Origin of the sequence: Streptomyces sp. NPDC059679 (assembly GCF_042734105.1) — a bacterium.
Taxonomy (GTDB): Bacteria; Actinomycetota; Actinomycetes; order Streptomycetales; family Streptomycetaceae; genus Streptomyces.
The window spans coordinates 1-57,671 of sequence record NZ_JBHWES010000009.1; the positions used below are offsets into that span (position 1 = coordinate 1).

At 70.7% G+C, this 57,671-nt stretch carries 47 protein-coding genes (1 of these 47 running past the window's edge); 23 read left to right on the forward strand and 24 right to left on the reverse strand.

The window, feature by feature from the left end; genetic code table 11:
- Window positions 1–59: 59 nt before the first annotated feature.
- The 8 genes from ACFV2X_RS12855 to ACFV2X_RS12890 all read right to left on the reverse strand — a co-directional run bounded on the left by ACFV2X_RS12855 (window position 60) and on the right by ACFV2X_RS12890 (window position 9,502).
- Window positions 60–776, reverse strand: a complete 717-nt coding sequence (locus ACFV2X_RS12855; protein WP_385615088.1) for an ABC transporter ATP-binding protein — start codon at window positions 774–776, stop codon at window positions 60–62.
- Window positions 773–1,660, reverse strand: coding sequence for an ABC transporter ATP-binding protein (locus ACFV2X_RS12860; protein WP_385615544.1), 888 nt, complete (start codon window positions 1,658–1,660; stop codon window positions 773–775). Before ACFV2X_RS12860 ends, ACFV2X_RS12855 begins: the two co-directional genes overlap by 4 nt.
- 5 nt (window positions 1,661–1,665) lie before the next feature.
- The gene (locus ACFV2X_RS12865) at window positions 1,666–3,405 is read right to left on the reverse strand and encodes a branched-chain amino acid ABC transporter permease (RefSeq protein WP_385615091.1); all 1,740 of its coding nucleotides are present in this window, start codon (window positions 3,403–3,405) and stop codon (window positions 1,666–1,668) included.
- A 13-nt stretch (window positions 3,406–3,418) separates the two neighbouring features.
- Window positions 3,419–4,351, reverse strand: coding sequence for a branched-chain amino acid ABC transporter permease (locus ACFV2X_RS12870; RefSeq protein ID WP_385615093.1), 933 nt, complete (start codon window positions 4,349–4,351; stop codon window positions 3,419–3,421).
- A gap of 98 nt (window positions 4,352–4,449) precedes the next feature.
- Window positions 4,450–5,682 (reverse strand): branched-chain amino acid ABC transporter substrate-binding protein, encoded by a 1,233-nt coding sequence (locus tag ACFV2X_RS12875; RefSeq protein ID WP_385615096.1) that lies wholly within the window; start codon window positions 5,680–5,682, stop codon window positions 4,450–4,452.
- 418 nt (window positions 5,683–6,100) lie between these two features.
- A complete protein-coding gene (locus ACFV2X_RS12880; RefSeq protein ID WP_385615098.1) occupies window positions 6,101–6,541 on the reverse strand; it encodes a hypothetical protein in 441 nt (146 codons plus the stop codon).
- Between the two features lie 65 nt (window positions 6,542–6,606).
- Window positions 6,607–7,122 carry a hotdog fold thioesterase gene (locus tag ACFV2X_RS12885; protein WP_385615101.1) on the reverse strand — a complete coding sequence of 172 codons (516 nt, stop codon included), beginning with the start codon at window positions 7,120–7,122 and terminating at the stop codon, window positions 6,607–6,609.
- A 79-nt stretch (window positions 7,123–7,201) separates the two neighbouring features.
- Window positions 7,202–9,502, reverse strand: coding sequence for an FdhF/YdeP family oxidoreductase (locus ACFV2X_RS12890; RefSeq protein ID WP_385615104.1), 2,301 nt, complete (start codon window positions 9,500–9,502; stop codon window positions 7,202–7,204).
- A gap of 119 nt (window positions 9,503–9,621) precedes the next feature.
- Here ACFV2X_RS12890 and polA point away from each other — a divergent pair, with 119 nt between their 5' ends.
- The 5 genes from polA (at window position 9,622) to ACFV2X_RS12915 (ending at window position 16,453) form a co-directional block, all read left to right on the forward strand.
- A complete protein-coding gene (gene polA / locus ACFV2X_RS12895; RefSeq protein ID WP_385615106.1) occupies window positions 9,622–12,360 on the forward strand; it encodes a DNA polymerase I in 2,739 nt (912 codons plus the stop codon).
- Window positions 12,361–12,503: 143 nt separating this feature from the next.
- The gene (locus ACFV2X_RS12900; RefSeq protein WP_385615109.1) at window positions 12,504–14,330 is read left to right on the forward strand and encodes a lytic transglycosylase; all 1,827 of its coding nucleotides are present in this window, start codon (window positions 12,504–12,506) and stop codon (window positions 14,328–14,330) included.
- 198 nt (window positions 14,331–14,528) lie between these two features.
- Window positions 14,529–14,663 (forward strand): SPW_0924 family protein, encoded by a 135-nt coding sequence (locus ACFV2X_RS12905; RefSeq protein ID WP_385615112.1) that lies wholly within the window; start codon window positions 14,529–14,531, stop codon window positions 14,661–14,663.
- Between the two features lie 41 nt (window positions 14,664–14,704).
- Window positions 14,705–15,709: a DUF3068 domain-containing protein gene (locus ACFV2X_RS12910; RefSeq protein ID WP_385615114.1), complete on the forward strand. Its 1,005-nt coding sequence runs from the start codon at window positions 14,705–14,707 to the stop codon at window positions 15,707–15,709.
- A gap of 108 nt (window positions 15,710–15,817) precedes the next feature.
- Window positions 15,818–16,453, forward strand: a complete 636-nt coding sequence (locus tag ACFV2X_RS12915; RefSeq protein ID WP_385615116.1) for a hypothetical protein — start codon at window positions 15,818–15,820, stop codon at window positions 16,451–16,453.
- Window positions 16,454–16,493: 40 nt separating this feature from the next.
- Here the strand turns inward: ACFV2X_RS12915 and ACFV2X_RS12920 are convergent, their stop codons facing one another.
- Together ACFV2X_RS12920 and ACFV2X_RS12925 are read right to left on the reverse strand one after the other, a co-directional pair.
- Window positions 16,494–19,166, reverse strand: a complete 2,673-nt coding sequence (locus tag ACFV2X_RS12920; protein WP_385615118.1) for an ATP-dependent RNA helicase — start codon at window positions 19,164–19,166, stop codon at window positions 16,494–16,496.
- Window positions 19,167–19,253: 87 nt separating this feature from the next.
- A complete protein-coding gene (locus tag ACFV2X_RS12925) occupies window positions 19,254–20,096 on the reverse strand; it encodes a class I SAM-dependent methyltransferase (protein ID WP_385615121.1) in 843 nt (280 codons plus the stop codon).
- 442 nt (window positions 20,097–20,538) lie between these two features.
- Here ACFV2X_RS12925 and rpsA point away from each other — a divergent pair, with 442 nt between their 5' ends.
- Complete coding sequence (rpsA, locus tag ACFV2X_RS12930) at window positions 20,539–22,038, forward strand: 30S ribosomal protein S1 (RefSeq protein WP_385615123.1); 1,500 nt, start codon at window positions 20,539–20,541, stop codon at window positions 22,036–22,038.
- A gap of 136 nt (window positions 22,039–22,174) precedes the next feature.
- Here the strand turns inward: rpsA and ACFV2X_RS12935 are convergent, their stop codons facing one another.
- Window positions 22,175–22,624 carry a hypothetical protein gene (locus ACFV2X_RS12935; protein WP_385615125.1) on the reverse strand — a complete coding sequence of 150 codons (450 nt, stop codon included), beginning with the start codon at window positions 22,622–22,624 and terminating at the stop codon, window positions 22,175–22,177.
- 486 nt (window positions 22,625–23,110) lie between these two features.
- Between ACFV2X_RS12935 and ACFV2X_RS12940 the strand changes: the two genes are divergently transcribed.
- The 3 genes from ACFV2X_RS12940 to ACFV2X_RS12950 all read left to right on the forward strand — a co-directional run bounded on the left by ACFV2X_RS12940 (window position 23,111) and on the right by ACFV2X_RS12950 (window position 25,351).
- On the forward strand, window positions 23,111–24,055 hold the full coding sequence (locus ACFV2X_RS12940; RefSeq protein WP_385615127.1) for a PAC2 family protein: 945 nt from the start codon (window positions 23,111–23,113) through the stop codon (window positions 24,053–24,055).
- 108 nt (window positions 24,056–24,163) lie between these two features.
- Window positions 24,164–24,781, forward strand: coding sequence for a dephospho-CoA kinase (coaE, locus tag ACFV2X_RS12945; protein WP_385615130.1), 618 nt, complete (start codon window positions 24,164–24,166; stop codon window positions 24,779–24,781).
- A 201-nt stretch (window positions 24,782–24,982) separates the two neighbouring features.
- On the forward strand, window positions 24,983–25,351 hold the full coding sequence (locus ACFV2X_RS12950) for a tetratricopeptide repeat protein (RefSeq protein ID WP_385615132.1): 369 nt from the start codon (window positions 24,983–24,985) through the stop codon (window positions 25,349–25,351).
- Here the strand turns inward: ACFV2X_RS12950 and ACFV2X_RS12955 are convergent.
- Window positions 25,320–25,652, reverse strand: coding sequence for a DUF6343 family protein (locus ACFV2X_RS12955; RefSeq protein WP_385615134.1), 333 nt, complete (start codon window positions 25,650–25,652; stop codon window positions 25,320–25,322). The genes ACFV2X_RS12950 and ACFV2X_RS12955 overlap by 32 nt on opposite strands.
- A 196-nt stretch (window positions 25,653–25,848) precedes the next feature.
- Here ACFV2X_RS12955 and ACFV2X_RS12960 point away from each other — a divergent pair, with 196 nt between their 5' ends.
- Both ACFV2X_RS12960 and ACFV2X_RS12965 read left to right on the forward strand, forming a co-directional pair.
- Entirely contained in the window at window positions 25,849–27,054 is a 1,206-nt protein-coding gene (locus ACFV2X_RS12960) for an ADP-ribosylglycohydrolase family protein (protein ID WP_385615137.1), read from the forward strand.
- 62 nt (window positions 27,055–27,116) lie between these two features.
- Window positions 27,117–27,848, forward strand: coding sequence for a hypothetical protein (locus ACFV2X_RS12965; RefSeq protein WP_385615140.1), 732 nt, complete (start codon window positions 27,117–27,119; stop codon window positions 27,846–27,848).
- Window positions 27,849–28,359: 511 nt separating this feature from the next.
- Here the strand turns inward: ACFV2X_RS12965 and ACFV2X_RS12970 are convergent.
- On the reverse strand, window positions 28,360–29,436 hold the full coding sequence (locus ACFV2X_RS12970; RefSeq protein ID WP_385615143.1) for an RNA ligase (ATP): 1,077 nt from the start codon (window positions 29,434–29,436) through the stop codon (window positions 28,360–28,362).
- Window positions 29,437–29,540: 104 nt separating this feature from the next.
- On the reverse strand, window positions 29,541–30,764 hold the full coding sequence (locus tag ACFV2X_RS12975) for an aromatic acid exporter family protein (protein ID WP_385615145.1): 1,224 nt from the start codon (window positions 30,762–30,764) through the stop codon (window positions 29,541–29,543).
- A 101-nt stretch (window positions 30,765–30,865) separates the two neighbouring features.
- Between ACFV2X_RS12975 and ACFV2X_RS12980 the strand changes: the two genes are divergently transcribed.
- A complete protein-coding gene (locus ACFV2X_RS12980; RefSeq protein ID WP_014180575.1) occupies window positions 30,866–31,336 on the forward strand; it encodes a type II toxin-antitoxin system PemK/MazF family toxin in 471 nt (156 codons plus the stop codon).
- 26 nt (window positions 31,337–31,362) lie between these two features.
- Here ACFV2X_RS12980 and ACFV2X_RS12985 read toward each other — a convergent pair whose 3' ends face one another.
- Window positions 31,363–31,905, reverse strand: a complete 543-nt coding sequence (locus tag ACFV2X_RS12985) for a DUF1697 domain-containing protein (protein WP_385615148.1) — start codon at window positions 31,903–31,905, stop codon at window positions 31,363–31,365.
- Window positions 31,906–32,001: 96 nt separating this feature from the next.
- On the opposite strand from ACFV2X_RS12985, the gene ACFV2X_RS12990 reads away from it, so the two are divergent.
- Entirely contained in the window at window positions 32,002–32,649 is a 648-nt protein-coding gene (locus ACFV2X_RS12990; protein WP_385615150.1) for a uridine kinase, read from the forward strand.
- A gap of 69 nt (window positions 32,650–32,718) precedes the next feature.
- On the opposite strand, the gene ACFV2X_RS12995 is transcribed toward ACFV2X_RS12990, so the two are convergent.
- The 4 genes from ACFV2X_RS12995 to ACFV2X_RS13010 form a co-directional block, all read right to left on the reverse strand.
- A complete protein-coding gene (locus tag ACFV2X_RS12995) occupies window positions 32,719–33,381 on the reverse strand; it encodes a DUF4360 domain-containing protein (RefSeq protein WP_385615153.1) in 663 nt (220 codons plus the stop codon).
- An 82-nt stretch (window positions 33,382–33,463) separates the two neighbouring features.
- Window positions 33,464–34,111, reverse strand: a complete 648-nt coding sequence (locus ACFV2X_RS13000) for a DUF4360 domain-containing protein (protein WP_385615155.1) — start codon at window positions 34,109–34,111, stop codon at window positions 33,464–33,466.
- 433 nt (window positions 34,112–34,544) lie between these two features.
- Window positions 34,545–35,198 carry a methylated-DNA--[protein]-cysteine S-methyltransferase gene (locus ACFV2X_RS13005; RefSeq protein ID WP_385615157.1) on the reverse strand — a complete coding sequence of 218 codons (654 nt, stop codon included), beginning with the start codon at window positions 35,196–35,198 and terminating at the stop codon, window positions 34,545–34,547.
- A 69-nt stretch (window positions 35,199–35,267) separates the two neighbouring features.
- Window positions 35,268–36,233: a glycerophosphodiester phosphodiesterase gene (locus ACFV2X_RS13010; protein WP_385615160.1), complete on the reverse strand. Its 966-nt coding sequence runs from the start codon at window positions 36,231–36,233 to the stop codon at window positions 35,268–35,270.
- Window positions 36,234–36,446: 213 nt separating this feature from the next.
- Here ACFV2X_RS13010 and uvrB point away from each other — a divergent pair, with 213 nt between their 5' ends.
- The 4 genes from uvrB to ACFV2X_RS13030 all read left to right on the forward strand — a co-directional run bounded on the left by uvrB (window position 36,447) and on the right by ACFV2X_RS13030 (window position 42,756).
- Window positions 36,447–38,603 (forward strand): excinuclease ABC subunit UvrB, encoded by a 2,157-nt coding sequence (gene uvrB / locus ACFV2X_RS13015; RefSeq protein ID WP_089511341.1) that lies wholly within the window; start codon window positions 36,447–36,449, stop codon window positions 38,601–38,603.
- Window positions 38,604–38,767: 164 nt separating this feature from the next.
- Window positions 38,768–39,346, forward strand: coding sequence for a TerD family protein (locus ACFV2X_RS13020; protein ID WP_358634113.1), 579 nt, complete (start codon window positions 38,768–38,770; stop codon window positions 39,344–39,346).
- A 156-nt stretch (window positions 39,347–39,502) separates the two neighbouring features.
- Window positions 39,503–41,461, forward strand: a complete 1,959-nt coding sequence (locus tag ACFV2X_RS13025; protein WP_385615163.1) for a TerD family protein — start codon at window positions 39,503–39,505, stop codon at window positions 41,459–41,461.
- 263 nt (window positions 41,462–41,724) lie between these two features.
- Window positions 41,725–42,756, forward strand: a complete 1,032-nt coding sequence (locus ACFV2X_RS13030; RefSeq protein WP_385615547.1) for a TerC family protein — start codon at window positions 41,725–41,727, stop codon at window positions 42,754–42,756.
- A gap of 137 nt (window positions 42,757–42,893) precedes the next feature.
- On the opposite strand, the gene ACFV2X_RS13035 is transcribed toward ACFV2X_RS13030, so the two are convergent.
- The 3 genes from ACFV2X_RS13035 to ACFV2X_RS13045 form a co-directional block, all read right to left on the reverse strand.
- A complete protein-coding gene (locus ACFV2X_RS13035; RefSeq protein ID WP_385615165.1) occupies window positions 42,894–44,219 on the reverse strand; it encodes an MFS transporter in 1,326 nt (441 codons plus the stop codon).
- Window positions 44,220–44,442: 223 nt separating this feature from the next.
- Window positions 44,443–45,099, reverse strand: a complete 657-nt coding sequence (locus ACFV2X_RS13040; protein ID WP_385615167.1) for an MBL fold metallo-hydrolase — start codon at window positions 45,097–45,099, stop codon at window positions 44,443–44,445.
- A 4-nt stretch (window positions 45,100–45,103) separates the two neighbouring features.
- A complete protein-coding gene (locus ACFV2X_RS13045; protein WP_385615169.1) occupies window positions 45,104–45,826 on the reverse strand; it encodes a maleylpyruvate isomerase family mycothiol-dependent enzyme in 723 nt (240 codons plus the stop codon).
- Between the two features lie 229 nt (window positions 45,827–46,055).
- On the opposite strand from ACFV2X_RS13045, the gene uvrA reads away from it, so the two are divergent.
- On the forward strand, window positions 46,056–49,085 hold the full coding sequence (uvrA, locus tag ACFV2X_RS13050; RefSeq protein ID WP_385615172.1) for an excinuclease ABC subunit UvrA: 3,030 nt from the start codon (window positions 46,056–46,058) through the stop codon (window positions 49,083–49,085).
- A 147-nt stretch (window positions 49,086–49,232) separates the two neighbouring features.
- Here uvrA and ACFV2X_RS13055 read toward each other — a convergent pair whose 3' ends face one another.
- Together ACFV2X_RS13055 and ACFV2X_RS13060 are read right to left on the reverse strand one after the other, a co-directional pair.
- Window positions 49,233–50,177 carry a carbohydrate kinase gene (locus tag ACFV2X_RS13055; protein ID WP_385615175.1) on the reverse strand — a complete coding sequence of 315 codons (945 nt, stop codon included), beginning with the start codon at window positions 50,175–50,177 and terminating at the stop codon, window positions 49,233–49,235.
- A gap of 83 nt (window positions 50,178–50,260) precedes the next feature.
- The gene (locus tag ACFV2X_RS13060) at window positions 50,261–51,268 is read right to left on the reverse strand and encodes a LacI family DNA-binding transcriptional regulator (protein WP_385615177.1); all 1,008 of its coding nucleotides are present in this window, start codon (window positions 51,266–51,268) and stop codon (window positions 50,261–50,263) included.
- 180 nt (window positions 51,269–51,448) lie between these two features.
- Here ACFV2X_RS13060 and uvrC point away from each other — a divergent pair, with 180 nt between their 5' ends.
- From uvrC to ACFV2X_RS13085, 5 genes are all read left to right on the forward strand, one after another.
- Window positions 51,449–53,536 carry an excinuclease ABC subunit UvrC gene (gene uvrC / locus ACFV2X_RS13065; protein ID WP_385615180.1) on the forward strand — a complete coding sequence of 696 codons (2,088 nt, stop codon included), beginning with the start codon at window positions 51,449–51,451 and terminating at the stop codon, window positions 53,534–53,536.
- Window positions 53,533–54,471: an RNase adapter RapZ gene (rapZ, locus tag ACFV2X_RS13070; RefSeq protein WP_014180595.1), complete on the forward strand. Its 939-nt coding sequence runs from the start codon at window positions 53,533–53,535 to the stop codon at window positions 54,469–54,471. Before uvrC ends, rapZ begins: the two co-directional genes overlap by 4 nt.
- Window positions 54,468–55,487, forward strand: coding sequence for a uridine diphosphate-N-acetylglucosamine-binding protein YvcK (yvcK, locus tag ACFV2X_RS13075; RefSeq protein WP_385615183.1), 1,020 nt, complete (start codon window positions 54,468–54,470; stop codon window positions 55,485–55,487). Before rapZ ends, yvcK begins: the two co-directional genes overlap by 4 nt.
- Entirely contained in the window at window positions 55,478–56,467 is a 990-nt protein-coding gene (gene whiA, locus ACFV2X_RS13080; protein WP_089511332.1) for a DNA-binding protein WhiA, read from the forward strand. The genes yvcK and whiA overlap by 10 nt, the downstream gene beginning before the upstream one ends.
- Before the next feature lie 268 nt (window positions 56,468–56,735).
- Window positions 56,736–57,671 carry the beginning of a M14 family zinc carboxypeptidase gene (locus tag ACFV2X_RS13085; RefSeq protein ID WP_385615187.1) on the forward strand. It continues 2,007 nt past the right edge of the window, so the window shows 936 of its 2,943 coding nt (coding positions 1–936); it begins with the start codon at window positions 56,736–56,738; its stop codon lies beyond the right edge, outside the window.

The window sequence follows — 57,671 nt, forward strand, 5'->3', positions numbered from 1 at the left end:
CTCTCGTACCGTCACGGTACGGACAGGCCCTCGTCGCGTCTGGCGGGCGGGTGCGGGCGTCAGTCCTCGCCCAGGTAGGCCTTTCGCACCGACTCGTCGTGCAGCAGCTCCGAGCCGGTCCCCGACAGCACGATATTGCCGATCTCCATCACATGACCCTGGTCCGCGAGGGACAGGGCGGCCTGGGCGTTCTGCTCCACGAGCAGGATCGTGGTGCCCTGGGCCTTCAGTTCGGCGATGGTCTGCATGATCTTCTGCATCATGATCGGGGAGAGGCCCATGGAGGGCTCGTCGAGCATGAGCAGCTTGGGGCGGGACATCAGGGCGCGGCCCATGGCGAGCATCTGCTGCTCACCGCCGGACAGGGTGCCCGCGGCCTGGGAGCGGCGCTCGCCGAGGATGGGGAAGAGGTCGTACGCCTTCTGTACGTCGGCGGCGATGCCGTCGGCGTCCTTGCGCAGGAACGCGCCGAGTTGCAGGTTCTCGGCGATGGTCAGGCGCGGGAAGATGTGCCGGCCCTCGGGGGAGTGGGCCAGGCCCAGGGCGACGATCTTGTGAGCGGGGACCCCGGTCAGCGACTTGCCCTCGAAGCGGATGGAGCCGCCGAGCGGCTGGAGGAGGCCCGACAGGGTGCGCAGGGTGGTGGTCTTGCCTGCCCCGTTGGTGCCGATGAGGGTGACGACCTGGCCTTCCTCGACGGTGAACGAGATGCCCTTGACGGCCTCGATCTTGCCGTAGGCGACGCGCAGGTCCTCGACCTCGAGCAGTGCGGTCACTGTCCGTCCTCCGTACGTGCTGTGGTGCTCTTCGGGGTCCCGCTCGGCCCGGTGCCCTGCTGCGCCTCGGCCGCCTCGACCTCGGCGACCTCGTCGTCGCCCGGCGCGCCCTCGAAGGGGGTGCCGATGTAGGCGGCGATGACGCGCTCGTCGCTCTGGACGACGTCGGGGGTGCCCTCGATGAGCTTCTGGCCCTGGACGAGCACGGCGACCCGGTCGCAGAGGTTGAAGATGAAGCGCATGTCGTGCTCGATGACGAGGACGGCGGTGCCCTGGTCCCGGATGGCGAAGACCAGTTCCTCGGTGGCCCGGGTCTCCTGCGGGTTCATACCGGCGGTGGGCTCGTCGAGGAGGAGCAGGCCGGGGTCGCTGGCCAGGGCCCGGGCGATCTCCAGCTTGCGCTGTTCGCCGTAGGGGAGGTTGCGGGAGAGGTGGTCGGCCTTGTCGGCGAGGCCGGTGAACTCCAGCAGCTCCATGGCGCGCTCCTTGGAGGCGGCCTCGGCGCGTTTGAAACCGGGGCCGCGCAGAAGGGCCGACCACAGGCCCTCCCTGGTGCGGGTGTGGCGGCCGACGAGCACGTTCTCCAGGACGGTCATGTTGGCGAAGAGCCGGATGTTCTGGAAGGTGCGGGCGACGCCGGCCTGGGTGACCAGGTGGGGCTTGGGCGGCAGGATGCCGCCCTTGTAGGTGACGCTGCCCTCGGTGGGGACGTACAGCCCGGTCAGGCAGTTGAAGAAGGTGGTCTTGCCGGCGCCGTTGGGGCCGATGAGGCCGACGATCTCACCGGAGTTGACGGTGAGGTCGACGGCGCGTACGGCGGTCAGTCCGCCGAAGCGCATGGTGACGCCGCTGGCGCTGAGCACGGGAGAGGTGGTGGTCGTCATGTCTGTCACGCCTCCGCCTTGGTGACGCCGACGGCGTTGCCGGAGAGCTGGGGCTGGTCGGGGACGTCGAGCTGGCCCGTCTCGTGGTATTCGAGCTGCTGACGCCGGTTGGGGATGATCCCTTCGGGACGGAAGCGCATGATGAGGATGAGCGCGATGCCGAAGGCGAGGAGCTGGTAGTCCTGGAAGAATTCCAGCTTCTTGGGGATCAGGAACAGGAGCGTGGCACCGAGGAGGGGGCCGCCGATCGTGCCCATGCCGCCGAGGATGACCGCGGCGAGCAGGAAGGTGGAGTTGGGGGGCACGGGTCCGGCGAAGACGTACTGCTCGGGTACCACGGTGGTCTGGACGTGCGCCCAGACGGTGCCGGCCACACCGGCGAGGGTGGCGCCGAGGGCGAAGGCGATGAGCTTGACGCGGAAGCCGTTGATGCCCATGGCGGTGGCGGCGGTCTCGTCCTCGCGGATGGCGACCCAGGCGCGGCCGATGCGGGAGTTGCCGGCGCGGCTGAAGACGAGCACGACGACGATCGTCACCAGCAGCATCAGCAGGAAATAGTTGGCGTTCGAGTCGAGAGTGCGGCCGAGGACGGTGTGCTCGTCGTCGAAGTTGAAGCCGAAGATCTCCAGCGGGGGGATGTTGGGGATGCCGTCGGGGCCGTTGGTGACGGACGGACCGGAGACACCGTCCATGTTCTGCATCGCGAGGCGGAAGATCTCTCCGAAACCGAGGGTGACGATGGCGAGGTAGTCGCCGCGCAGCCGCAGGGTGGGGGCGCCGATGACGACACCGAAGATCAGGGAGACGACGGCACCCGCGATGACGGCGGCCCAGAAGGGGAAGTGGACGTCGAGGGTGGAAGAAGCGGATCCGGAGACCAGGGCCGCGGTGTACGCGCCGACGCCGAGGAAGGCGACATAGCCGAGGTCGAGGAGGCCGGCCAGGCCGACCACGATGTTCAGGCCGAGGGCGACGGTCGCGAAGATGAGGATGTTGACGCCGAGCTCGGTGTAGCTGGCCTTGTCCTGGGTGAACGGGAAGGCCACCGCGGTCACCAGGGCCGCGAGGAGGGTGACGGAACGGTACTTCGCGGTGAGCGCGCTCATGCGGGCGACGATCCCGGCCTTGAAGAGGGCTACGGCGGCGAATCCCACGGCGATCAGATAGCCGAGGAACGGCTCGGGGTGGTCCGGGTCGGTCTGGATGCCGTAGTTGACGACGTAGAGCCCGATCGCGAAGACGGCGGCGATGATCAGGATCTCGGCCCAGGAGGGCAGCTCCGCCGGGCGCTTGAGTGGCCGGGTGTCGTTCGGGAGCAGGAGGGCCGCGAGGGGGATCGCGCTGCCGATGGCGGCGACCCAGGCGCCGGGCTCCCAGTTGGCCAGGCCGCCGAGGTCGACGGCGATGGCGATGACGGTGAACCAGGTGGTGGCGAACGTGCCGAGGGCCATGAGCCGCAGGGCCTGGGTGGAGCCGGCGGGGGTGAGCCAGCGCAGTCCGCGCAGGTCCATGGCGGAGAGCGCGAAGACGGTGGTGAGCAGGCCCAGCACCAGGGTGAGGATCTGCAGGCCACCGGGGTAGCCGTTGAAGGTGAGGTCGCCGGGGAACTCGTCGGTCCAGGTCCAGGCGAGGAAAGTGGAGACGACGGAGGCGAGGCCGCCGACGGCGGTGATCGCGCGCAGCATGGTGGGGCTGGCCCCGGTGCGGGTGTTCCCGTCCGTGGTCTTGTTGGTGTCGGTGCTCATGTGTGGTCCCTCCTCACGCCCGGTCCGCCACGCGTTCGCCGAGCAGGCCCTGTGGCCTGACCAGCAGGACGACGATGAGCAGGGTGAAGGCCCAGACGTCCTTCCAGGTGCCGCCGCCGAGCTGCTCCATGCCGGGGATGTCCTGGATGTACTTGATGGCCAGGGCTTCGGCGATACCGAGGACGACTCCGCCGAGCATGGCGCCGTAGATGTTGCCGATGCCGCCGAGCACGGCGGCGGTGAAGGCCTTGAGACCGGCGATGAAGCCCATCTCGAAGTTGACCTGGCCGTATTTCAGCCCGTGGGCCAGCGCGGCGACGGCGGCGAACGCACCGCCGATGGCGAACGCCATCACGATGATGCGGTCGGTGTTGATGCCCATCAGCTTGGCGGTGTCGGGGTCCTGCGCGGTGGCCTGCATCGCGCGTCCGGCCCGGCTCTTGGAGACGAACAGGCCCAGGGCGAGCATGCACAGGGGAGCGGCTATGAGGAGGAAGACATCGCCCCGCTGGATGTGCAGATTGCTGAAGATCTCCAGGGACTTGCCCTCGAACTGCGGGAAGCTGCGCGCCTTCTTGGCATCCGGATAGAAGGCCCACACGACTTGCTGCAGCGCGATGGACAGGCCGATCGCGGTGATCAGGGGGGCCAGCCTGGGCCCTCCGCGCAGTGGCCGGTACGCGAACCGCTCGGCGGCGGTGGCGATGGCCACCGAGGCGACGACGCCGCCGATGAGCATGAGGGGCAGGGCCAGGGAGAGCGCGGTGCCGCTGGGGAGCCAGAGGTAGATGGTGAGGGCTCCGAAGCCACCGATCATGAAGATCTCGCCATGGGCGAAGTTGATGAGCTGGACGATGCCGTAGACCATGGTGTACCCGATGGCGATCAAGCCGTAGAGGGCGCCAAGGGTCAGGCCGTTGACCAGCGTTTGCGGCAGTTCGTGCACCGCAGGGCCTCCGATGAGCGTGTCGGATATGACACCGCGCGGGGGCGCTGTTGCGCCTCCGCGCGGCTGGGGGGTGATGGTGCGGGGCAGTCCCGGGGTCAGTCGTTGAAGGTCCGGCTCGTCTCGTCCGTCCAGGCGCCCTTGACGACCTTGTAGACCGTCAGCTGCTTGTTGGTGGTGTCGCCGTACTTGTCGAAGGAGACCTTGCCGGTCACACCCTCGAAGGAGACATCGTTCAGGGCTTCCGTGATCTTGGCACGGGCGTCGTCGGGCAGCTTGCCGTCGTTGTCGTTCACCACGGCCTTGACGGCCTGGATGATCGCCCAGCCGGCGTCGTAGGAGTAGCCGCCGTAGGCCGCGTAGGGGTCCTTGTAGCCCTGGGCCGCGTACTCCTTGACGAAGGTCTTGGCGGAGGCCAGCTTCTCGACGGGGTAGCCGACGGAGGTGGCGTAGTCGCCGTCGTTGCTGGTGCCCGAGGCCTTGATGAAGGCGGGGTCGTAGATGCCGTCGCCGCCCATGATCGGGACGTCGGCCCCGGCCTGCTTGACCTGGTCGGACAGGAGGCCGCCCTCGGGGTACTGGCCGCCGAAGTAGACGGAGTCGGCGCCGGAGGTCTTGACCTTGTCGGCGATGCCGGAGAAGTCGGTCTCCTTGACGGTCAGGTGGTCGGTGCCGACGACCTTGCCGCCGAGGCGCTGGAACTCCTGGGCGAAGATCTTGGAGAGGCCGGCGCCGTAGGCCTGCTTGTCGTCGACGACGAAGACCTTCCGCTTCTTGGCGTCCTTGTAGTAGTACTGCGCGGCGAAGCGGCCCTGGATGACGTCGGTGGTCGCGGTGCGGAAGTAGGTCTTGAACGGGCGGGTCTTCTTGCCCGAGGCCCAGTCGGGGCCCTGGCTGAGGTCCGGGCTGGTGTTCGCGGGGGAGACCTGTGCCAGGTCGGCCTTGGCGAACACGCCCTGCATGGACTGGGAGACGCCGGAGTTCAGCGGGCCGACCATGGCCACGATCTCGTCGTCGTCGACCATCGAGGTGGCGTTCGTCTTGCCGGACGAGGGCACGGCCTTGTCGTCGAAGTCCTTGATCTTGAAGGTGACCCCGGGCACCTCGTTGTTCTTGTTGGCCACCTTGGTGGCGAGGTCGACCGAGTTCTTGATGCCCTGGCCGAGGGCGGACAAGGAGCCGGTCAGCGGAGCGTCGACACCGATGACGACGGTGGTCTTCTTGTTGTCGCCGTCGCTGTTGTCGCTCTTGTCGCGCGACCCACAGGCGCTGAGGGTGAGTGCGCCCGCGGTGATCGCGGTCGTGATGATGAGCAAGGAACGGTGTCGCACGAGGAATCCTTTCCCTGGCCGGCCCCCTACTTCTGGGTGCCGTGTCCTCGCCGGAGGTCTGAAACGGCCGTCGGATGTTGGGTTAACACCCGACGACGTGGTGACTGGCTGTGACTCTAGGCGCGTCACGCAGCGGGGGGCAGAGGTGCAGGCCATGATGTGACTGTCTTGTTATGCCATGAGTCACCAAGGCGTGTTCGTGTAGTGGAACGTAAGGGACGAATCGGGCGTATAGCAGTAATTCATGCGGTCCGGATGCTGAGAATCTGCAGTTCCGCTAAGCAGTGTGGGGGACTGGCGGTGGATGTGCGGACCGGCGTGCGATCATGTGCATGAAAAGATCGACACTACAGGTCTCCGTCTAAGTCAATACCTAGTCTTGCATTGCATGAATGTTACGGAGTGTTACGCCCGTCGGTCATGACGGCGGGCGCCAGTTCTCCGAGCTGTGGGTGGCGCCGCGTTCGTCCGTGCAGCGCCGCAGGGACTCCCGCCTGATCAGCTCCTTGGCGGCGGCGGTGCCGCGCCGCCCGCGCTCCGCGCGCGCGGCGTGCACGATGTCGTCGTAGATCTCGTACTGCTGGTTGGACATCCCCTTCTGCTCCCAGTCGAGCCCGGCCCATCTGCTGCCCAGCAGGTCCTGCTCGGCCCAGTACGAGATGAGGTCGAAGCACAGCTGGACCGGTGAAGTCGCCGGGGTGGTGGGGGTGTTGGCCGAGGTGTGCGGGGTCGGCGCCGGGCGGGACTCCGGCCCGGCGCACGCGCCCGCGGCCGCGGCCGCGGCGAGCGTCAGCGCGAGGGCGCAGGCGGCGGCGGGGCGGATGCGCGTACGGGTCGATCGGCTGGTCGATACCCCCATGGGGAAACGGTAGAGCCGCCCCGGCGGGCGGGCAACGGCCTTGCGCCCGGCGGCCGTTCGGGCCGTCAGCGCGCCGAGTCGTCCCCGGACTCACCGACGCCGGGCAGGTTGGTCAGCGCCTCGTTCGCGTCCACCTCGCGCAGCAGGCACGTCAGCCGGGCCGTGCAGACGCGCCGGTCCTGTTCGTCGGTGATGACGATCTCGTACGTGGCGGTGGAGCGCCCCCGGTGGACGGGCGTGGCGACGCCGGTCACCAGGCCGGAGCGGACCCCGCGGTGATGGGTGCAGTTGAGGTCCACACCGACGGCGATCTTGGCGCTGCCGCCGTGGAGCATCGAGCCGACCGAGCCGAGGGTTTCGGCCAGTACCGCCGAGGCGCCGCCGTGCAGCAGCCCGTACGGCTGGGTGTTGCCCTCGACCGGCATCGTGCCCACCACGCGGTCGGCGGAGGCCTCGAGGATCTGCACGCCCATGCGGGTGCCGAGGTGCCCGGCGGAGAACAGCGCGGGGAGGTCGACGCCGAGCGCCGCGTACTCGTCGATGACCTCTTGCGGGAAGGTCGCACCGGTCTGCTCGCCCATGGGGTCCTGCTCCATTCGCTCGGGTGTCCTGCCGTCGTTGTGTCGATGGCCGAATCCTGTCAGGCCACTGAGCAAACGCTTAGGCGGGGTGGGCTTGTTCCAGGCGGACCACCACGGACTTGCTGGCGGGGGTGTTGCTGGTGTCGGCCGTCGAGTCCAGCGGGACCAGGACGTTGGTCTCCGGGTAGTAGGAGGCCGCGCAGCCGCGCGCGGTCGGGTAGTGGACGACCCGGAAGCCGGGTGCGCGGCGCTCGCTGCCGTCCGTCCACTCGCTGACCAGGTCCGTGTACGAGCCGTCGGCGAGGCCGAGCTCACGCGCGTCGTCGGGGTGGACCAGCACCACGCGGCGGCCGTTCTTGATGCCCCGGTAGCGGTCGTCCAGGCCGTAGATGGTGGTGTTGTACTGGTCGTGCGAGCGGAGGGTCTGCAGCAGCAGCCGGCCCTCGGGCGCCCGCGGATACTCGACCGGCGCTGCGGTGAAGTTGGCCTTGCCGGTGGCCGTGGGGAAGCTGCGGGAGTCGCGCGGGGCGTGCGGCAGCGCGAAGCCGCCGGGCCTGGCGACCCGGGCGTTGAAGTCGTCGAAGCCGGGGATCACGGCCGCGATACGGTCGCGGATCGTGCCGTAGTCCTTCTCGAACTCCTCCCAGGGGGTGCGGCTTTCGGCTCCCAGCACCCGCCGGGCCAGCCGGGCGACGATGGCGGGCTCCGAGAGCAGCCCGGGGCTCGCGGGCGTAAGGCTGCCGCGCGAGGCGTGCACCATGCCCATGGAGTCCTCGACGGTGATGAACTGCTCGCCGCCGCCCTGCAGATCGCGCTCGGTGCGGCCGAGCGTGGGCAGGATGAGCGCCCGCGCGCCGGTGACCACATGGGACCGGTTCAGCTTGGTGGACACGTGGACGGTGAGCCGGGCGCGGCGCATGGCGGCCTCGGTCACCTCGGTGTCGGGGGAGGCGGAGACGAAGTTGCCGCCCATGGCGAAGAAGACCTTGGCCTGGCCGTCGCGCAGCGCCCGGATGGCCCGTACGACGTCGAAGCCGTGCTCGCGGGGCGGGGCGAAGCCGAACTCCCGCTCCAAAGCGTCCAGGAAGGCCGGGGCGGGGCGCTCGAAGATGCCCATGGTGCGGTCGCCCTGCACATTGCTGTGCCCGCGCACCGGGCAGACCCCGGCGCCGGGACGGCCCACATTGCCCCGCAGCAGCAGGAAGTTGACGACCTCCCGGATGGTGGGCACGGAGTGCTTGTGCTGGGTCAGGCCCATGGCCCAGCACACGATGGTGCGCTTGGAGGCGAGGACCATCGCGAGCGCCCGGTCGATCTCGGCCCGCTCCAGGCCGGTGGCGCGCAGGGTCTCGTCCCAGTCGGCGGCGCGCGCCGCGGCGGCGAACTCCTCGAAACCGTGGGTGTGCTCGCGGACGAACTCCTCGTCGATCGCGCCCGCGCCGGGGGTGGTCTCGGCGGCCTCCAGGATCAGCCGGTTCAGGGCGCGGAAGAGTGCCTGGTCGCCGCCCAGCCGGATCTGCAGGAAGAGGTCGGTGAGCGCGGTGCCGCCGCCCACCAGGCCGCGCGGGGTCTGCGGGTTCTTGAACCGCTCCAGGCCCGCCTCGGGCAGCGGGTTGATGCTGATGATCTTCGCGCCGCCGGCCTTCGCGCGCTCCAGGGCGGAGAGCATCCGCGGGTGGTTGGTGCCGGGGTTCTGGCCGGCCACGATGATCAGATCGGCCTGGTGGAGGTCGTCCAGCAGCACGCTGCCCTTGCCCACGCCAAGGGTTTCGGTCAGCGCCGAGCCGGAGGACTCATGGCACATGTTCGAGCAGTCGGGCAGGTTGTTGGTGCCGAATTCGCGGGCGAAGAGCTGGTAGAGGAAGGCGGCTTCGTTGCTGGTGCGCCCCGAGGTGTAGAAGACGGCCTCGTCGGGGGAGGCGAGGGCGGTCAGTTCCCCGGCGATGATGTCGAAGGCGCGCTCCCAGGTCACCGGCTCGTACGACTCGGCGCCCTCGGGCAGATACATCGGCTGGGTGAGGCGGCCCTGCTGGCCGAGCCAGTAGCCGCTGCGGGTGGCGAGGTCGGCGACGGGGTGGGCGGCGAAGAAGTCGGGGGTGACGCGGCGCAGCGTCGCTTCCTCGGCGACGGCCTTGGCGCCGTTCTCGCAGAACTCGGCCTTGTGGCGCTTGTCCCCCTCGGGCCAGGCGCAGCCGGGGCAGTCGAAGCCGTTCTTCTGGTTGACCTTGAGGAGGGTGAGCGCGGTGCGGCGCACGCCCATCTGCTGCTGGGCTATGCGCAGCGTATGGCCGATGGCGGGCAGCCCGGCGGCGGCGTGCTGTGGGGCGGCTACTTCGGGTGCGTCCTGCACGGGGTCGCCCGCGGGCGGCTTGGCTGCCATATCGCTTCTCCCTACGCGCTCGGACTCACTCTTCTTGGGGGCCGATCCTTTCATGGCGCACCTGGTTCTCGGACAGGAGGCGGGGAGCGTTGTCGGTGGGGCGTGGCAGGATCGGGGGCGTGGCAGAGAAAGCATCGAAGAAGACCGCAGCGCCCGCGACCGCCGACCGTGCGGGAGACCGCCCCCGGCTGCTCCTGCTGGATGGGCATTCCCTGGCATATCGGGCATTCTTCGCGCTGCCGGCGGAGAACTTCAACACGACCACCGGCCAGACCACCAACGCGATCTACGGCTTCACCTCGATGCTGGTGAACACGCTCCGTGATGAGCAGCCCACGCATCTGGCCGTTGCGTTCGACGTCTCGCGCAAGACCTGGCGCTCCGAGCAGTTCACCGAGTACAAGGCGAACCGCTCCAAGGCTCCCGACGAGTTCAAGGGCCAGGTCGAGCTGATCGGCGAAATGCTCGACGCGATGAGCATCACCCGCTTCGCGGTGGACGGCTTCGAGGCCGACGACATCATCGCCACCCTCGCCACCCAGGCCGAGGCCGAGGGCTTCGAGGTGCTGATCGTCACCGGAGACCGCGACTCGTTCCAGCTGGTCAGCGACCATGTCACGGTCCTCTACCCGACGAAGGGCGTCTCCGAGCTGACGCGTTTCACCCCCGCCAAGGTCGAGGAGAAGTACGGCCTCACCCCGCGGCAGTACCCCGACTTCGCCGCGCTGCGCGGCGACCCGTCGGACAACCTCCCCGGCATCCCCGGCGTCGGGGAGAAGACCGCCGCGAAGTGGATCAACCAGTTCGGCTCCTTCGCCGAGCTGGTGGAGCGGGTCGCGGAGGTCAAGGGCAAGGTCGGCGACAAGCTCCGCGAGCACTTGGAGTCCGTCAAGCTCAACCGCCGGCTGACCGAGCTGGTGCGGGATGTCGAGCTGCCCGCCGGCCCCGACGGCCTCAAGCGCATTCCGTACGACCGGCAGGCGCTGTCGGTGGTCATGGACGCGCTGGAGTTCCGCCACCAGAACTTCCGGGACCGCGTCCTGGCCGTCGACCCCGGCGTCGCCGAGGAGGAGCCCGCGGCCGCGGCCCCCGGCGTCGAGGTGGACGGCGTGGTGGTCGGCCCGGGCGAGCTGGCCCCCTGGCTGGAGCGGCACGGGGCCGGGCCGCTGGGCCTGGCCACCGTCGACACCTGGGCGCTGGGCAGCGGCAGCGTCAGCCAGATCGCCCTGGCCGCCGCCTCGGGACCGGCCGTCTGCTTCGACCCGTCGGCGGTGGACGAGCCCGATGAGCGGGCCTTCGCCGGCTGGATCGCGGACCCGGACCGGCCGAAGGTGATGCACGACGCCAAGCGCGTGATGCGGGTCTTCGAGGAGCACGGCTGGACCGTGGCCGGGGTCACCATGGACACCGCGCTCGCCGCCTATCTGGTGAAGCCCGGCCGCCGCTCCTTCGCGCTGGACGCCCTGTCCGTCGAGTACCTGGGCCGCGAGCTGTCGCCCGCCGCCGCCGCGGAGAGCGGGCAGCTGGCCTTCGGCGCCGACGAGCAGGCCGAGCAGGACGCCCTGATGATCCAGGCCCGGACGATCCTGGACCTCGGCGAGGCGTTCGGCCGGCGGCTCGCGGAGGTCGGCGCGGTGGAGCTGCTGCGCGATGTCGAGCTGCCCATCTCCGCGCTGCTGGCCCGGATGGAGAAGGCCGGTATCGCAGCGGACCGGGAGTGGCTGGACCGCATGGAGCAGCAGTTCGCCACGGCCGTGCAGCAGGCCGTCAAGGAGGCACACGCCGCGGTGGGCCATGAGTTCAACCTCGGCTCGCCCAAGCAGCTCCAGGAGGTGTTCTTCGGCGAGCTCGGCCTGCCCAAGACCAAGAAGACCAAGACCGGGTACACGACGGACGCGGACGCGCTGGCCTGGCTCGCCACGCAGACCGACCACGAACTGCCCGTGATCATGCTGCGCCACCGCGAGCAGGCCCGGCTCCGCTCCACCGTCGAGGGCCTGATCAAGACCATCGCCCCCGGCGGCCGCATCCACACCACCTTCAACCAGACCGTGGCGGCCACCGGCCGGCTCTCCTCCACCGACCCCAATCTGCAGAACATTCCGGTGCGCACGGACGAGGGCCGGGCCATCCGGCGCGGCTTCGTCGTCGGGGAGGGCTTCGAATCGCTGCTGACCGCCGACTACAGCCAGATCGAGCTGCGCGTCATGGCCCATCTGTCCGAGGACGAGGGCCTGATCGAAGCGTTCACCTCCGGTGAGGACCTGCACACCACAGTCGCCTCCCAGGTGTTCGGCGTGGCCAAGTCCGAGGTCGACCCGGAGATGCGCCGCAAGATCAAGGCGATGTCGTACGGGCTGGCGTACGGGCTGTCGGCGTTCGGCCTGTCCCAGCAGCTGGGCATCACCCCGGACGAGGCCCGCAAGCTGATGGACACCTTCTTCGAGCGGTTCGGCGGGGTGCGCGACTATCTTCAGCGGGTCGTCGACGAGGCCCGGGCCACCGGCTATACGGAGACCATGCTCGGCCGCCGCCGCTATCTCCCCGACCTCAACAGCGACAACCGCCAGCGCCGCGAGATGGCCGAGCGCATGGCGCTCAACGCGCCGATTCAGGGCACCGCCGCCGACATCGTGAAGATCGCGATGCTTCGGGTGGACGAGGCGTTGACAAAGGAGAAATTGTCGTCGCGGATGCTGCTCCAGGTGCACGACGAAATCGTGGTGGAAGTCGCCCCGGGGGAGCGGGAGCAGGTGGAGGCCCTGGTGCGCCGGGAAATGGCCGGAGCCTTCCACCTCCGGGCCCCGCTCGACGTGTCCGTCGGGGCCGGAACGGACTGGGAATCGGCGGCGCATTAGGGGCCGATTCCAAGCTTGTAGGGCGGACCGCGAGGGGCGAAACGGGCGGTACGCCCGGTAGCTGCGGCGCGGCAAGTTGTCGTAGTGTCACGAGGGTTGGCGCGGGGGAGCGCGCTCACTGCTCGACAGGGAGGGACATACGGATGGCACCGCACATCGGCCGACGACTGCGCAAGGGGGCGGCCACGACGGCGGTGGCGGCGGTCGTGATGGCCGCTCTCACCGCCTCACAGGCCCCCGGGCTCGCCAGTACGGCCCGGGACCGGCACCACGACAACGCCGCCGGTGAGACGCCGGCCCCGCCGTCCGCCGACACCCCCATTGACGGCGGCTCGTCGTACCACACCGATCTGCCGCCCCTGCAGAAGCCCGGTAAGCCCGGCACCTCGATCGACCTGCCGGGGCTGCCGGACGACGCCGCGGCCGCCGAGGCGGGCATCCCCGCGACCGTGCTCGACGCGTACAAGAAGGCCGAGTCGGCCCTCAAGGAGTCCAAGCCCGGCTGCAACCTGCCCTGGCAGCTGCTCGCCGCCATCGGCAAGGTCGAGTCCGGCCAGGCGGGCGGCGGCCGGGTCGACGCCGAGGGCACGACGTACAGGCCCATCCTGGGCCCGGTGCTCAACGGCAACGGCTTCGCCCGGATCACCGACACCGACGGCGGCGCGTACGACGGGGACACCACCCACGACCGGGCGGTCGGGCCCATGCAGTTCATCCCGTCCACATGGGCCACCTGGGGCCGGGACGGCAACGGCGACGGCGAGAAGAACCCGAACAACATCTACGACGCCGCGCTCGCGGCCGGCGCGTATCTGTGCGCGGGCGGCCGCGATCTGTCGGTCAAGGCCGATCTGGACGAGGCGATCCTCGGATACAACCGCTCGCGGGAGTATCTGGCCACCGTCCTGTCCTGGTTCGAGTACTACAAGAAGGGCACCCACGAGGTGCCCGACGGCACCGGCGTGCTGCCCGACCCGGACAAGAACAGCGGCGGCTCGAACGGCGGCGACGGTGGCGATGGCGGTGGCTCGGAGAGCCCCAGGCCGCTGCCCGACCCGACCGAGCCCGGCGGCGACCACAGCCCCACGCCCGAGCCCCCCACGACCGGCGACGGCGGGACCGAGACACCCTCCCCGGAGACGCCTTCTCCCGAGACGCCTTCTCCGGAGACGCCCGCTCCGGCCACCGTCGCCCGGCTCGAGGCCGTCGGCGCCGCGAAGCTGACCGCCACGGCGGGCGAGCAGTTCGCCGACAAGCCCCGGGTCCGCGCCGAGACCGCGGCCGGCAAGCCGGTCGCGGGCGTGTGGGTGCAGTACGAGATCCGCGGCGAGACCGACGCCCGCTTCCCCTGGAACGCGACCCGCGTCAGCCGCATGACCGGCAGCGACGGCACCGCCACCGCCCCGGTGCTGCGCGCGGGCGAGACCACCGGTTCCTTCACGGTCCGGGTCACGGCCGTCGGCCGCACCGCGACCGCCACCGACATCGCCGCCACCGTCAAGGCCCGCCCCGTACCGCAGGCCGACGCGCTGGCCCGCGCCGACGACAAGGACCTCAAGGCCGAGACCGGCGGCTCCTTCGCAGACGCGGTAGGCGTCAAGGCCAGCTACAAGGGCAAGGCCGCGGCCGGTGTGCCGGTGACCGCCACCATGATCGTCGATGATGCGGCGAAGGCGACGGACAAGCCCACCGAGAACGACAAGGGCCCGTACTTCAAGGACGCCGAGGGCAAGGCCGTCCGCACCCTGACCACCCTGAAGACGGACGCCACGGGGAAGTTGGTCCTCCCCAAGATCTACACCGACGACCACGCCGGCACCTTCCTGCTCCGCCTCACCACCGCCGACGGCACGACCCTGACCATCGAGCTGACCGTCACCGAGCGCGCTGCTCAGCCCACGGAACCGCCCACGGCGGAGCCCACGGACCAGCCCTCGGCCGAGCCCACATCTGCGCCCACGGCCCAGTAACCGGCCGAGGCCACAGAGCACTACCGCGCACTGCCCCGCACCGCCCCTGGGCCCCACTGGGCCCAGGGGCGGTGCGGCGTCTGCTTACGCGCTCTTGCTCCTGCGCGTTCACATCTTCGGCCCCCGTTGCTACGGTGCCCCAGCTCTGACGCACCGTCAGAGCGCCCGTACGCTGCCGCAGCAACCGGAGGCTGAGACATGCGCGCCCTCGCCGCCGCCGCGATCGGACTGGTCGCCGCCCTCGCCCTCGTCTTCACGGTGACGGCCATCGGCGTCCCCAGCGGCAAGACCTCCCCCAAACCGCTGCTCACCACCGTCCCCGAGCACCCCTGAGCCCCGAGCACCCCTGAGCCCCGAGGGAGGGACATACCGCCATGCGCCGCAAAGCCAGCCTGGTGCTGCTCGCCTTCGCCGTCTTCTTCGCCGCCCTCTCGCCGCTGCTGCGCTGGTACGCCTTCCCTCGGCTGGCCAAGATCCCGCCCAGCGAGTACCAGACCGCCGTCCTCGAAGCCAAGCCCGCCGTCCTGCTCGACTACGGCACCATGCAGCCCAAGCAAGTCGCCAAGGTCAGCATCGTGCAGACGCTCCGCGGAAACGTCGAGGCGGCGAAGAAGGCCGGGAAGGCGGCCGGACGCGATGTCGTCGTCTGGGACGCCCTGTCGTATATCGCCGGGCCCGACGGCAAAATGGTCTCCAAGATCCCCGAGCGCTATGTCTTCGACGCCCACTCCCAGGACCCCGTACACCAGGGCGGCGAGCACGTCGACGGGGACGCGGTCCGCCGGGAAGGCATCGAGTACAAGTGGCCCTTCCTCACCGAGAAGCGCGACTACACCTACTTCGACGCCCAGACCAGGACCTCAGCGCCCATCCACTACAAGGGCACCCAGAACTTCCGCGGCCTGAAGGTCTACTACTTCGAGCAGACGATCCCCTGGACGAAGGTGAAGCTGCCGAAGACCATGCCGGTCGAGGGCATCACCCCCGAGACCGTCCGCAAGGCCGGCACCACCCGCTGGTACTCCACCAAGCGCATGTTCTGGGTCGACCCCACCACCGGCGCCCCCGTCAAGGGGGAGGAGATCCACCGGGAGGAGCTGCGCGGCGGCACGCTGCTCGGCGGCCGTGACAAGGTGACCGTCTTCTCCGGCCATGTGAAGATGCGCGAGGACTACATCGAGCACACCGTGAAGATGGTCAAGTCCCAGCGGCAGCTGGTCCTGCTGCTCACCAGCTATCTGCCCTGGGGCTTCCTCGCCCTGGGCGCCGGGCTGCTGACGCTCTCCCTCGTACTGGAGGCCCGCAGCCGCCGCCCGGGCAGCGGCACCGAGGCCCACGACGAGTCCCCGGCCCCACAGCCGGTACCCGCCCCGGTGTAACCGGGCGGGCCGCGCTGCCGGGGTTGTCGGCGGCGCCGTCGGGACTGCCGGGACTGCCGGGTCTGTCAGCGCTGTCCGGTTGTCAGTGGGCGCCCGTACCGTACGCCCATGCCTACCACCACCTGCCTGCCCAGCCCCGAACTCGCCGACCAGCTCGTCGAACTGGCGCGCCTGGAATGGACGCCCGGCACCACCGGGGCCGCCGCCGAACGCTTCGGCTGGACGCCGGTGGACGACGGCGCCTGGACGGCCGCCTTCGCCACCAACACCGGGCACTACGTCGTCCCCGAATGGTTCGCCGCGCCGCCGGAGGAACAGGCCGAGGACGAGGAGTGCCATCTGCCGTTCTGCTACTACTACGAGGCCGACGACTTCGACGAGGAGCTGGCCACGGGCGGGCTCAGCGGCAATATCGACTGGCTGAAAAAGCACCACGCCGACGACCCCGAGTGGCACTTCGAACGCGACACCGGCCGCGCCCACTTCGACGCGCAGTGGCGGGCCGCCGTGGCCCTGTTCACCCAGCGGCTGGGGGAGCCGGAGATCACCGTGCGCGACGGGGAGGGCGAGTCGCCGTGGAACTACGCGGCGTGGCGCTGCGGGGGGAACGCGCTGGTGATCGGCCAGTGCACGGACAGCGGCTCGTATATGACCTTCGAGCAGTCGCTCGTCTGGATCGCCCCGTATCCGGCCGGGCGCCCGTTTCCCGGGGCAGGCGATTTCGGCGGCCTCATCGAGTGCTGACGGGGCTTTGGGATCCTCGGCGGCCCGGCACCTCGGCGGCTCAGCGACGGGAGTTGGTACGCCGCGTCGGCTCGGCCGTCGCCGGGTCCTCCGGCCAGGGGTGTTTGGGATACCGGCCGCGCAGCTCGGCACGCACGGACCGGTACCCCTCCCGCCAGAAGGACGCCAGATCGGCCGTGACCGCGGCGGGGCGCCCGGCCGGTGACAGCAGGTGTACGAGCAGCGGAACCCGCCCGCCCGCGATCCGGGGCGTCTCCTGCCACCCGAACAGCTCCTGCAGCTTGACCGCCAGCACGGGCTGCTCCTGGCCGTAGTCCACCCGCACCCGCGAGCCGCTGGGGACCCGTACCCGCTCGGGGGCCAGCTCGTCGAAGCGCACCGCGTCCCCGGTCGCCCAGGGCAGCAATCGGGCGAGCGCCTGGCCCGCGTCCGCGCGCCCCAGATCGGCCCGCCGCCGCGCCCGGTCGAGCTCCGGGCCCAGCCAGGCGTCCAGCTCCGCCAGCAGCGCCGGGTCGGACACATCCGGCCAGGGGTCGCCCAGCTCGCGATGGAGGAAGGCCAGCCGCTGCCGCAGGGCGACGGCTTCGGCGGACCAGCGCAGCAGCCCCAGCCCCTCACCGCGCAGCCCCTCCCGCAGTGCGGCGTGCACCAGCCGCGGATCGGGCGCGGCCAGCGGCCGCGCCGCCAACTCCACCGCCCCCAGCCGCTCCACCCGCCGCGCCACGACGTCCCCGCCGGACCAGCCCACCTCTTCCCGCCGCTCGTACAGGGCCGACGCCGCGATACGAGCCGTCTCCTCGTCCACGACGGCCGCGAGCCGCACCCGCGCCGACGCCGCCGAGACCGGCCGGTCCGCGACCGCCACGGCCAGCCACGACGCATCCCTCAGCCGAGACCCCTCCCCGAGCTCCGCGCCGGTACCGGACGCCATCAGATACGCCCGCTCCCCCCGCCGCCGCCCCACCCGCTCCGGAAACGCCAACGCGGCAACCACCCCCACAACGGCGTCATCGCCCACGACCCCCGCGACGCGGGCGCCCGGCACGGCATCCCGCCGCGTTCCAGCGCTGGGGACGCCCGTACGCGCCGGTGCCGCACCCCCAGCCGCCCCGGCCCCGGCCTCGGCTCGCGGCTGGGCCGCTTGGGCCGCCCCGCCCGCCGGGCGCCCGGCGGACCGTAGCGCGCTCTCAAGGCGTCGGGCCTCCTGGCGCCAGCGGGCGGCGTAAGCGTCCGTGCCGCGCCGGGCGGTGCGCCAGGCGGCTGCCAGGTCGTCGCCGTACTCCCTGGGCGGCTCCTCGCTGAGCAGCGCCACGGCCTCCGCCGCACGGCGCGCGCCGACCTCGGGTGCGCCGTCCAGGAGGGCCCGCGCGAGCCGGGGGTGGAGGCCCAGCCGGGCCATGCGGGTGCCCCGGTCCGTGGCCCGCCCGGAGTCGTCCACGCCGCCGATGGCGGTCAGCACCTCGCGCGCCGCGGTCAGCGCGCCGCCCGGTGGCGGGTCGAGCAGCGCGAGGCCGGTGGCGTCGGGGTCTCCCCAGCACGCCGCCTGCAGCGCGAACGCCGTCAGGTCCGCGACGCTGATCTCCGGGGACGGGAAGCGCGGCAGCCGGGCGTCCTCGGCCTCCGGCCAGCAGCGGTAGACGGTGCCCGGCGCCTCGCGTCCGGCCCGGCCGGCCCGCTGCCGGGCCGCGGCCCGTGAGGCGCGTACGGTCGTCAGCGCGCTCAGGCCACGCGCATGGTCCATCCGAGGCTCGCGGGCAAGACCGCAGTCCACGACGATCCGTACGCCCGGGACGGTCAGGCTCGACTCGGCGACCGAGGTCGCCAGGACCACCCGCCGCCGTCGCCCCGTCGGCCCCGCGCCCGCGAGCACCGCGTCCTGCGCGGCCGCCGGGGCGCGCCCGTGCACCTGCAGCACCTCCGCGTCGGCGCCGCCGAGCAGCCCCGCGACCCGCGCGATCTCCCCGACGCCCGGCAGGAAGCACAGCACGTCCCCTTCCCGCTCGCGCAGCGCCCGCCGCACCACCCCCGCGACGTGGTCGAGGAGGGCGGGGTCCACCCGCATCCCGTGCGGCGGGCGGACGGGGCGCGCGGGCGGCGCCCACACCACCTCCACCGGATGGGACACGCCCTCGGCGGACACGACCGGCGCCGGCTCGCCGTCCGCGCCCAGCAGCCGGGCCCAGCCCTCCGCGTCCGTGGTCGCGGACGCGGCGATCAGCCAGAGGTCGGGCCGCAGGGTGGCCCGTACGTCCAGCAGGAAGGCGGCGGCCGTATCGGCGTCCAGGTGCCGTTCGTGGCATTCGTCGAGCACCACCGCGTCGACCCCGGCTAGCTCGGGGTCGCGCTGCAGCCGCTGCAGCAGCACACCGGTGGTGACCACCTCCACGACGGTCTCGCGGCTCACCCGCCGCTCCCCGCGCACCGTGAATCCGACCCGGCCGCCCGTCGCGTCCTCGCCCAGCAGCCACGCCATCCGCCGCGCGGCGGCCCGCGCCGCGATCCGCCGCGGCTCGGCGACCAGCACCCGCCGGGCGGGCCCGCCGTCCGCCGCCCCGGCGAGCGCCAGGGGCACCAGCGTCGTCTTGCCGGTCCCGGGCGGGGCGCACAGCACCGCCGCGCCCCGGTCGTCGAGCGCGCGCCGCAGGGCGGGCACGGCGTCGCGAACGGGAAGCGCTTCGAGCGCGTCGGTGCGGGGCGTACGGCGGACGGTCATCTGGTCATCCTGTCAGCCAGGAGGGGAGCCGGAGCGGAGGGGAACAGAGCGGAGCAGAAGGGGCCCGCCGCGCCCCCGCCCCGTCCCTCAGGCCCGCTCGCACACGAAGATCGCCGTCCCCGGGATCAGATTCCCGCGCAGCGGGGACCAGCCGCCCCATTCCTGGTCGTTCCAGGCGGGCCATTCCGGCTCGACGAGGTCGAGCAGCCTGAAGCCCCCCGCCACCACGTCCCGCACCCGGTCGCCCAGCGTCCGGTGGTGCTCCACATAGACGGCACGCCCCGTCTCGTCCTGCTCGACGTACGGCGTGCGGTCGAAGTAGGAGGCGGCGACGCTCAGCCCCTCGGGGCCGGGCTCGTCCGGGAACGCCCACCGTATGGGGTGTGTCACCGAGAACACCCACCGCGCGCCCGGCCGCAGCACCCGGTGGACCTCGCGCATCACCCGTACCGGGTCGGCAACGAAGGGGATCGCCCCGTACGCCGAGCAGGCGAGGTCGAACGAGGCGTTCCGGAAGGGGAGCGCCGTGGCGTCGGCCTGGACGAGCCCGATCGGCCCCAGGCTGGTCGTACGCGCTTCGGTATCGATCCTCAGCGCGTGCCGCAGCTGGCGATGCGAGATGTCGAGCGCCACCGGCCGCGCCCCCTGGGCCGCCAGCCAGCGCGAGCACTGTGCCGCGCCCGCCCCGACCTCCAGGACGTCCAGCCCCTTGAGGCCGTCAGCCGGACCGAGCAGCCCGGCCTCGGCCTCGTCGAGCCCTTCGGGGCCCCAGATGAAGCGGTCGTCGCCCAGGAAGCCGCCGTGCTCCTCCTGGTACTCGTCCGCGTTGCGGTCCCACCAGCCGCGGCTGGCCCGACTGGACTCCGCGTCGCCGGCGATCCGCCGGGTGGCTGTGGGCTCCTCCTCCGGCTCGCTCGCCATGGGAGCCATCGGAGTCGGGGGAGTCGGAGGACCTTCGGTGGCGCCGGGCGTACCGGGCTTGTCGGTTGCACGGGGCATGTGTTCTTGGACCATCGGGCGCGTCGTCGTACTCTCTGTATCGACCTGTGGCTGTGGGGAACGGCTGGACTCCGCGTCGCAGCACGGACCGTGCGACTTGCCGGGCTTGGGGCGAAATGTCCCGCGTGTGCTCTTCGTGCATTGACCATGCCCGGCTGCCCCCGTATGCTACAAGTTGCGCTGCGGGCCTGCGCGCCTCAGACGGAGCAGGCCGCGCTCGCATCTGTTGTATGTCCCTCGGTCACCGAGGCGCTTTTCGATCCCTCGGGAAGAGATCAACGCCTCCGAGGCTGTCCGGCTTCTGCAGTGCGATAACGGGTCCCGGCGTAGCAGTACCTACGACTTCATGTCCGTAACCGGAGCCCTTTCCCACATGACGAGCAGCACCGAGGCAACCCGCACCACCCCGCAGGTGGCGGTAAACGACATCGGTTCCGAGGAAGCCTTCCTCGCCGCGATCGACGAGACGATCAAGTACTTCAACGACGGCGACATCGTCGACGGCGTCATCGTGAAGGTCGACCGGGACGAGGTCCTGCTCGACATCGGTTACAAGACCGAAGGCGTCATCCCTTCTCGCGAGCTTTCGATCAAGCACGACGTCGACCCGAACGAGGTCGTGGCGGTCGGCGACGAGATCGAGGCCCTTGTCCTCCAGAAGGAGGACAAGGAAGGCCGCCTCATCCTGTCCAAGAAGCGCGCTCAGTACGAGCGTGCCTGGGGCACGATCGAGAAGATCAAGGAAGAGGACGGCATCGTCACCGGTACCGTCATCGAGGTCGTCAAGGGTGGTCTCATCCTCGACATCGGCCTCCGTGGCTTCCTCCCCGCCTCCCTGGTGGAGATGCGCCGCGTCCGCGACCTTCAGCCCTACGTCGGCAAGGAGCTCGAGGCCAAGATCATCGAGCTGGACAAGAACCGCAACAACGTGGTCCTGTCCCGCCGTGCCTGGCTGGAGCAGACCCAGAGCGAGGTCCGCCAGACCTTCCTCACCACCCTCCAGAAGGGCCAGGTGCGCTCCGGCGTCGTCTCCTCCATCGTCAACTTCGGTGCCTTCGTGGACCTGGGTGGCGTCGACGGTCTGGTCCACGTCTCCGAGCTGTCCTGGAAGCACATCGACCACCCGTCCGAGGTCGTCGAGGTCGGCCAGGAGGTCACGGTCGAGGTCCTGGACGTCGACATGGACCGCGAGCGCGTGTCCCTGTCGCTCAAGGCGACCCAGGAAGACCCGTGGCAGCAGTTCGCCCGGACCCACCAGATCGGCCAGGTCGTCCCGGGTAAGGTCACCAAGCTGGTGCCGTTCGGTGCGTTCGTCCGCGTGGACGAGGGCATCGAGGGTCTGGTCCACATCTCCGAGCTGGCCGAGCGCCACGTGGAGATCCCGGAGCAGGTCGTCCAGGTCAACGACGAGATCTTCGTCAAGGTCATCGACATCGACCTCGAGCGCCGTCGCATCAGCCTCTCGCTGAAGCAGGCCAACGAGGCCTTCGGTGCCGACCCGTCCGTGGTCGAGTTCGACCCGACCCTGTACGGCATGGCCGCGTCCTACGACGACCAGGGCAACTACATCTACCCCGAGGGCTTCGACCCCGAGACCAACGACTGGCTCGAGGGCTTCGAGACCCAGCGCGAGGCCTGGGAGACCCAGTATGCCGAGGCGCAGCAGCGCTTCGAGCAGCACCAGGCGCAGGTCATCAAGTCGCGCGAGGCGGACGAGCAGGCCGCTGCCGAGGCGGGCGGCGCTGCCCCGGCGCAGGGTGGCCAGGCGTCCGGCGGTTCGTACTCCTCGGAGTCGGCCGACAACTCCGGCGCCCTGGCGTCGGACGAGGCGCTGGCCGCGCTCCGCGAGAAGCTGGCCGGCGGCCAGAGCTGAGCTCGGCTGACCGGCTGAACGGTCGCTGACCGACGTAAGGCCCGCTCTCCTGGAGAGCGGGCCTTACGCATGCCCCGGCGTCGGGGTGCGCGTCCAGGTCCGTAAACGGCCCATGGATGGATGGCCCATGGGATGGCTAGGCGCCGCCCTGTACCGTCACGGAGTCGACCGTGACGCTCTCCGCCCTCTCGATCATGATGCCCTGACGGCCGCCGGTGACCGTGATGCCGCGGACCGTCCAGTACGAGGCGCCGTCGAGGTGCAGCCCGAACCCGTAGCCGTCGCCCGCCGTGAGCACCGCCTTCGGGGAGCCGGTGAGCGTGATCCGGGAGTCGGAAGTCCCGGAGGCGGTGATCACGAAGCCGCCGCGGTAGGTGCCGTCGGCGAGCTCGATGGTGTCGCCGGGGCTGGCCGCCGCGAGCGCGTCCTTGAGCTGGGCCGCGTCGGAGACGGGGATCGGCCGGACGGAGTGCTCATGGCCGTCCTCCGCGGCCGTCCCGGCGGCGACCAGCCCGCCCATGGCGAGGATCCCGGCGGCGGGCGCGGCGACGAGAGCACGCGTGCGGGTGGGGGTGCGGGAGTGCATGGGGGGTTCCGCCTTCCTGCCGTGGTCAGGGGTGGCACCTTCGTGACGCGTAAATGTTCTTGTGGCTGAACATGAGACGACAACGTGAACCTCTGACGGGTCGCGAAGCTAGGGGTGTCACCTGGGCGCGTCAACCCCTTCATGACGCCCTGTGACCGGTATTCGACCCGCGGCGAGAAGTGTGCATGGCGCATGAAAGGGTGTCGGGCGGCACCGCCGTCGCGTCGCCCGGCGCGGCCCCGACCCCCCACTGTCCTCAACGGGCCAGCGATCATGCCTATTTCGCGGGTGACTTCCCCAACTGCGCCGATGCCTGCGCGGCATGGTGCTGCCTCCTTCGCCCCCAATGCCGCCATCGCTGAGCGCCGCCGCGTACTGTCTTGATCCAGTCGGTTGTGCGGATGGCGCGAAGTCGAGGGTGGAGGCCGGGAATGCCGCGCCGCCGCCCGACGTTCCAGAAACGGAACACAAGGAGGAGCGGTCACAGTGCTAGATCCGCAGGATTTGTACGCATGGGAGCCGAGCGGACTCGCGGAAGTCGACGCGATAACCTCCCGGGACTCGGCCGGGCTGGTGCTGCTCTACCACTTCGACGGCTACATCGACGCCGGCGAGACCGGCGACCAGATCGTGCAGCGGCTGCTCGACGGCCTGCCGCACCAGGTCGTCGCCCGCTTCGACCACGACCGGCTCGTCGACTACCGGGCGCGCCGCCCCCTGCTCACCTTCAAGCGCGATCGCTGGACCGACTACGAGACCCCCGCGATCGAGCTGCACCTGATGCGTGACGCGACCGCGGCCCCCTTCCTGATGCTCTCCGGGCCCGAGCCGGATGTGGAGTGGGAGCGGTTCGCGGTGGCCGTGCGCCAGCTGATCGAGCGGCTGGGGGTGCGGCTGTCGGTGAACTTCCATGGCATCCCCATGGGCGTGCCGCACACCCGTCCCGTCGGCATCACCCCCCACGGCAACCGCACCGACCTGATGCCCGGTCACCGGGGCTACTTCGACGAGGCGCAGGTGCCCGGCAGCGCCGAATCCCTCATCGAGTACCGGCTCGCCGAGGCCGGCCTCGATGTGCTCGGCGTCGCCGCCCACGTCCCGCACTACCTGGCCCGCTCCGCCTACCCCGACGCGGCGCTGACCGCGCTGGAGGCGATCACGGCGGCCACCGGCCTGGTGCTGCCCGGCGCGGCCCATGCGCTGCGCAACGAGGCGCTGAAGACCCAGGAGGAGATCGAGCGGCAGATCTCGGAAGGGGACGAGGACCTTGTCGCGCTGGTCCGCGGCCTTGAGCACCAGTACGACGCGGTGGCCGGGGCGGAGAGCCGGGGCAGCCTGGTCGCCGAGCCGGTCGAGCTGCCCTCCGCGGATGAGCTGGGGGCCGAGTTCGAGCGCTTCCTGGCCGAGCGGGAGGGCGATGGGACGGCCTAGACCGCGTACGGCCCTGCGTCCGGGCCCCGCGTACGGCCTGGACCGGGCCCCGGAATGGCCCGTGCAGGGCCTGGACCGCGCTCGGTATGGACCGCATAGGCTGACCCCATGCTGAGGCTGGGACTCACGGGCGGAATCGGCGCGGGCAAGAGCGAAGTGTCGCGCATGCTGTCCTCGTACGGAGCGGTGCTGATCGACTCCGATCGGATCGCCCGCGAGGTGGTCGAACCGGGGACGCCCGGACTGGCGGCCGTGGTCGCCGAGTTCGGGCCCGGCCTCCTCACTCCCGACGGCGCCCTGGACCGCCCGAAGCTCGGCGGCATCGTCTTCAGTGACCCGGAGCGGCTGCGCGCGCTGAACGCGATCGTGCACCCCCTGGTCCGCGCCCGCTCCGCCGAGCTGGAGGCGGCCGCCGGGCCGGACGCCATCGTCGTCCACGACGTCCCTCTCCTCGCCGAGAACGGTCTGGCACCCCTGTACGACATGGTGATGGTCGTCGACGCGGCGCCCGGGACCCAGCTCGACCGGCTGGTGCGGCTGCGCGGTATGACGGAGGACGAGGCGCGGGCCCGGATGGCGGCCCAGGCGACGCGCGACGAGCGGCTGGCCGTGGCCGATGTGGTGATCGACAACGACGGTCCGCTGGAGGCGCTGGAGCCGCAGGTCAGAAAGGTCTGGGCGGATCTGGTCGAGCGCGCGGCGGGCGGCGCGCGGACCGAGGGCTGATCGAGGGCTGACCGACACCGCGGTGCGGTCGCGCCCGGGCTCTGGCGGGAATGCGCCGTATGGCGCCATTGTTGTGTAGCGCGTACCAACGATCACCCGTGCCGACGACTGCCCGTACCGACGACAACTCGTACGACGACTCGTCCGACGACCAGCGCGCGCCGACGGTGATCGTCAGCGCGTTCCGGGAAGGAAACGGTTGTGCCCGAGCCCACGCCCGAGACCCATGTCATCGACTACCGTGCCGCCGAGCAGCTGCTGGCAGCCCGCGACCCGCGCGGCGCGGTGAAGCTGCTCGACTCGGTCATCACCGCCCACCCCGAGAACACCGCGGCCCGGCTGCTGCGGGCGCGCGCCTTCTTCGGCGCGGCGCAGCTGCGAGCGGCGGAGCTGGAGTTCCAGCTCGTCCTGGAGCGCGAACCGGACAACGCGTTCGCACACTTCGCCCTCGGCCGCACCCTGCAGCGAGCCAACCGCCCCGCCGAGGCCACCCGCCACTTCCGCCTGGCGGCGGCCCTCGACCCGCGCCCGGACTTCGTCAAGGCCGCGCGCTTCGGCGAAAACGACTGAGCCTCGGCCCCCGCCGGCCCGTCGGATACGGGCCGCGCACCGGCGCGTACGGCGGCACATCCCGGCCGGGCTGGTAGTGCGGCCCCTGCCGGATGTGCCGGACGACCAGGACCAGATCGGTGAGGGTCACGGCGGCCAGCACCCCGCAGACGGCCGCCCAGCCGGGCCGGTGGACCAGCCAGAAGGCCACCGTGCCCGCGACGGTCCAGGCCAGCCCCCACAGGGCCAGCGCACACCGCATGCGCAGCGGGCTGCGCGCATGCAGCGGCTCGTCGCCCGTACGGATCAGTCGGCTCGGCATGGCGCACCATCTCCCACTACCTACCACTACGAATCTAACGCCGTACTCCCCCCGCGATCCCGGATCCGCGACCGGATCCGCCATCTGGGATCATGGCCCGAACACCTGAGCATCTGAGCACCCGAGCATCTGAGCACCTGAGCACATCGATCAGCGCAGACCTCGGGCGACACCCCGGGCGATGAGGAGCCGCGCGATGATCCGCGAGTCATGGGACGAGACGGCCGCCAGGCGGGCCCGTATTCGCGGCTGCTTCCTCGGGGGCGCGATTGGCGACGCCCTGGGCAACCCGATCGAGTTCCTGTCCCTTCACAGGATCCGCGAGACCTACGGGCCGGAGGGGATCACCGCTCTCGTCCCGGACTCGGAGGGCGTCGTCGGCCGGATCACCGACGACACCCAGATGACCATGTTCACCGCCGAGGGGATGATACGGGCCTGCGCCAGGTCCACGGCCAAGGGCATCGGCGGCGCCGAGATCGCCATCGTGCGCCATTCCTATCTGCGCTGGCTCGACACCCAGAACCACCCCGCGCCGCCGCCCCCGCGGCAGGACCAGGACCTGGTCCGCTCCGGCTGGCTGCGCGAGCAGCAGTGGCTGTACGCCCGCCGCGCCCCCGGCGGCGCCTGCCTGTCCGGCCTCACCCAGGAGCACATCCCCTCGTCCTCCGACCCCCTCGACGGCACCCCCGGCCCGGTGAACACCAACTCCAAGGGCTGCGGCACGGTGATGCGCTCCGCCCCCTTCGGCCTCATCGGCACGGGCGCCCGCGAGTCGTTCGAATTCGCCGCCCGCTGCGCCCAGATCACCCATGGCCACCCAACCGGCTACTACGCCGCCGGCGCCCTGGCCGCGATCATTGCCCTCATCCTCGACGGCGATTCCCTGGAGGGCGCCGTCCTCCGCACCCTGGAACTGCTCAGCCGCTACCCGGGACACGAGGAGACGAGCGCCGCGCTGCGCAAGGCCGTCGACTTGGCCGCGCAGGGCGAGCCCACCCCGGAGAAGGCCGAATCGCTCGGCGGCGGCTGGGTCGCCGAGGAGGCCCTGGCCATCGCGGTCTACTGCGCCCTGGCCCATACGGCGCCGCGGCGCTCCCTCTACAGCAAGGGCGGCGGGACCGGCTACGACCCCAAGTGGCGGCGTACCCCCTTCCAGAAGGCCATGCTGCTGTCCGTCAACCACTCGGGTGACAGCGATTCGACGGGCTCCATCTGCGGCAATCTGCTCGGCGCCCACTACGGCGACCTCCGACTGCCCCCGATGTGGCTGACGCAGATCGAGGGCCGGGGCACCATCGCTGAACTCGCCGACGACTTCTCCTCCGTGTTCCACCAGTCGATCGAGATGTACGAGTTCGACGGCATGGTCTTCCCGCGCTCCCGTTACCCCCTCTACTGAGCTGCCCGGGCCGTCGAACAAATCGTTCGATCGCTGTCACACCCGCCTGTTAACGTGCGGGTGTGGCGAAACTCAATCAGATCATCGCCGTGGAGAAGGGCGTCAAGTCCAAGTCGCAGCAGGACCTGACGGCCGCCCACCACGGTCTTCAGAAGCCGGCCCTGCTGGCCGGTATATCCCGTACGTACCAGCCCAAGGACGAGGAGGGCGAGCAGCTGCCGCCCGAGTCGACCCGGGTGCAGGTCAAGGCCGAGGACGTGCTCCGCGACACCGCGGCCATCCTCACCCGGCTCTTCGACGTCACCGCCACCAAGGACTGGTCGAACTGCACGGCGAGGGCGGATGTGACGGTCGAGGGCCGCACCCTTCTGCGTGACGTCCCGGTCTCCTATCTCCTCTTCCTCGAGAAGCAGTTGACCGATCTCAACGCCCTCGTCCGCAAGCTCCCGGTGCTCGACGCCGCCGAGTCCTGGTCGCTGGACCCCTCCACGGACTCCTGGAAGACCGACCCGGTCCGCACCGTCCGCACAAAGAAGGTGCCCCGCAACCACGTCAAGGCGGAGGCCACGGACAAGCATCCGGCCCAGGTCGAGGTCTACTACGAGGACATCCCGGTCGGCTACTGGACCACCGTCAAGTTCTCCGGCGCCCTGCCCGCCCGCCGCGTCAATGAGCTGCTGGACCGCGTGGAAAAGCTCCAGCAGGCGGTCAAGTTCGCCCGCGAGGAGGCGAACGGCGCGGAGGCCGTCGACCAGCGCGTCGGCGACGTGGTCTTCGGTTACCTCTTCGGGTAGCGTGATGAACTCCCCGTCCGCCCGAGCGCGGGCGGGGTGCGCGAGGAGCGCAAGCTGAAGCTGAAGCTTGTCGTGACGGCGCGGTTGTCAGTGGAGGTTCAAATCCTCCTCCCGGCGCTCACCCACGGGCCGGGATAGCCCAAGTCAGGCAGAGGCAGACCGCATCAATCTCAGACTCTCGCTCCAGACTCAGCATTCGCCGCCGATCGCCGGATCGACCGGGCCCGGGCCCCAGTCGTCGGATGCCGGTTCAAGTCCGGCCCGTGCAGCTTCGATGCGCGGTAGTTCAAAGGTAGAACACGACGGCATGAGACTGACCTGTGCTCTCAACCGAGTCGGCGTGCGCAATTGGGCGGCATCACGGGGCTCGGGGGCAGGCTACGCCCCCGGGCCCGCTCCGTATGGGTGGACCACCATCAGGCGGGCCGTGCCGTAGCGCCCGTACGCCAGGGCGGAGGCCGAGGCCCCGGCGCCCCGGTCGACCTCGGCCCTCACCCGTACCCCCAACCCTTTACTCGTACTCCGTGCCGCCCTTGCGGGTCAGATACGCGCCACTGACCACCTTGGCGATGGCCCGTCCGCCGAGCACGGAGCTGTGCCGCTCGCTCACCGCCCGGACCACCACCCCCTCCCGGATGTGCACCCCGCTTCCGGAGACGGTCTCGCGCCCCTCGGCCAGCTCCAGCACCCGCCCGGCGTCGTACGGCCCGGTGTACAGCGTCGGCACCACCGGCAGCCCGCCGTCCAGCACCTTCGCCAGCTCCTCCGGATCCAGCCAGCGCGACCGCCCGTCGACGTCCACCGCGATGTCGAACACCGCGTACCCGGGCACCCCGCGCCGGCTGTCGGCCCCGTACTCGAGGTCCTGCACCCCGCCCCCGTACACCTCGCCGAAGATCCCGACCCGCGCCGCACCCAGCTCGGCGGCCACCCGGGCCGCCACCGCGGGCACGCCGTGGCCGCGTACGGCCCGCCAGTACAGGTTCTTCTCGTCCTCCACCAGCGCCAGCCGCTGCGCCCCCAGCCCCTTCGACGTCACCCGCACCTCCCCGCCATCCGCGACGTACGTCAGACAGCAGGCCGTACCGTGCAGCTTCTCGGTGACCGCGACGGGCTCGCCGTCCTCGAACACGTCCGGGTAGCGCTTGAGGTTCTCGATGTCGATCCAGGGCATCAGATCCGGCGCGGGCTCCACCTGTCCGCTCATCGCGATCGGCACCGGCGGCACCCACTTGACGATCCCGAGCCGCTCGGCGAAGTCCTCGCCCTCCCGCGCCGCCCGCTCCAGATCCACTTCCGCCAGCGCCTGCGGCCGGCACACCAGCCCCTGTGACAGCTCCCCGCGCAGCCGGATCGCCTTGACCCGGTTGTGCGCGGCCCCCGCCAGCCTCCCCGTCAGCCCCAGCTCGGCGATCAGCTCATCGGGCAGTACGGCCTGCTCCGGCACATATACGGCGAACTCGCCCGACCGGAAGGCCCCCTTGGCCACCACGGCCCGGTAAAGACCCACTTGCGCCAGTTCCAGTGCGTCGGCGTTCGGATGCTCATGAATGGTCAGCCGCTCAGCGGTGACACGCAGCGTCGACATGCTTGGGACCCCCCGTCCCTCGTTCAGTGGTGTGCCACCACTGTGGTGCGCGGACGAGCGGGGTGGCCACCGAATTTGCGGCGGCGGGGACGAAGGGGATGTAGTCAGGCCGTGCGTTGGTTCTCCGCGCGGTCCCCGCGGATCCAGCGCTGGATCTTGCGCAGGAAGGGGTAGCGCTCGCGCTGCTCGCGGGCGCTGCGGTCGAGCTCTTCCATCAGACGCATGGAGCGCTGCTCCATGTCCAACTCGTCGAGGATCCGGTCGATCTCGGCGAGCAGGGCCCCATGGAGCTGCCACTGGCGCGGATGCTGCTGGACGCGCTGGAGCAGGGCCTCGGCGGCCTCGTCGCGGCTCGAATGGGCCTTGGTGAGCTCGTTGGCCAGCCGCGACTCGGCCTCCTCGGCGTTGGCGCTGACCTGGGTGGTGACCAGGACCGCGAAGCTCTCGACGGCCGAGGCGAGGTGGACGAAGAGGTCTTCCAGGGCGGCCGCCACATCGGGCGGGAAGAGGGGTTCGTCCATGCGCTTCTTGGCGAGGTCGGTCAGGGTGCGGGCCAGGACGCGCAGCACGACCATGCAGATCTCCAGGGTGTCCAGGCCGGTGCGCAGCACGACGCGGTAGAGCAGCCCCTCCTTGACGCGGGGGTTGAGCCGCACGCTGTCCTCCGCCTGCCGGAGGGCGGCGTCCACCTGGGCGATGTCCTGGTCGAGGCGGCGGGCCTCGTGGAGCCGGGCGGCGGCGCGTTCGACGGGGGTGTGGCCACCCAGTTCCTCGCCGATGTGCAGCAGCAGCCGGCGCATCCGGCGGGCCAGGTCCTCGATGGATGCGCCCGCGCTCTCGACCCACACCGGCGGGGCGAACAAGAGGTTGAAGGCCAGCCCCACCCCGGCGCCGATGAGCGTCTCCAGAATCCGGTCCCAGGCCGTGGTCGCGACCCGGGTCACGCCGAGGACCAGCATGGCGCTGATCGCCACCTCGACGGTGAACTCGCTCACCCGCACGAAATGGCCGACGGTCAGCGCGACCAGGATGATCAGCCCCAGACTCCACCAGGTCAGGCCCACCAGCGCGCTGAACCCGATCGCGATGATCACGCCGACGACCACGGAGTTCACCCGTCGGACGCCGGTGGTGATGGTGGCGTAGAGGGTGACCTGCACCACCAGCAGGGCGGTGAGCGGTGCGGTGAGCGGGGCCGGTTCACTGCTCAGCTTGAGGGCGACGACGTACGCGATGGTCGCGGCGGCCGTCGAACGCAGCGTCTGTACGACGACCGGGTCCTTCCGCCGCTTGACGAGGTCCGCCACCGGGTCGAGAACATCTGGCACCTTCTGCCCCTTCCCGCATCAGAAGTCACAAAGGCATCAGTACGTCGGCTTGCCACCTGAGCGGACCCTCACACGCCACGCGGAACCACGGACGGGCTAACGTGTGGGCCGTGATCACGCCATTCAACGAACACGGCGACGCCGCCCCGCTGCCGGGCAGCACCGGCCCCACCGCCACGGTGGAGGCACAACCGCGCCAGGTCGGCCGGGTGCGCACGCAGTACGCGCCGGACCCGGACGGCGACCCGGACCCCGGGGAGATCGTCTGGACCTGGGTGCCGTACGAGGAGATGGACGGCCGCGGCAAGGACCGGCCGGTGCTCGTCGTCGCCCGGGAGCGCGGCGGGACCCTGCTCGCCGTACAGCTCTCGAGCAAGCGGCACGACGGCGACCGCGAGTGGGTGGCCATCGGGGCCGGGCCCTGGGACCGGGCCGGACGCGACTCGTGGGTGGACCTCGACCGGGTGCTCCGGGTGCACCCCGAGGGCATGCGCCGCGAGGCCTGCGCCCTGGACCGGCCGCGCTTCGACCGGGTCGTGGCCCGGCTGAGGCAGCGGTACGGCTGGAGCTGAGCGCGGAGCCTCCGGTTCGCGGCGGGTCAGCCGTCGGCCAGCGCCAGCAGCTTGGTGACCGTGTTCCAGTTGCGGGCCGTCATCGTGACGCCGAGCGGCGCCTGCGTGACCTTCGCCGCCAGCTTGGAGCGGCCGGAGCCGTCCGGGGTGCGCAGATAGATCTCCCGGCCGGCCAGGCGGAACTCCTCCGGGGCGTACGAGGCCAGGTCCAGGGCGTCCAGCGGGGCCGTGTCGGCCGGGGCGGCCGACAGGAACACCACATGCAGCGTCTTGGGCTCGGCCGTGGCCTCGGGGTAGGGGTTCGCCTCGACGATGGCGGCGAGCTCGTCGCGGGTGCGTATGACCACTGGCACCGTCAGTCCGAGGTCGGCGGTGATGCGGTCGGCGATCGTACGGGCCGTCCGCTCGGGCGGGGTGCCGGGGTCGGCGAAGACGATGTTGCCGGTCTGGAGGTGGACGGTGACGTCGTCGAACCCCAGGTCCCGCATCAGCTCGCGCTGCCGGGCCATCGGGAACTTGTTGTGGCCGCTGACATTGATGCCGCGCAACAGTGCGATCTGGGACGACATGGCGGGGACTCCTCCGGAAGGGATGAGCGGATCCTACGCTCGCATCCAGTGGCGTGACTCAGCGAAGCGCCCCGCCGTACCTGCATGATGGGGGCTGTGCGGCTCGAAGCGATCTCCTGGGAACGGCTGACCGGCGCGCTCGCCGACCGCGTCGCGGATCTGACGGCGGCGGACGGCAGCCCCTGGCTGAGGGTGGCGGTCGACGGGGCGCCGGCGGCGCGTACCGGGGAACTGGCGGAGGGGCTGGCCGAGGCGCTGCGGGTGCGGGGGCGGCCGGCGCTGGTGGTCGCGGCGGGTGGCTTTCTGCGCGCGGCGTCGCTGCGCTACGAGTACGGGCGGCGGGACGCCGATGCGTACTACGACATGTGGCTGGACACGGGCGCCCTGTGGCGTGAGGTCTTCGACCCGCTGGAGCCCGCGCCGCGCGGCACGGGGCGGGTGCTCCCCGATCTGTGGGATCCGGTGGCCGACCGGGCCACCCGCTCCCCGTACGTCGAACTGCCGCCGGGCGGGGTGCTGCTGCTCCATGGCACGCTGCTGCTGGGGCGCTGGTTCCCGTTCGACCTGTCGGTGCATCTGCGGCTGTCCCCGGCCGCGCTCGCCCGCCGCACGGACGAGGACGAACAGTGGACGCTGCCCGCCTTCGCGCGTTACGAGGAGGAGGCGCGGCCCGCGGAGACCGCGGATGTGGTGGTCCGCGCGGACGATCCGCGCCATCCGGCCTGGAGCGGACCGGGCGTGTGAACGCCGTGCGCCGCGCCCCTGTGGGGGCGAGGCGCACGGCGCCAGGAGTGTGAGTCCGGCGGGGGGTGGCTACGCCGGCGGGCACTCCTTCCACGCGAAGTGGTACGTGGTGCTCACGCTGCCGTCCGTCGAGTCCATGGTCATGAAGCTCGTCGTGTTGGTCGTGTCCGAGGTACCGGCGTTGACCCGCAGCTCGGTGTTGATGTTGAAGTTCCGCAGCGCACCGCAGGGGGCCCATTCCACGGTGGCGATGTCGGAGACGTCGGTCGCCTGCCAGTTGTCGTCGAAGACGCCCGTGAACTCATGGGATTTCGCCGCCGTATTCGACGATCCCTGGAAGTAGTACGAGGCCTTCTCGACGCTGGTCGCGCCCTTCTCCAGGTGCGCATAGCCGCGGTAGTCCACGCTGGCGATCGCGTACGTGAAGCCCTGCGGCACATGCACGACAAGGTTGAGCTGGCAGTTCTTTCTGAAGTCGGTCGGCTTGGCGCCCTTGCCCACTTGGGCGAGATAGTCGCTGTAGGTGACCGTGAACGCCGTGTTGTCGGGCGATACGGCCACCGCCGCGGTGCCCGCCGGACAGCCCGAACCGTTGACCGTCGCGACCGTGATCACGATTTTGTCGGGCGGCGGGTTGTCGAACGGCGATTGCGCGGACGCGGGCTGAGAGGAAACGAGTGCCGTGGCGAACAAAGCCGCGGCCACGCCTCCTTTGAACGTTGCACCGGGCATGATTCTCCATTCGATCGTCTGTGGACGACGACGGAAAGCCGGGCAGGCTCCCACGCCGCCCTGGCTGGTGGAGTTTCGCGCCTTACCGGACGGAAGGACATTCCTTCCAGGCGATGTGGTAAATCGTGTTGTTGCTGCCGTCGGTCGAGTCCATGGCCATGAAGCTGGTGCTGCCCGCCGGCGAGGTACCCGCGTTCACCCGCAACTCGGTGTTGATGTTGAAGTTGCGTTCCACGCCGCAGGGCGCCCAGACCAGGGCGCTGTAATCGGTGGAGTCGCGGGTCTGCCAGTTGTCGCTGTACGGACCGTTGAAGTCATGGGTCCGCGATGTCGTGTCCGCCGAACCCTGGAAGTAATAACTCGCCTTCTCGGTGCCTTTCGCTCCCTTCTCCAGGTAGGCGTAGCCGCGGTAGTCGACGCTGGCGATGGCGTACGTGAAGCCCTGCGGTACGTGGACGCCCAGGTTGAGCTGGCAGTTCTTACGGATGTCGGTCGGGTCCGCACCCGCGCCGACCTGGGCGAGATAGTCGCTGTAGGTCACCGTGAAGGCCGTGTTGTCGTTGGAGACGGCGACGGCGGCGGTCCCTTTGGGGCAGCCCGATCCGTTCACGGTGTTGATGGTGACCTGGATCTTCTCGGTCGGCACATCGGTGACCGACGCGCCCTGCGGGGAAATACCCGTTGCGAATAACGCCGCGACCGCGCCGCCGGCGAGCAGGCCAAAAGACATGGTTCTCCTATCGAGGGTCGATCAAGCGGTGGGTGAAGCCGTGGGGACGGGTTTTGCCGGGGGTGTGGTGCCAGGGGTGTGGCGCATGCCGACGCGCGCTTTCGGCGCGATTTCGTCGGATGTTTGGATGTCCGGATGTCCGGTAGTAGCCGCGGGCATATGCGGTCGTCCGCGGTTCTTCACGGTATTTCCGGGAAGGCCTTAACCGCTGTGTGGGGGAAAGCGGTGCAGCCTTCAAGAAAGGAGCGCGCTCGCAGTGTCATGCGCGTGGTCAGTGCGCATTGGGAGCGATCTAAAGATAGGAGCGAAACGTGTCCACGACAAGACGGGTGGAGTTTTCCGGAACAAGATATTTCCCAGGCGGCATCCAGGCACAGAGCCGGACACAGACCCCAGCTCGGAGCCGTGCACGGATCCCGGCTCCGAGCCCGGTTCAGAAGAGTGGCTGCGGAAGGATCCCTTCCAGAGCCAGGAGCGTGCGCTTGGTCTCCAGGCCGCCGCCGAAACCACCTATGCCGCCGCCGCTTTCGACGACGCGATGGCAGGGCACCACGACCGGCAGCGGATTGCTGCCCATGGCCACCCCCACCGCCCGCGCGGCGCCCGGGTCGCCGACGCGGTCGGCGAGCTCCCCGTAGCCGACGACCGTGCCGTACGGGATGTGGTCGGCGAGCTCGCGCAGGACGCGGCGGTTGAAACCGGTGGTGAGGGACCAGTCCAGGGGGACGGTGAACTCGCGCAGCCCGTCGGCGAAATAGCTCTCCAGCTGGTGCACGGCCGACCCGAGATGGGCGACGCGGTCCGGTACGGCTCCGGCCGCGGAGTCGGCCGGCGAGCCCGCCCCGAAAGCAGGGTCGGGCTCCGGGGCCGTGCCGAGCCGGGCGGTGAGCCGGGAGACGGCCTTGGCAGCCGTCGCGCCGTCGGCGTGGAAGACGACCTGGGCCAGGCCCTGATCCGTCGTCGCGAGCAGCAACGGGCCGATGGGGGAGTCGAGCACGCTCCAGCACCATGCGCGGGCCTCGCGCCGCTCCGTCGGCCCGTCCTGCTCCGCCGAGATCGCCGGCCCCGGCCCTTCTGAGATCGTCACGGGTCCAGCCTAGGCGCGGGGACCGACAACGCCTCCCCGCGCCCAGGCCGCGACGCCGCGACGCCGCCGCTACGAGACCGCCGCCGGGGCGCCCGGCACCTCGTAGCCCGCGTCCTCCAGCGCGTCCCGCACCACGTCCGGGTTGTTGGTGATGATCCCGTTCACGCCCATATGCGCGACGTCGACCGCCGTCTGCGCGTCGTTCACCGTCCAGGCGTAGACCTCGAACGGGCGGCCGTGCGCGCCGTCCACCTCGTGGACCGCGTCGACGTAGTCGGCGTCGATGGTCTTGTAGCTCGGATTGATCTGGTCGGCGAATTCCGCGTAGGTCGCCAGGTCCTCGACGGCGGGTGTGCCGAGGAAGCCGGTCTTGACATCCGGTCGCAGGTCGTGGACCTGCTTCACGGCGTCCGCGCCGAAGCTCTGGACGATCAGCTTGTGCTGGACATGGCGGCGGTCCAGCCAGCCCGCTCTGCGCAGCTCGCGCAGCGTCTGGCGCTCGATGTCCGGATACAGCTCGGGGGCCTTGAGCTCCAGGAGGAGCTTCTGGTGGTTGTGTTCCACCCGATCGAGGTAGTCCTCGAGGGTCGGCACCCCCTCGCCCGCGAACTTGGGGCTGAACCAGCTGCCCGCGTCGAGTTGCTGGATCTCGTCGAGGGTGAAGTCGGAGATCTTCCAGGGGGCGCGGTCCGGAAAGACTTCCTCGACGTCCGTGGTCCGGTTCAGCGTGGTGTCGTGCATGACGATCAGCTCGCCGTCCTTGGTCCGCTGGACGTCGTTCTCCACCCAGGTGATGCCGAGGTCGTCGGCCGCGTCGACGGCGGCGAGCGTGTTCTCCGGGGCGTAGGCGGAGGCGCCTCGGTGGGCGACGGTGACGGTGTGGCGCGACTGGTCGGTGGCTTGATCGGCGTGGTCGAGGTGATCGACTCGATCGACGTGGTCGGCTTGTTCGGCCCGGGCGGCCGCCGGTGAGAGGAAGAGCGCGGACATACCGATGAGCGCGCCTGTGAGGGCGGCGGCGGGGCGGATGCGCATACGGACTCCTCGCGTCGTCTGACTCGCGTGACTCGCGGACGGGCAGAGGGTCCCAGTCGTGCCGTCCCGAAGGATAGGTGGTGGTTGGACAGAGTGAAGCACGGTCCCGCCGGGCGCCCCGTCGTGGCGCGAGAGGGGTCACCCGTCCACGGTTCCGGGTTCGGCCGGTCGGCCGGTCGGCCGTTGTCAGTGGTGGGTCGTACGGTGGGTGTCATGCGGCCCGTATCTCAGATCGAACGCAAGGTGGCGCCTTTCGAGGTCGTCAGCCCGTACCAGCCCAGCGGCGACCAGCCGACGGCGATCGCCGACCTGGAGCGGCGCATCCGCGCTGGTGAGAGCGATGTTGTACTGCTCGGCGCGACCGGCACCGGAAAGTCGGCGACCACTGCGTGGATGATCGAGAAGCTCCAGCGCCCGACCCTCGTCATGGCGCCCAACAAGACCCTCGCCGCCCAGCTCGCCAATGAGTTCCGCGAGCTCCTGCCGAACAATGCGGTCGAGTACTTTGTGTCGTACTACGACTACTACCAGCCAGAGGCGTATGTCCCGCAGTCGGACACATACATCGAGAAGGACTCCTCGATCAACGAGGAGGTCGAGCGGCTGCGCCACTCCTCGACGAACTCGCTGCTCACCCGGCGTGACGTGGTCGTGGTGGCATCCGTCTCGTGTATCTACGGCCTGGGCACCCCGCAGGAGTACGTGGACCGCATGGTGCCGCTGAAGGTCGGCCAGGAGATCGACCGGGACCAGCTGCTGCGCCGCTTCGTCGACATCCAGTACGCGCGCAACGATATGGCGTTCACCCGCGGCACCTTCCGGGTCCGCGGCGACACCATCGAGATCTTCCCGGTCTATGAGGAGCTGGCCGTCCGGATCGAGATGTTCGGCGACGAGATCGAGGCGCTGTCCACGCTCCACCCCCTCACCGGCGAGGTCATCAGCGACGACCAGGAGCTGTATGTGTTCCCGGCCACCCACTATGTGGCGGGGCCCGAGCGCATGGAGCGGGCCATCGCGGGGATCGAGACCGAGCTGGAGCAGACCCTGGCCCGGCTGGAGAAGCAGGGCAAGCTGCTGGAGGCCCAGCGGCTGCGGATGCGTACGACGTACGACATCGAGATGATGCGCCAGATCGGCACCTGCTCCGGCATCGAGAACTACTCCCTGCACATCGACGGCCGCGAGCCCGGATCCCCGCCGCACACCCTGCTGGACTACTTCCCGGAGGACTTCCTCCTGGTCATCGACGAGTCCCATGTCACCGTCCCGCAGATCGGCGCGATGTACGAGGGCGACGCCTCCCGTAAGCGGACGCTGATCGAGCACGGCTTCCGGCTGCCGTCCGCGCTCGACAACCGCCCGCTCAAGTGGGAGGAGTTCCTGGAGCGCACCGGCCAGACCGTCTATCTCTCCGCGACCCCCGGGCCGTACGAGCTCTCGCGCGGTGACGGCTTTGTGGAGCAGATCATCCGCCCGACCGGCCTGGTCGACCCCGAGGTCGTCGTCAAGCCCACCGAGGGGCAGATCGACGATCTGATCCACGAGATCCGCACGCGTACGGAGAAGGACGAGCGCGTCCTGGTCACCACCCTCACCAAGAAGATGGCCGAGGACCTCACGGACTACATGCTCGAGCTGGGCATCCAGGTCCGCTATCTGCACAGCGACGTGGACACCCTGCGCCGGGTGGAGCTGCTGCGCGAGCTGCGCGCGGGCGAATACGACGTCCTGGTCGGCATCAACCTGCTGCGTGAGGGCCTGGACCTGCCGGAGGTCTCGCTGGTCGCGATCCTCGACGCCGACAAGGAGGGGTTCCTGCGCTCCGGCACCTCGCTGATCCAGACCATCGGCCGCGCCGCTCGTAACGTCTCCGGCCAGGTGCATATGTACGCCGACAAGATCACTCCGGCGATGGAGAAGGCCATCGACGAGACCAACCGGCGCCGGGAGAAGCAGGTCGCCTTCAACAAGGCCAATGGGATCGACCCGCAGCCGCTCCGCAAGAAGATCGGCGACATCGTGGCGACCATCGCCCGCGAGGAGATCGACACCAAGGAGCTGCTGGGCACCGGCTACCGCAAGACCGACGGCAAGGGCGCCAAGGGGCAGGCGAAGGCCCCGGTGCCCGCTCTCGCCGGGCAGCGGGCGGGGAACACCGGCAAAGCTGCCAAGGGCGCCAAGGGGGCCAAGGACGGGCAGCTGACGGACCGTCCGGCCGCCGAACTCGCCGAGCTGATCGAGGAGATGACCGACCGGATGCGGGCCGCGGCCGCCGAGCTGCAGTTCGAGATCGCGGCCCGGCTGCGTGACGAGGTGGGGGAGCTGAAGAAAGAGCTGCGCCAGATGAGGGAGGCCGGGCTGTCCTGACCCCTGAGGTGTGCCGCGCCCGGTCCGTGCCGCCCGGTGTGTTGCAAGACCGACACAAAAGCCGGTGGGGGCGGTTGGGGGGCTTGTCCCAGTGCATAGGGTTCAAGCAGGCCGTGCGGACCGGGCGGCCGCGGGGAATCGAGAAACGAGAGTAGGGACAGCGCGTGACGGTCAACATGTCCAAGGGACAGGCCATCAGTCTGCAGAAGGCCGACGGGGGCACCCTGACCGCGGTGCGGATGGGACTTGGCTGGCAGGCGGCGCCCCGCCGCGGGCTGTTCGGTTCCCGCACGCGGGAGATCGACCTCGATGCCTCGGCTGTCCTGTTCGCCGACAAGCAGCCGGTGGACGTCGTCTTCTTCCGCCACCTGGTCAGCGACGACGGCTCGGTGCGCCACACCGGCGACAACCTGGTGGGCGGCGCCGGCCAGGGCGGCGACGACGAGGCCATCCTGGTCGATCTGCAGCGGGTGCCGGTGCACATCGACCAGATCGTCTTCACGGTGAACTCCTTCACCGGCCAGACCTTCGCCGAGGTGCAGAACGCGTTCTGCCGGCTGGTGGACGAGACCAACGGCCAGGAGCTGGCCCGTTACACCCTCACCGGTGGCGGGCAGTACACCGCGCAGATCATGGCCAAGGTGCAGCGCGCCGGCTCCGGCTGGCAGATGAAGGCCGTCGGCGAGCCGGCCAACGGCCGTACCTTCCAGGACCTGATGCCGCACCTCCTGCCGCACCTGTGAGCAGCTGAATCCGTCGGCCCGGTAGGCGCATCCGCCCACCGGGCCGACGTGCTCCCGGCGCCATAGGCACCGAGCACACACGCACAAGCACTGATCGCACGTACAAGCACTCAACGCACATTTCAATACGGCGAAACACAACGAGGGGACGCACCCATGACGGCCGAGCTGGTCCGAGGGCAGAACCATCCACTGCCCCAGACCCGTTTGGAGATCCGGGTCTCGGCGGGCCATCCGATCGTGGCCGGGGTGACCCTCGGCGACGAGCAGGGCACAGTACGGGGGACCGAATGGGTCGCCCATCCCGCCGCGCCGCAGCTTCCGGGCATCGATGTGCCCAAGCAGGCCGCGGCGGACCACCGGCTCGCCGTGGACCTCGGCGCGATGCCCGAGGACGTCCACCGGGTCAATGTCCTGCTGGCCCTGCCGGCGGGCGTCGGCGGCCCCACCCGCTTCGGCGCCATGCCCGCGCCGTTCATCGCCGCCACCGGCCTGGATGGCACCGAGGTCGCCAGCTACACCATCACCGACCTGGACTCGGAGTCCGCGGTGGTCGCCCTGGAGCTGTACCGCCGGCAGGGCGCCTGGAAGGTGCGCGCCGTCGGCCAGGGGTACGCGGGCGGGCTGGCCGCGATGCTGCAGGACCAGGGGCTGTCGGAGGCCGTCGAGCTCGCCGCGCGGATCAATGACGCGATCGCCCAGGGCATGGCCCGCTCGGTCGCCCCGCCGCCGCCCCGCCCGGAGGGCGAGGGGCGGGTGCGCACGGCCACGGCCGGCGGCAGCGGCCCGATGGGCGAGCCCGCCGCCGCGCCGCAGCAGGCCCCCGCGGGCACCGCCGCCGGAGCCGCGCCCGGTTCGGGCGGTCCGGGCGCGGGCGGATCGGCCTCGGGCGGATCGGTCAACTACCAGCACCCCAGCCGCCGTACGTCCGCGCCGCCCACGCCCCCTCCGGCCGCCCCGCCCGCCCGGCCGGGACAGCCCGCCCAGCCCGTCGCGGGCGACGCCTCCGGCTGGACCATGGACGAGCGGCTCTACAACCAGGTCTGGGGCATGTTCGAGGACCTGGCGCGGACGACCGCGGCGTACCGCAGCGCCGTCGACTTCGCCGACTCCCGTATGGAGAAGGAGCTGGACGGGGTCCTGTCCGACCCGCGCACCCGCTTCGGCCCGGCCGCCGACTCGGCCCGCGCGGAGGCCCGTACCAAGCACACGGCCTTGGTCGAGCAGGCCCGCGCGGCCCTCGACCGGGATCTGGCCCAACTCGCCGCCGAGGCCGAGGTGGTCGAGCCCGCGCTGCCCCCGGCGTTCGCGCGCTGGGACAGCCCGGTCTGGCAGGCATATCAGGTGCCCATGGAGATCCCCATGGCGCTGCGCCTGGGGGAGCTGCATCTCCCGGAGCGGAGTGATCTGCGCATCCCGATGCTGGTGCGGCTGCCGCTGGAGCGCGGGCTGTGGATCGACAGCGGGCGGGACGCCCTGTCCGACGCGGCGCTGGTGGACTCCGGGGAGCTGCGCCGGCTGGCCGCGGACACGGCGGTCGCGCATGCCGCGCGGCTGCTGGCGGTCTATCCGGCGGGCGAGTTCACGGTCCATGTGATCGACCCGGCGGGGTCGGCCGCCGGGTCCTTGGCCCCGCTGCTGAGCTCCGGCGTGCTGCGCGAGCCGCCCGCCTCCGGCGCCCAGGGGGTGAGCGCGATGCTCGCCGGGCTGACGCGCCGGGTCGACCTGGTGCAGATGGCGGTGCGCAGCGGCGCCACGGACGCGCTCCCGCCGGACCTGGACATCGCCGAACAACTGCTGATCGTCAATGACTTCCCGCACGGTTTCGACGACCGGGCCGTCACCCAGCTGCGCTATCTCGCGGACGAGGGGCCGTCGGTGGGCGTGCATCTGATGATGGTGGCCGACCGGCAGGACGCCCAGGCGTACGGCCCGGTGCTCGACCCGCTGTGGCGCTCGCTGCTGAGGGTCACCCCGGTCCCGGACGACCACCTGGCCGACCCCTGGGTGGGCCACGCCTGGACGTACGAGCCGTCGCTGGTGCCGGCCGGCAGCCAGGTGGTGGAGCAGGTGCTGACGCAGGTGGTCAGGGCCCGGCAGTCGTACGGCCGCTGACGCCTGATGCTCGGTCATTACTAGGTAAAGGACTGCTGACCAGCGGATTTACCCATCTCTTTACTCTTCCTTGGTGATTCCTGTACTCTTCTTTGTGCGGAGGGGAGTACTCCTGTCGCGGCGTTCCCGTCAGTACGGATCGCGTCCGGTGCCCGGTCGGGCCGGATGTGAACCCGGGGCGTCGGCCCGTGGTGCGAGCCCGGGCGGAAGAGACCTCCGGCAGCGACGACGCTGAACTTGCCGTACGAATGCCGGAGGAACCGTTGGACGTCTCCTGGTCCCTGTGGGTGCTGACCATTGCCGGTCTGTGCGCCCTGATCGCCGTCGACTTCTTCATCGGCGGCCGTAAACCGCATGAGGTCTCGCTCAAGGAAGCGGGCATCTGGACGGCCGTCTGGATCGCCCTCGCCGGACTCTTCGGGCTCGGGCTGCTCGTCTTCGCGGGCGGGCAGCCCTCGGGCGAGTTCTTCGCCGGGTTCATCACCGAGAAGTCGCTGAGCGTCGACAACCTCTTCGTCTTTGTGCTGATCATGGCGAAGTTCGCGGTGCCGACGATCTACCAGCAGCGGGTGCTGATGGTGGGTGTGCTCATAGCGCTGGTGCTGCGGGCGGTCTTCATCGGCGCGGGCGCCGCGATCATCTCGAACTTCTCCTGGGTCTTCTACCTCTTCGGCGCGTTCCTCATCTGGACCGCCTGGAAGCTCATCCAGGAGGCGCGGGCCGGTGAGGAGGAAGAGGAGTTCGAGGAGAACCGCCTGCTGAAGGCGGTCGAGAAGCGCTGCCCGTCCACTGACAAGTACCACGGCACCAAGCTGTTCATCGTCGAGAACGGCAAGCGCCTGATGACCCCGATGCTCATCGTCATGCTGGCGATCGGCACCACGGACGTCCTGTTCGCGCTCGACTCGATACCCGCGATCTTCGGCCTCACCCAGGACCCGTACATCGTCTTCACGGCCAACGCCTTCGCGCTGATGGGCCTGCGCCAGCTGTACTTCCTGATCGGCGGGCTGCTGAAGAAGCTGGTCCACCTGTCGTACGGGCTGTCGGTGATCCTCGGCTTCATCGGCGTGAAACTGGTGCTCCACGCGCTGCACGAGTCCGGGGTGCATGTCCCCGAGATCAGCATCCCGGTCTCGCTCGCGGTCATCTGCGCGGTGCTCGCCATCACCACGGTCACCAGCCTCTACGCCTCGAAGAAGCAGGCCGAGCGGGAGCGGGCGGCCGGGGAGCAGACGGAGGACGCCGCGGGAACCGTGGCCGCCGAGCGGGACAGCATCGACGTCCGGCCCTGACCAAGGCGGCGGCGTCGACGCCCGGCCCTGACCACGGCGACAGTGTTGACGTACCACCCCGACCAGGGAGCCGGCGGCCGCACCCGCCGGCTCCCGCCCCCGACTCGCCCCGGGCTGCCCTGACCCCGGAGCGGGCCCTAGACCGCCGCCTCCCCGGCCTCCATCGGCCGTGGGAGGGGGCGGTCCGTGCCGTCCGCCGGGCGGGTCTCCGGCAGCAGTGCGAAGCAGCCCAGGCTGAGCAGCGCGATACCGGTCAGATACGCGGCGACGCCCCATGGCGGACAGTCGCCGCGCGACAGGGCGGTCGCCACCAGCGGGGTGAGCCCGCCGCCCAGCACGCCCCCGAGGTTGTAGCCGAGGGCCGCGCCCGTGCAGCGCACCCGCGGCTCGTACAGCTCGGGCAGATAGGCCGCCGTGACGGCGAACATCGCGACAAAGGCCAGCAGCGCGCCCAGGAAGCCGAGGAACATCAGCGAGGCCCGCCCGGTGCCCAGCAGCGCCACCATCGGGAACATCCACAGCACCGTGCCGGCACAGCCCGCCAGACACATGCTCCGCCGCCCGAAGCGGTCGCCCAGATGCGCGGCCAGCGGCGTCACCGCGCCCAGGGCCGCCACCGCCGCCATGACACAGCCCAGCATGACCGTGCGGTCCACCCCCAGCCGCTCCGTCCCGTACGCCAGCGACCAGGTCGTCACGGTGTAGAAGACCGCGTAGCCCACCGCGAGGCCGCCCGCGGTGAGCAGCACCAGCCGCCAGTGGCCGCGCACCACCTCGGCGAGCGGAGCGGCGGCGCGCTCGTCGCGCTCGGCCAGTTCCCGGAACTGCGGGGACTCGGCGAGCTGGGAGCGCAGCAGCAGCCCGGCCACCACCAGCACGGCCGCCGCCCAGAACGGCACCCGCCAGCCCCAGGACCGGAAATCGGCCTCGCTCAGCGTCGCCGACAGGGCCAGCATGACGCCGTTGGCGAGCAGAAATCCGACGGACGGGCCGATCTGCGGAATGCCTGCCCACAGCCCGCGCCGCCGCTCGGGCGCGTGCTCGGCGGTCAGCAGCACCGCGCCGCCCCATTCGCCGCCGAGCCCGAGGCCCTGCAGAAAGCGCAGCGTCAGCAGCAGTACGGGGGCCGCGGCGCCGATCGAGTCATACGTGGGCACAAAGCCGACCGCGACCGTCGCGACCCCGGTGAGCAGCAGCGAGAACACCAGGACCGGCCGTCTGCCGTACCGGTCGCCGAGGGGGCCGAAGAGCGCCGAGCCCAGGGGCCGGGAGAGAAAGCCGACGGCGAAGGTGCCGAAGGCGGCGAAGGTCCCGGCGAGCGGGGAGACGGTGGGGAAGAAGAGCGGGCCGAGGACGAGCGCGGCCGCGGTGCCGTAGACGAAGAAGTCGTAGAACTCGATGGCGGTGCCGACCAGGGACGCGGCGGCGAGCCGGACCATGGACGGGGAGCGGTCGTCGTGCATGAAGCGCCAACCGCCGCCGTGCGCCCGCGGTTACGGGGCGTGCGGCGTCTGCGAGGGCGCACGGCGCGAGGGCGCGGCGCGCGCCCTCCCGGGCGCCGCGCGGGCCGCTCTCACGCCGCGCCGCACGCGACGCTTTCACGCCGTGCCGCGCGTGCCGCTTTCACGCCGCCGCGCGTTTCCGTCATGCGCCGCGGTCGCTCAGCGGTCGCTCACCGCGCCTCGTTCACCAGCCGCGCTCGCGCCACTCGCCCAGGTGCGGGCGCTCCGCGCCCAGGGTGGTGTCGTCGCCGTGGCCGGGGTACACCCAGGTCTCGTCCGGCAGCTGATCGAAGAGCTTGGTCTCGACGTCGTCGATCAGGCTCGCGAACGCCTTCGCATCCTTCCAGGTGTTGCCGACCCCGCCCGGGAAGAGGCAGTCGCCGGTGAACACATGTGGATGGCCGTGCGGGTCGTCGTAGACCAGGGCGATGCTGCCCGGTGTGTGCCCCACCAGACGGCGGGCGGTCAGCTCGACCCGGCCGACGCGCAGCGTGTCCCCGTCCTCGACCGGGACGTCGGTGGGGACCGGGATGCCCTCGGCGTCGTAGCGGCCCGCGTAGGTGCGGGCGCCGGTGGCCTCGACCACCTCGCGCAGCGCGCCCCAGTGGTCGGGGTGGCGGTGGGTGGTGACGACGGACGCGATACCGCTGCTCCCGATGAACGAGAGCAGGGTGTGCGGCTCGGCCGCGGCGTCGATGAGCAGCTGCTCATCGGTGGCGCGGCAGCGCAGCAGATAGGCGTTGTTGCTCATCGGACCGACCGCGACCTTCGAGATCATCAGATCGGGCAGTTCATGCACATCCGCCGGCCCGCCGACCTTCACCGCTCCGCTGTACGTCATGGCCTCAGCCTAGCGGCGGGAGGGACGGCAGGGGCGCGTCCCGACAGGACAGATCCGCCCCGTCCGTACGCCCGCTCAGCCACCCCAACAGGGCGGCAGGGGAGCCCTCGACGGTCAGCGGCGGCTCGGTGCCCGCCCGGCCCGTGTGCCGGGCCCGGCCGCCGTCAGCCGACACCAGCCGCAGCGGGGGCACGTCGGGGTGGCCCGCGAACCTGCCCTCGGCCAGGAAGTCGAGCTCCTGCTCGACGAACGCGGCGGGCAGATCCGCCAGGGTGTAGCCGACCCCGAGGTCCACATGGTGCAGCTCGACCTCGGCCAGCCTGCGGAAGGGCAGCCGGCCGGCCTGCTCGACGACGCCGCGCCGCATGGTGACCTCGAAGGGCCGGCGGTTCGCGGGGAGCGCCGCGGCCGCCGCGTTGAAGCGGAACGCGCTGGTGCGCAGATCGTCGAGGTGGATGGGGAGCAGACGGGCCGCCGCGTCCTCGATCTCCCGGTCGCGCGCGTCCTCGCTCGCGTACATGGGGGTCGGCTCCCCGGTGCGCGCCCATGTGAGGAGATTCACCAGGGCGTCCGCGTTGCGCGCCAGATGCGCCAGTACATGGCCCCGGGTCCAGCCCGGGAGCAGCGAGGGTTCGGTCACGGCCGTCTCGTCCAGCCTGGACACCGAGGCCATCAGCCGGTCGGTCGCGCCCCGCACCGCGGCCGCGTCCTGCGCGTAATCGGTCATGCTCTGACGGTAGTCCGCACCACACGTTCGGGTGAAGCTGTCGTCCTCGGCCCGCAAATCGAATGTGCGTGCTATAGGCTCGTGTGCTGCATCCTTAAAGACATCGCCGCAGCGCCCCCTACCCTGGGTCGGGGGGCTTCGCCTCGCTCCGGTTCTGCGCACCGGCAGAGCCTCCACGGAAGCGGGGCCCGCGGACCCCACACCTCTCTCAAGAAAGGTGCCGACCGGCGTGGCCGACCGTCTCATCGTCCGTGGCGCTCGCGAGCACAACCTCAAGAACGTCTCGCTCGACCTTCCTCGCGACTCCCTCATCGTCTTCACCGGGCTCTCCGGGTCGGGCAAGTCCTCCCTCGCGTTCGACACGATCTTCGCGGAGGGCCAGCGCCGTTACGTCGAGTCCCTCTCCTCGTACGCGCGCCAGTTCCTCGGGCAGATGGACAAGCCCGACGTGGACTTCATCGAGGGCCTGTCCCCGGCGGTGTCCATCGACCAGAAGTCCACCTCGCGCAATCCCCGCTCCACGGTCGGCACCATCACGGAGGTCTATGACTACCTCCGGCTGCTGTTCGCCAGGATCGGCAAGCCGCACTGCCCCGAGTGCGGCCGTCCGATCTCCCGCCAGTCGCCGCAGGCGATCGTCGACAAGGTGCTTGAGCTGCCCGAGGGCAGTCGCTTCCAGGTGCTGTCGCCGCTGGTGCGCGAGCGCAAGGGGGAGTTCGTCGACCTCTTCGCCGATCTGCAGACCAAGGGCTACAGCCGGGCGCGGGTGGATGGCACGACCATCCAGCTGACCGACCCGCCGAAGCTGAAGAAGCAGGAGAAGCACACCATCGAGGTGGTCATCGACCGCCTGACGGTCAAGGACAGCGCCAAGCGGCGGCTGACCGACTCCATCGAGACCGCGCTCGGGCTCTCCGGCGGCATGGTGATCCTCGACTTCGTGGACCTCGACGAGGACGACCCGCAGCGCGAGCGGATGTTCTCCGAGCACCTTTACTGCCCGTACGACGACCTGTCCTTCGAGGAGCTGGAGCCGCGCTCCTTCTCCTTCAACTCGCCCTTCGGCGCCTGCCCGGAGTGCACCGGCATCGGCACCCGTATGGAGGTCGACCCCGAGCTGATCATCCCGGACGAGGAGAAGTCGCTCGACGAGGGCGCCATCCACCCCTGGTCCCACGGCCACACCAAGGACTACTTCGCCCGGCTGTACGGCGGGCTGGCCGACGCGCTCGGCTTCCGTACGGACATCCCCTGGGCCGGGCTTCCGCAGCGTGCCAAGAAGGCGCTGCTCTACGGGCACAAGACACAGATCGAGGTCCGCTACCGCAATCGCTACGGGCGGGAGCGCGCCTACGTCACGTCCTTCGAGGGCGCGGTGCCCTTCGTCCGGCGGCGGTACACGGAGGCGGAGAGCGATTCCAGCCGCGAGCGCTTCGAGGGCTATATGCGCGAGGTGCCCTGCCCCACCTGTGAGGGCACCCGGCTCAAGCCGCTCATCCTGGCCGTCACGGTGGAGGGCCGCTCCATCGCCGAGGTCTCCGCGATGTCGATCAGCGAGTGCGCCGAGTTCCTGCGCGACATGAAGCTGAGCGCCCGCGACAAGACCATCGCCCAGCGGGTGCTCAAGGAGGTCAACGAGCGGCTGCGGTTCCTGGTCGACGTCGGCCTGGACTATCTCTCGCTCAACCGCGCGGCGGGCACGCTCTCCGGCGGCGAGGCACAGCGCATCCGGCTGGCCACCCAGATCGGCTCCGGTCTGGTCGGCGTGTTGTACGTACTGGACGAGCCGTCGATCGGGCTGCACCAGCGCGACAACCACCGGCTGATCGAGACGCTCGTGCGGCTGCGCGACCTGGGCAACACCCTGATCGTCGTCGAGCACGACGAGGACACGATCAAGACCTCGGACTGGGTGGTGGACATCGGTCCGGGCGCGGGCGAGCACGGCGGCAAGGTCGTCCACAGCGGGCCGCTCGCGGAGCTGCTGGTCAACGAGGAGTCGATGACCGGGCAGTATCTGGCCGGAAAGAGGTCCATCGAGCTGCCGGGGATGCGCCGACCCATGGACCCGGAGCGGCAGCTGACGGTCCACGGCGCCCGGGAGAACAACCTCCAGGACATCGATGTGTCCTTCCCGCTCGGTGTGCTCACCGCCGTCACCGGCGTCTCCGGATCGGGTAAGTCCACCCTGGTCAACGACATCCTGTACACCCACCTGGCGCGCGAGCTGAACGGGGCGCGGGCCGTCCCGGGCCGGCACACCCGGGTCGCCGGCGACGACCTCGTCGACAAGGTGGTGCACGTCGACCAGTCGCCCATCGGCCGCACCCCGCGCTCCAACCCGGCGACGTACACCGGCGTCTTCGACCATGTGCGCAAGCTCTTCGCGGAGACGATGGAGGCCAAGGTCCGCGGGTATCTGCCCGGGCGCTTCTCCTTCAACGTCAAGGGCGGCCGCTGCGAGAACTGCTCCGGTGACGGCACCATCAAGATCGAGATGAACTTCCTGCCGGATGTGTATGTGCCGTGCGAGGTCTGTCACGGCGCCCGCTACAACCGGGAGACGCTGGAGGTGCACTACAAGGGCAAGTCCATCGCCGAGGTGCTGGACATGCCCATCGAGGAGGCGCTCGACTTCTTCGAGGCGGTGCCGACGATCTCCCGCCATCTGCGCACGCTCAACGAGGTCGGGCTCGGCTACGTCCGGCTCGGGCAGCCCGCGCCGACCCTCTCCGGCGGCGAGGCGCAGCGCGTCAAGCTCGCGAGCGAGCTGCAGAAGCGGTCGACGGGGCGCACGGTCTACGTCCTGGACGAGCCCACGACCGGGCTGCACTTCGAGGACATCAGCAAGCTGATCACGGTGCTGTCCGGACTGGTCGACAAGGGCAATACGGTGATCGTCATCGAGCACAACCTCGATGTGATCAAGACGGCCGACTGGGTCGTGGACATGGGCCCGGAGGGCGGCAGCGGCGGCGGCCTGGTCGTCGCCGAGGGCACCCCCGAGGAGGTGGCCTCGGTCCCGGCCAGCCACACCGGCAAGTTCCTCAGGGAGATGCTGGGGGACCTGGTGAGCGACGCGGCGGCGCCGGTCGGCCGGAAGGCCGCGAAGAAGGCCCCCGCGAAGGTCCCTGCCAAGGCCCCTGCCAAGGCTCCGGCGAAGAAGACGGCGGCCAAGAAGACCGCTGCCAAGACGACCGTGGCCAAGAAGGCGGCGGCGAAGACGACGGTCTCCGGACGGCGCGCGGCGGCGAAGTAGCGCGCGCCGGTAGTGACGTGCTGGAGCGTGCCGAGCCCTGCCGGGCCCGGCACGCTCCGCCGAAGCCCTCGGCGGTGCCCCCACAGCGCCTCGTAGCGCCTTGTGGGGCCGCTCTGGGGGCCCGAGGCGCCCGGGAGGCCCCAGCGGTCAGAGCTCGGCCGCGTAGGGCGGCTGGGCGCCCGGCCGGGAGCAGGTGACGGCGGCGGCCCGCGCCGCGAAGCCGAGAACATCCCGCCAGGCTGCCTCGTCCAGCTTCGCCACCGCGTCCACCGACAGCGCCTCATGCGCCGCCAGCCGGTGCAGCAGCGCGGCGTTCACCGTGTCGCCCGCCCCGATGGTGTCCACGACCTCGATCTGTACGCCGGGGACGGCGCAGCCGCCCCCGCCCCGGGTGAGGACGCTGATGCCGTCCCGGCCGTGCGTGAGGACCACGGCCGCCGGGCCCGCCGCCAGCCACTCCCGGGCGGCCGCCGCCGGGTCCTGGGCGCCGGCCAGCCAGGCGGCGTCCTCCATCGACAGCTTGAGCAGCCCGACATGCGGCAGCCAGCCGCGGAACCGGGCCCGGTAGGCGTCGGCGTCGGGGATCAGACCGGTGCGGATGTTGGGGTCGAGCGCGGTGAAGACGCCCCGCGCCGCCTCGCGCCGCAGCAGCGCCTCGTACGCGCTCGCGCCCGGCTCCAGCACCAGCGAGCAGGTGCCGAAGGACAGCGCCGCGACCGAGTCGGGAAGGGTCTCGGGCAGCTCGAAGAGACGGTCCGCGGTGCCCTCGACGTAGAAGCCGTAGCCCGCCGAGCCATCGGGGGCTATCGAGGCCACCGCCAGTGTGGTCGGCTCCGCGCCGCGCTGCACCAGCGCCGTGTCCACGCCGTCCTCGCGCAACCCGCCCATCAGTGCCTCGCCGAAGCCGTCGGTCGAGATCCGGGAGCAGAAGGCGGTCGGCGAGCCCAGCCGGCCCAGCGCCACCGCCGTGTTGTACGGGCCGCCGCCGCGCCGCGGCAGCAGCGCCGGCAGGGCCGGGTCCGCCGCGGGGCCGGCCGTGGCCGGGCGGTCGGGCACCAGGTCGATCAGAGCTTCTCCGGCGACGACAATCACGAGGCGTTCCTCACGTTGTGGGTGGATGGGGGTCCCGGGGCCGGCTGCTGCTCGCCGACTGACGGACGGCCCCGCCGGGCGCTTCACTCCGCGGCTTCCTTGCAGCCGCACGAGGTGCGGTGCACAAAGGTGCAGGGCAACCGGACGGTCCGCGGCGGCCGGGAGGGGTCCGCCAGCCGGTCGAGCAGCAGCCTGACCGCGGTGGCGCCGATCTCGCGGCTGGGCTGCGAGATCGCGGTGAGCCGGGGCGAGAACACATCGGCCCAGGAGAAGTCGTCGAAGCAGACCAGCGCGATGTCGTCCGGCACGCCCAGGCCCGCCTCGCGCAGGGCGCGCAACGCGCCGATGGTCATCGCGTTGTTGGCGGTGACGATCGCGGTGGGCGGCCGGGCGGTCGACAGCAGCCGGTGGGTGGCGTCCCGCGCGCCATCCGCCTCGGAGTCGCCGCCGGCCAGCAGCTCGGGGTCGAACGGCAGCCCCCGCAGGCGCAGCCCGGCCCGGTAGCCGGCCGTCCGCTCGACGGTGGTGCTCAGCCCCGGCGCGCCCGCGACCAGGCCGATGCGGGTGTGGCCGAGGTCGGCGAGGTGGTGGACGAGCTCTTCGACGTGCTGGGCGTTCTCCGCGCTCACCTGGTCGTGGGCGTCCGTGACCAGCCGGTCGAGGAAGACGGCGGGGACCTGGTGGCGGGTCAGATAGTCGAGCATCGCGCGGGGTTCGGCGGAGGCGGCGACGATCACCCCGTCCACCCGCCGCTCGTGGAGGAGCTGGACGGCCTTGCGCTCCTGCTCGGGGTCGTCGTGCGGATCGGCGATGAGCAGGCCGTAGCCGTGCTCCAGGGCGCCGGCCTCGACGCCTTGGAGGATTTCGGTGAAGTACGGATTGCTGATCGCCGAGACCGCCAGGCCGATCGAGCGGGTGCGCGCGGTGACCAGGGAGCGGGCGAGCGTGTTGTGGGTGTAGCCCAGGGCGTCGATGGCGTCGAGCACGGCCTGCCGGGTGCCCGGGAGCACGGGACGGGTCTCGTTGAGCACATGCGACACCGTCGCCACGGACACGCCCGCGCGCCGGGCCACATCAGCCATGGTCGCCATCTGTGGCTGTCCCCTCACCGTCCGCCAGTCGCCCAGGAGCGGGTCGAGGCAGGAACGTACCTCATTCCGGGCGCCGCGTAAACGCTTACGCAAGCGTTTACGCGCACCCGGCGACAACCCGTGCGGCGCACCCGGCCCGACCGCTCCGGACTGTCACTCCCCGCCAGTAGGGTGGTGACCATGGCCGACCCGAGCAGCTACCGCCCCAAGCCGGGACAGATCCCCGAGTCGCCGGGGGTCTACAAGTTCCGAGACGAGCACGGCCGGGTGATCTACGTCGGAAAGGCGAAGAGCCTGCGCCCGCGGCTCTCCTCCTACTTCCAGGACCTGGCGAATCTCCATCCGCGCACCCGCACCATGGTCACCACCGCCGCCTCCGTGGAGTGGACCGTGGTGAGCACGGAGGTCGAGGCGCTGCAGCTCGAGTACTCCTGGATCAAGGAGTTCGACCCCCGGTTCAACGTCAAGTACCGCGACGACAAGAGCTATCCGTCCCTCGCCGTCACGCTCAACGAGGAATTCCCCCGGGTCCAGGTCATGCGCGGCCCCAAGAGGAAGGGCGTGCGCTACTTCGGCCCGTACGGCCACGCCTGGGCCATCCGCGAGACCGTCGATCTGATGCTGCGGGTCTTCCCGGTGCGTACCTGCTCGGCCGGGGTGTTCAAGCGCTCGGCCCAGATCGGCCGCCCCTGCCTGCTCGGCTACATCGGCAAGTGCTCCGCCCCCTGTGTGGGCCGGGTGACCGCCGAGGAGCACCGGCGGCTGGCCGAGGAGTTCTGCGACTTCATGGCCGGGCGCACGGGCGCCTATCTGCGCCGTCTGGAGCAGCAGATGCAGGAGGCCGCCGAGGAGATGGAGTACGAGAAGGCGGCCCGGCTCCGCGACGACATCGGGGCGCTCAAGCGCGCCATGGAGAAGAACGCGGTCGTGCTCGCCGACGCCACCGACGCCGACCTGATAGCGATCGCCGAGGACGAGCTGGAGGCCGCCGTCCAGATCTTCCATGTGCGCGGCGGCCGGGTCCGCGGCCAGCGCGGCTGGGTCACCGACAAGGTGGAGGCCGTGGACACGGCCGGGCTGGTCGAGCATGCGCTGCAGCAGCTGTACGGGGAGGAGAAGGGCGACGCGGTCCCCAAGGAGGTCCTGGTCCCCGCCCTGCCCGAGCCGGCCGAGCCGGTCGCCCAGTGGCTGAGCGACCGCCGCGGCTCCCGGGTCGATCTGCGCATCCCGCAGCGCGGCGACAAGAAGGACCTGATGGCGACCGTCGCGCGCAACGCGCAGCAGGCGCTGGCGCTGCACAAGACCAAGCGCGCCTCCGATCTGACCACGCGCTCGCGCGCCCTGGAGGAGATCGCGGAGGCCCTGGAGCTGGACTCGGCCCCGCTGCGCATCGAGTGCTTCGACATCTCGCATCTGCAGGGGGAGGACGTGGTGGCATCCATGGTGGTCTTCGAGGACGGCCTGGCGCGCAAGAGCGAGTACCGCCGCTTCCAGATCAAGAGCTTCGCGGGCCAGGACGACGTCCGCGCGATGCACGAGGTCGTCGGCCGCCGGTTCCGCCGCTATCTGCAGGAGAAGACGGACACCGGCGAGTGGGGCCCGGCGCCCGACGGCGAGACGGCCCGGAACGGGCACCCCGAGGAGGCCCAGGACGGGCACCCCGAGGAGGCCCAGGACGGGCACCCCGAGGCGCCCGCCGGGCCCATCGACGAGAGCGGCAAGCCGAAGCGATTCGCCTACCCGCCGCAGCTCGTGGTCGTGGACGGCGGCCGGCCGCAGGTCGCCGCCGCCAAGCGGGCGCTGGACGAGCTCGGGATCGACGATGTGGCGGTCTGCGGCCTCGCCAAGCGGCTGGAGGAGGTCTGGCTGCCCGACGACGAGGACCCGGTGGTGCTGCCCCGCAGCAGCGAGGGGCTCTATCTGCTGCAGCGCGTGCGCGACGAGGCGCACCGCTTCGCCATCACCTACCAGCGCGGCAAGCGGGCCAAGTCGATGAAGGCCGGCCCGCTGGACACCGTGCCCGGGCTCGGCGAGAGCCGTCGGCAGGCGCTCCTGAAGCACTTCGGCTCGCTCAAGCGGCTGCGGGCCGCGACGGTCGAGCAGATATGCGAGGTGCCGGGGGTGGGCCGTAAGACGGCCGAGACGGTCGCGGCCGCCCTCGCCACGGCGGCCCCGGCCGCCCCGGCGGTGAACACCGCCACAGGAGAGATCATTGAGGATGAGGCCACAAGCGTGGCGTCATCAGCGACGCGGGGGACGGACAGATGAACGAACATGAGAACCATGGAGACGGAGCGCAGGTGAATACGGGCACCCCCGGAGACGCTGCCGCCGAGGCGACGGCCATCCCCGAGCTGGTGATCATCTCCGGCATGTCGGGGGCGGGCCGCAGCACCGCCGCCAAGTGTCTGGAAGACCTCGGCTGGTTCGTGGTGGACAACCTGCCGCCCGCGCTGATCCCCACCATGGTGGACCTCGGCGCCCGCTCCCAGGGCAATGTGGCCCGTATCGCGGTGGTCGTCGACGTCCGCGGCCGCCGCTTCTTCGACAATCTGCGCGAGTCCCTGGCGGACCTGGCCGCCAAGAACGTCAAGCGCCGTGTCCTGTTCCTGGAGGCGTCCGACGAGGCCCTGGTGCGCCGCTTCGAGTCGGTGCGCCGCCCGCATCCGCTCCAGGGCGACGGCCGGATCGTGGACGGCATCGCGGCCGAGCGGGACCTGCTGCGCGAGCTGCGCGGCGACGCCGATCTGGTGATCGACACCTCCAGCCTCAATGTGCACGAGCTGCGCGCCAAGATGGACGCCCAGTTCGCCGGCGAGGAGGAGCCGGAGCTGCGCGCCACGGTCATGTCCTTCGGCTACAAGTACGGCCTGCCGGTCGACGCCGACCTGGTGGTGGACTGCCGCTTCCTGCCCAACCCGCACTGGGTCCCGGAGCTGCGCCCCTTCACCGGGCTCAACGAGGAGGTCGCCGGCTATGTGTTCAATCAGCCCGGTGCCAAGGAGTTCCTGGACCGCTACGCCGAGCTGCTGCAGCTGATCGCGGCCGGCTACCGCCGCGAGGGCAAGCGCTATGTGACCATCGCCGTCGGCTGTACGGGCGGCAAGCACCGCAGCGTCGCGATGTCCGAGCGGCTGGCCGCCCGGCTCGCCGCCGAGGGAGTCGAGACCGTCATCGTCCACCGTGACATGGGGCGCGAGTGACGATCAGGACCAGACGGCTGCGGCGGCTGGTCGGATCCCGTACCAGCAGAGGAGCGCAGCCCAAGGTGGTCGCGCTCGGCGGCGGGATGGGGCTGTCCGCCTCGCTCGCCGCCCTGCGCCGGATCACCGGCGATCTGACCGCCGTCGTCACCGTCGCCGACGATGGGGGCTCCAGCGGGCGGCTGCGCGATGAGCTCGGCGTGCTGCCGCCCGGCGATCTGCGCAAGGCGCTGGCCGCGCTGTGCGGCGACGACGACTGGGGCCAGACCTGGGCCCGGGTCATCCAGCACCGCTTCGCCAGCGAGGGCGAGCTGCACGGCCACGCGGTCGGCAATCTCCTGATCGTCGCCCTCTGGGAGCAGCTGGGCGACCATGTCAAGGCCCTGGACCTGGTCGGCAAGCTGCTGGGCGCGCACGGCCGGGTGCTGCCCATGTCGGCGGTCCCGCTGGAGCTCCAGGCGTTCGTCCGCGGCCATGACCCGGACCGCCCGGACGAGGTCACCACGGTGCGCGGGCAGGCCACCGTCGCGCTGACCCCCGGCGAGGTGCAGTCGGTCCATCTGGTGCCGGGGGGTCCGCCGGCCGTCCCCGAGGCCGTCGAGGCGGTCCTGGACGCCGACTGGGTGGTGCTGGGCCCCGGCTCCTGGTTCTCCTCCGTGATTCCGCATCTGCTGGTCCCCGAGCTGCTGGAAGCGCTCACCGACACCAAGGCCCGACGGGTCCTGTCACTGAACCTGGCCCCCCAGCCCGGTGAAACCGACGGCTTCTCCCCGCAGCGTCATTTGGAGGTTTTGGCCCGACACGCCCCTAAACTCGCCTTCGACGTGGTGCTGGCCGACCAGGCCGCCGTCCCCGACCAGGGCAGTCTGTGCGACGCCGCGAAGCGGCTGGGCGGCACGGTCGAGCTGGCGCCGGTGGCCAGGCCCGACGGCTCCCCGAAACACGACCCGGAGCTTTTGGCGGCCGCGTACGACCGTATTTTTCGGATGCATGGAAGGATCGGCCCATGGCGATGACGGCAGCGGTGAAGGACGAAATCTCCCGGCTCCCCGTCACCCGCACCTGCTGCCGGAAAGCGGAGGTCTCGGCGATCCTGCGGTTCGCGGGCGGGCTGCACCTGGTCAGCGGGCGCATCGTGATCGAGGCGGAGCTGGATACGGGCATCGCGGCCCGAAGAGTGCGCAAAGACATCCTGGAGATCTTCGGGCACTCCTCGGATCTGGTGGTGATGGCCCCCGGCGGGCTGCGCCGCGGCAGCCGCTATGTGGTGCGGGTGGTGGCGGGCGGTGACCAGCTGGCCCGGCAGACCGGCCTGGTCGACGGCCGCGGCCGGCCGATCCGCGGGCTGCCGCCGCAGGTCGTCTCGGGTGCCACCTGTGACGCCGAGGCCGCCTGGCGCGGGGCCTTCCTCGCCCATGGCTCGCTCACCGAGCCCGGCCGCTCCTCCTCGCTCGAGGTGACCTGCCCCGGCCCCGAGGCCGCGCTCGCGCTGGTCGGCGCGGCGCGCCGGCTGCAGATCGCCGCCAAGGCGCGGGAGGTGCGCAGTGTTGACCGCGTTGTCGTCCGTGACGGTGATGCCATCGGCGCGCTGTTGACGCGGCTCGGCGCCCATGAGTCGGTGCTCGCGTGGGAGGAGCGCCGGATGCGCCGCGAGGTCCGCGCCACCGCCAACCGGCTCGCCAACTTCGACGACGCCAATCTGCGCCGCTCGGCCCGGGCCGCCGTCGCCGCCGGGGCCCGGGTACAGCGCGCGCTGGAGATCCTGGGCGAGGAGGTGCCTGAGCACCTGGCCGCGGCCGGCCGGCTGCGCATGGAGCACAAGCAGGCGTCCCTGGAGGAGTTGGGCGCGCTCGCCGACCCGCCGCTGACCAAGGACGCCGTCGCGGGCCGTATCCGCCGCCTGCTGGCCATGGCGGACAAGCGCGCCCAGGACCTCGGGATCCCCGGTACGGAGTCCAGCCTGACCGAGGAGATGGCCGAGGGCATGGTCGGCTGACCGCACCGGTCGCACCAGCCACGCCGGTTGCACCAGCCACCCCGGTCGCACCAGCCACACAGCCGCACCGGTCAGGCGGACCGACCGTACGGAAGGACCGCACGGCTGACCTCTCCCGCCCCCGGCTTCCACCGCGAAGCCGGGGGTTTTCGCTGCCCTTTTCGTGTCGTATGACGGTCTTGCGAAGGCATTGACATGATCATGGGGTGTGACAAGTCTTAGGCGCCTGCGCACCGATGGGACAAGACCGATGCGACAAGGGGGACTCATGGCAAGACACAAGGCCGGATCGATCATCGCGGTGGCCTCGCTGCTGCTGGGAGGGGTGGCGGCGACCTCCACGGCACAGGCCAGGCCGCGGCCTCAAGCCGCCGACGAGGGACTGTCGGTATGGACCGCCCAGGTGACCCGGGCCCAGGTGCCGCTGCTGCTCAAGGCCGGAGCCGACGGGCATGAACTGGGCGAGCGGCTGCCGGAGAAGGGGACCGGGCAGGTCGAGCTCTACCTCACCGGCAAGCAGGCGGAGGCGCTGCGCGGGCAGGGCGTCCGCCTCACCCGCAAGGAGATCTCCCAGAAGGCCGTGAACCGGGTCAAGGCAGCGGGCGACGGCGTCTTCCGCCCGTACAGCGGGGAGGGCGGCCTCAAGCAGGAGATCGTCGAGACCGGCCAGGCGCACCCCGCGCTGACCAAGGTCGTCAGCATCGGCAAGACCGTGCGCGGCAACGACATCCTCGCCCTCAAGCTCAGCAAGGGCGCCGACCGCACCCCCGACGGCGCCAAGCCCTCGGTGCTCTATATGTCCAATCAGCACGCCCGCGAGTGGATCACCCCGGAGATGACCCGCCGGCTGATGCACTACTACCTCGACAACTACGGCAAGGACGACCGGGTCACCAAGATCGTGGACCGTACGGAGCTGTGGTTCGTCCTCTCCGCCAACCCGGACGGCTACGACTTCACCCACCAGAGCCCCGAGAACCGGCAGTGGCGCAAGAATCTGCGCGACAACGACGGCGACGGCAAGATCACCACGGGCGACGGCGTCGACCTCAACCGCAACTTCCGCTACAAGTGGGGCTACGACAACGAGGGTTCGTCCCCCGACCCGGCCGAGGAGGTCTACCGCGGCCCGAGCCCCGGCTCCGAGCCGGAGACCAAGGCGCTGGACGCCTTCGAGAAGCGCATCGGCTTCGAGTACGGCATC

Bases quoted from the DNA above. Each gene is read 5' to 3' on its own strand.
- ACFV2X_RS12860 (WP_385615544.1), bottom strand. From the start codon at position 1,660: ATGACGACCACCACCTCTCCCGTGCTCAGCGCCAGCGGCGTCACCATG.
- ACFV2X_RS12865 (WP_385615091.1), bottom strand. From the start codon at position 3,405: ATGAGCACCGACACCAACAAGACCACGGACGGGAACACCCGCACCGGG.
- ACFV2X_RS12880 (WP_385615098.1), bottom strand. From the start codon at position 6,541: ATGGGGGTATCGACCAGCCGATCGACCCGTACGCGCATCCGCCCCGCC.
- ACFV2X_RS12885 (WP_385615101.1), bottom strand. From the start codon at position 7,122: ATGGGCGAGCAGACCGGTGCGACCTTCCCGCAAGAGGTCATCGACGAG.
- ACFV2X_RS12890 (WP_385615104.1), bottom strand. From the start codon at position 9,502: ATGGCAGCCAAGCCGCCCGCGGGCGACCCCGTGCAGGACGCACCCGAA.
- ACFV2X_RS12900 (WP_385615109.1), top strand. From the start codon at position 12,504: ATGGCACCGCACATCGGCCGACGACTGCGCAAGGGGGCGGCCACGACG.
- ACFV2X_RS12905 (WP_385615112.1), top strand. From the start codon at position 14,529: ATGCGCGCCCTCGCCGCCGCCGCGATCGGACTGGTCGCCGCCCTCGCC.
- ACFV2X_RS12910 (WP_385615114.1), top strand. From the start codon at position 14,705: ATGCGCCGCAAAGCCAGCCTGGTGCTGCTCGCCTTCGCCGTCTTCTTC.
- ACFV2X_RS12915 (WP_385615116.1), top strand. From the start codon at position 15,818: ATGCCTACCACCACCTGCCTGCCCAGCCCCGAACTCGCCGACCAGCTC.
- ACFV2X_RS12920 (WP_385615118.1), bottom strand. From the start codon at position 19,166: ATGACCGTCCGCCGTACGCCCCGCACCGACGCGCTCGAAGCGCTTCCC.
- ACFV2X_RS12925 (WP_385615121.1), bottom strand. From the start codon at position 20,096: ATGGCTCCCATGGCGAGCGAGCCGGAGGAGGAGCCCACAGCCACCCGG.
- rpsA (WP_385615123.1), top strand. From the start codon at position 20,539: ATGACGAGCAGCACCGAGGCAACCCGCACCACCCCGCAGGTGGCGGTA.
- ACFV2X_RS12935 (WP_385615125.1), bottom strand. From the start codon at position 22,624: ATGCACTCCCGCACCCCCACCCGCACGCGTGCTCTCGTCGCCGCGCCC.
- coaE (WP_385615130.1), top strand. From the start codon at position 24,164: ATGCTGAGGCTGGGACTCACGGGCGGAATCGGCGCGGGCAAGAGCGAA.
- ACFV2X_RS12955 (WP_385615134.1), bottom strand. From the start codon at position 25,652: ATGCCGAGCCGACTGATCCGTACGGGCGACGAGCCGCTGCATGCGCGC.
- ACFV2X_RS12960 (WP_385615137.1), top strand. From the start codon at position 25,849: ATGATCCGCGAGTCATGGGACGAGACGGCCGCCAGGCGGGCCCGTATT.
- ACFV2X_RS12970 (WP_385615143.1), bottom strand. From the start codon at position 29,436: ATGTCGACGCTGCGTGTCACCGCTGAGCGGCTGACCATTCATGAGCAT.
- ACFV2X_RS12985 (WP_385615148.1), bottom strand. From the start codon at position 31,905: ATGTCGTCCCAGATCGCACTGTTGCGCGGCATCAATGTCAGCGGCCAC.
- ACFV2X_RS12995 (WP_385615153.1), bottom strand. From the start codon at position 33,381: ATGCCCGGTGCAACGTTCAAAGGAGGCGTGGCCGCGGCTTTGTTCGCC.
- ACFV2X_RS13000 (WP_385615155.1), bottom strand. From the start codon at position 34,111: ATGTCTTTTGGCCTGCTCGCCGGCGGCGCGGTCGCGGCGTTATTCGCA.
- ACFV2X_RS13010 (WP_385615160.1), bottom strand. From the start codon at position 36,233: ATGCGCATCCGCCCCGCCGCCGCCCTCACAGGCGCGCTCATCGGTATG.
- uvrB (WP_089511341.1), top strand. From the start codon at position 36,447: ATGCGGCCCGTATCTCAGATCGAACGCAAGGTGGCGCCTTTCGAGGTC.
- ACFV2X_RS13025 (WP_385615163.1), top strand. From the start codon at position 39,503: ATGACGGCCGAGCTGGTCCGAGGGCAGAACCATCCACTGCCCCAGACC.
- ACFV2X_RS13035 (WP_385615165.1), bottom strand. From the start codon at position 44,219: ATGCACGACGACCGCTCCCCGTCCATGGTCCGGCTCGCCGCCGCGTCC.
- ACFV2X_RS13040 (WP_385615167.1), bottom strand. From the start codon at position 45,099: ATGACGTACAGCGGAGCGGTGAAGGTCGGCGGGCCGGCGGATGTGCAT.
- ACFV2X_RS13045 (WP_385615169.1), bottom strand. From the start codon at position 45,826: ATGACCGATTACGCGCAGGACGCGGCCGCGGTGCGGGGCGCGACCGAC.
- ACFV2X_RS13060 (WP_385615177.1), bottom strand. From the start codon at position 51,268: ATGGCGACCATGGCTGATGTGGCCCGGCGCGCGGGCGTGTCCGTGGCG.
- uvrC (WP_385615180.1), top strand. From the start codon at position 51,449: ATGGCCGACCCGAGCAGCTACCGCCCCAAGCCGGGACAGATCCCCGAG.
- rapZ (WP_014180595.1), top strand. From the start codon at position 53,533: ATGAACGAACATGAGAACCATGGAGACGGAGCGCAGGTGAATACGGGC.
- whiA (WP_089511332.1), top strand. From the start codon at position 55,478: ATGGCGATGACGGCAGCGGTGAAGGACGAAATCTCCCGGCTCCCCGTC.